Source organism: Streptomyces rhizosphaerihabitans, assembly GCF_025399795.1.
GTDB lineage: Bacteria > Actinomycetota > Actinomycetes > Streptomycetales > Streptomycetaceae > Streptomyces > Streptomyces rhizosphaerihabitans.
In genome coordinates, this window is sequence record NZ_JAODTZ010000018.1 from 114,377 (window position 1) to 162,269 (window position 47,893).

Genomic DNA, 47,893 nt, shown 5'->3' on the forward strand with positions numbered 1-47,893 from the left:
CCGCCCGCAGCATGGTGGGCGCCTGCCTCCAGGACTGGGGGCTCGACCACATGGTCGACGATGCCCGGCTCGTCGTCTCGGAGCTGGTCGGCAATGTCGTGCACCACGCGGTGCCGGACGACTGCCTGACCCAACCTGGTGCCGCCCGGCGGATCGACGTGCTCGTGAAGGCATGGCCCGGGTGGCTGTTCATCGGCGTCGCCGATGAGGACTCCACCCCGCCCGATCTTCCGGCGCGCGAGTTTGTGTCGCCGGAGCTGGTGGGTGACTTCTCCGAGGCGTTGCTGCCAGACCAGGGGCGGGGGCTGCTGATCATTCAGCGACTGGCCGACGCGGTGTGGTGGTCGCCAAAGGGCCCGGGAGGCAAGACCGTGTGGGTCCGCTTCGACCTCGATAGCGCTACGTAGAGATCTCCGGGCCGCACGCCTGTCCACTCTCACGCGATCGGGAGTAAGCGGCGGTCCGGACGCCGGCCGGAGTCTGACCCACTTCGGCCGTACGGGGCGCGGCTCCTCGGACCATCCCGGGAGCTCCCCTCCCGAGCTGAGGGGCCGCGCTTCACAACCTCATACCGAGACCGGACCACCCCCGCGCCGGGAAGCAACCGGGGTGGTCCGGGAGGGGACGCAGCGGTCCCCGGTGCCTGATGGTACCGGGGCCGCTGCGCTGCGCATCCGCCCTGAGACAAAGAGAGTTGACGATCCGTTACTAGATCAGGGCAGAGGTGGGCAAGGTGACTGGCTCGGATGAGGACTGGCTGAGAGACGGTCTCGACATCGAGGGCGTGGACTGCGGTCTGTGGGTGCCGGGTGTCGACTACATCGCGGGCTGGCGTGCGGCACGGGATGCTGCGGACCGGCTGAACCGGGCGCTGCTCGGTGCGGGGTTCGAGCTGTCGCAGGTGCGGGCCATCGCGTCGACGGATGAGCGCGGCCGTGGCGTGGTGCGGGTGGCGGGTCGGCTGGAGGCTGCGAACCGCCTTGCTCTGCTCCTGGAGGCTGCGACCGGTGGCCAGGGTGGCGCGGCATGAGGGGCGTTGTCGTCGATGAGTGGCGCGCGTGGGCACGTCGTCGGCCGCAGAGACTTTGGGCGGTAGCTGCCATGGGGCGAGTGAACAGGGGGCCTTACGCTCGCCAGCGGATCGGGCAGTCCTTGGAGCTGCCCGCAAGAGCCCGATCGGCCCCCTGTTCTTCGAGGCTCGCCCCATGGGAGCTGCCTAAAGTCTCTGCGGCCGGCGACCCCCAGCCCCGTGGGCCTCGGCCCGATCGGTACGGTCGACGGCTGCCCACCTCCGGCGCGCTGCGGTGTGGGCAGTCGGGCGACCGGACGGGACCGGCGGCCACGCCGCACGCCCGGCCGGGGCGGCCGGACTGCCCGGCGCGCCGCAGGCGCGCCCTTGAGGAAGTGAAGACGCATTCGACCGATCGCCATCGGCTCCCGGCCGCGGACACGCCGCGCGGGCTATTTGTCGGCGTCGATCCGGTAGGTGAGTTCGGCGCGGTCCGCCCCGATGCGGAGTTCTTCGAGGATCAGGGCCTGGTCGTCGGTGCCGCAGGTGACGCGGGAGACGTGCAGGACCGGGGTCGCGTCGGGCAGGCGCAGAGTAGTGCGTTCGTCGGGCAGCGGCATGCGGGCCCGTACCGACTCCGACCACCACAGCTCGTGCCCGGCCGCCGTCAGCATGGCGTAGATCGCGGCGGGGGCGGCGTCCGGCGTCTTGCCGAGATCGGGTACGGCTTCGACGGTGGCGAAAGGGGTCAGTGTCCGGTGCATCGCCCGCGCTCCGGTGGCCGGGTCGGCGAGCAGCTGGTCACAGCCGAACAGGGCCTCTTCCGTCTGGAGTCCCAGCAGATGGGCGGTGGCTTCGGTGGTGTGGGTGCGGTAGGTGTGCGGTTCCTCGGCCTGCTGCCACGTGGCTACGCCGTACAGCCTGAAATGCCCGGCCGGTGTCTTGCCGATGTGGCGGGAGATCGCGGCGGCGGGGCCGCTGTCGGAGCGTACGAAGCTGCCCTTGCCGTGCTGGACGTCGACGAGGCCTTCCGCGCGCAGAGCGGCGACGGCGTTGCGCACGGTGGGGCGCGAGACCTTGTAGCGGTCCATGAGCTGTGCCTCGGAGGGGAGCGAGGCGCCGGGTTCGTACTCGCCGGTGAGGATCGCTTCGCGGATCGCGGCGGCCACCTGCTGGTAGAGGGCTCCGGGGCGCTGAATCTCTGACATCTCGGCATCTCCGGGTGAGGTCGTAGACACGTCGCACGCGCGACATCACTCGTCAGCATAAGTAGTTGCACCCTCGCCGTACAGAGCCGCATAGTCATAACTCGTAAGGACAAGTGACGTCTGAATATGTCAGGCGTCCCGGCTGGCCAAGGAGGCCACGCAATGCAGTCCATTCCCGTGGACACGGCACGACTGGGCGTACTGCGGTGCGCCATCACCCCCGAAGCAAAGATCAGCAACTTCGAGACACAGGAGGTCAAGAAGGACCGGGACGGCAACACCATCTACACCGTCGCCGTCATGGTCCGCCAGGACGGACGCCGGATATCCGTCATCGAGATCGCGGTCGCCGGCGAGCCCAAGGGCATCGAGGAAGGACAGATCCTCAAGGTCACCGGACTGACCGCGTTCGCCTGGGCCATGGGCGACCGGCACGGAATCAGCTTCCGCGCCGACGCCATCACCCCGATCCACGGCACCCCCACCTCGGCCAAGTCCGGTGGTGCGTGATGGGGCCGATAGTGCTCGCCTTCGGGCTCGCCCTGCTGGCCTGGGTGCTCGTCGTCGGTGACCTGCTGCGCCGGCACCGTCCGGCCTGGCACTGGTACCTCGCCGGGTATCCGGCCGCTGCGTGCCGGGTGGTGTTCACCTGGCGCAAGGTCGCGATGCTCAATGACCTTTCCGTCTCCCGGCGTCCGCCCCGCGGGCTGCTCGGGGACCTGGTCGTCAAGGGCGATCCACTGCGGCCGGTCATACCCCGGCTCTCCTTCCCGCGGGCAAACCGCATCGGACTGACGGCAACCGTCCGGCTGCACGCGGGCCAGACCCCCGCGACCTACATGAAGGCGGCGGACGCGCTTGTGCACGCCTGGAAGGTGTACGCCGTGAGGGTCACCTCACCCGAGCGCGGCCTCGTGCTGCTGACCGCAACGGCGAGTGATCCGCTGGCCCGGCCGGGCTTAGCCTCGGCGCCCGCCGCACTCCTGTCCGCCCTCATCGGCGTACTGGAGAGCGACGGCGCCTGGGTCATGGACCTGCGCCTCGTCCCGCACTGGCTCATCGCCGGCGCCACCCGCTCCGGCAAATCCACCCTGCTGGCCCGGCTGATCACCCAACTCGCCCCGCAACCCGTCGCCCTGGTCGGCATCGACTGCAAGGGCGGCATGGAACTCGGCCTCTTCGCCGAACGACTCAGCGCCCTCACCACCTGTCGGCGCGAGGCGGTCGCCGTGCTCACCGCGCTCGCCGTCGACATGCAGGACCGCATGCGCGCCTGCCGCACGGCTGGCGTCCGTTCCATCTGGGAGCTCCCGGACAAGCTGCGGCCGGTGCCGGTGGTCGTGATCGTCGACGAACTCGCGGAGCTGTATCTGTCCGACGGCCGGCGCGAGAGCAAGGCGGAAGCCGAACAGTGCTCCACCCTCCTGCTCCGCCTCGCCCAGCTCGGGGCCGCGCTCGGCATCCACCTGGTCGTGGCCGGCCAACGCGTCGGCTCCGACCTCGGCCCCGGCGTCACCACACTACGGGCCCAGCTCGGCGGCCGGATCTGCCACCGCGTCAACGACCCCGGCACGGCAGAGATGACGTTGGGCGACCTCAACAAGGACGCCGTGATCGTCGCCCAGTCCATTACTGCCGACGAGCAGGGCGTCGCCGTCTGTACCGGACCTGAGGGCGGTTGGAGCCGGGCCCGCTCTCACCTCACCTCGACCGAACAGGCCGCGGCAACGGCCCGCAAGCACGCGGCCCTGACTCCCGAACTGCCCGCCATCGTCCGCGCTCTCGCGGCGCTTGAAGGAGACGACAAGTGATCAGCACAGGTACCGCCGTGTCCCTCGTGGTGGTCTTCGGGATCATCACCTTCCTCCTCGTGCGCTCCCGCGATGTGCGCGCCTGGGAGGCGGTCTGCATCGCCCTGTTCGGTATGTACCTCGGCCAGACCCCCGTCAGCCTGACCATCAACGGCTTCATGACCTGGGTCCTGAGCGGCTTCTCCCACTTCTAGGCAGGAAGGACGTAGGCCATGCCGATGCGCCGCGTGAGATGCCCCAACTGCAAGGGCGAAGGGGCCCGTACCACCTGGACCGGACGGCTTCGGCGCTGCCGCGTCTGCCGGGGCACCGGAACCATCCGCTAAACCCGAACGCACCCACACGCCACCACCCAAGGAGTGATCCCCATGACCGATTGCGCGCCACCAACCATTACCCGTGCCGCCTCGGCGGCCCACCCCGGAAGGCCACCACCATCACCCCGGACTTCACCCCGGCTGACAGGCGCGCCGCCCTCGACCGCGCGGCGCGCCTGCGTCACCTCCCCGACACTGACCGAGACGCCATACGCATCGCCCAGGATCCCCAGTTCGCCCGCTGGTTGGGCCAGATCACGGCCACCGGCGGCTGCGCGCATCCCGTGCATCTGTCGGGCTCAACGACGACACACGACACAGCGACCGGCGAGATCCTGCGCCACTACGACACCCGCACAGAACCCGGGGAACGGCTCCTCATCCGCTGCCGCAACAGGCGCTCAACCGTCTGCGCGCCCTGCTCCCGACTCCACGCGGGCGACACCTATCACCTGGTCCGCGCCGGCCTCCTCGGCGGCAAGAACGTCCCCGCCACAGTCCGCGACCGACCCCGGCTCTTCATCACCCTGACCGCGCCGTCCTTCGGACCCGTGCACCGCGATGGGGACCGCTGCCGACCTCGTCGCGACCGCGGACGCTGCGAGCACGGTCGGCCCCTCGGCTGCGGCGCCGTCCACGGTGCAACCGATCCCATCGTCGGCCAACCCCTCTGCACCGACTGCTACGACTACCCGGCGCACATCCTCTGGCACGCACACGCGGGCAAGCTCTGGGACCGCTTCGTCATCGGCGTCCGGCGCCAACTCGCCACTGCGGCCAGCCTCGTACAGTCCCGATTCGCTGATCACGCCCGACTGTCCTTCGCACGCGTTGCCGAGTACCAGAAACGAGCGGCCGTCCACGTACACGCCGTCGTCCGCCTCGACGGCCCGAACGGACCCAGCGACGAACCCCCGCCCTGGGGCACCACCGACCGACTCACAGATGCCGTGCGCGCCTCCGCCCGGCGGGTCCAGGTCCGCACTCCGTACAGTCCCGCCGTCGGCGAACTCGATCTCCGCTGGGGGCTCAGATCGACGCCCGGCCTCTACGGACTGACGGGTTTGGCCCGGACGACGACGCCGTAGCCGCGTACGTCGCCAAATACGTCACCAAGGGAGCAAGCGAGACAGGCGCCGGCACCGACCACCGGCTCACCACCCGGGGCGACATCGACGCGGTCCCCGTCACCGACCACGTTCGGGCCCTTATGCTCACCTGCTGGCGCCTCGGCACCCTCCCCGAGTACGAACCCCTCCACCTCCGGGCCTGGGCTCACACCCTCGGCTACCGCGGCCACATCCTCACCAAATCCCGTTCCTACTCAACGACCTACGCAGCCCTTCGCGCCGACCGTGCCGAACACGTTGGTCTCGACTCGATGCCCGGCACTGCCGCAGATGGGCACTGGCGCTACGTCGGCTCCGGCCATACCCCCGGCGCCGCGCTCCTGGCCGCCGGCGTCGCCGAAGACATCGCCACGAACCGCGAGATCGCCCGTCAGGAGATCTCCTCCAGCCCGGAGAAGGTGATCACCTGACGGTGCGGTGTGATCGTGAGGCGGATCGTGCTCGGCATCTGGAGCGAGTGTGCGCCAAGTTCCCAACTAAGATCAGCCCCGAGGGGGCGCGGCGGCTCGCCCGGCTTCTGCAACCCACGTCCAAAGTTCTAGGTGTCCGCTGTCATCCAAGCGAGGCGTTTGACAGCTAACCCAGTCCTTCGCTGATTCTTGCCGGCTGTGTTCCCTGTTCATGCCGGAGCAGGCATGGTCAACTAGCGGGGTGGGCCAGGTACTTACGACCTTCATCGCAGTGGCGGGAACGCTCATCGGTTCCCTTCTCGGGTATCAGTTCCAGAAGCGTGTGGCAGACCGGAGCGAACGCCGCAGCGCCGTCCTCGCCTTCACTGCTGCGACCAACGAATTCATACGGAGCCAACACGACTGGTGGCACCGCCAGCACGAGGAGCACGAGGGTCCGGCGCACGTGGCAGCCAGAACGGAAGCCTTCCGGATCCGCGGCCAGGCCTTCCAAGCCGTTCACCAACTCCGCCTGCTCGTACCCGATAACGACCTGCATGCACAGGCAGAGCAAACCATCGGGATGATCGGCGCTCTTCACCGCGCAACAGACCGCGAAGAACTCCGGACGAGGTCAGTCGAGGCACGAGCGTCCCTCAACTCCTTCGTCGTGCAGGCCTCAGCCCAGATCAGGTAGACAGGCGACGGCTCTCGCACCGGTATTGACATCCAACGCAGTCGCTGCAGGTCAGCGACGCGACGACGACTCTTTTCACTGTCAAGAGACACTAGGAAGCGGGACCTAGATTCAGTGACCAGCTGTCCCGTCTCACCGAAGGCTGAGCGGTTCTCACCGAAGGTTGACGGGCCCTTGTCTCAGGAGAGCCTGACCGTCCAGGTCATCAGGCCCGGGGTCGTCGGCACAGAGTCTGGAAAGCCTGTGGATCGCTCGGCTACGAACCGATCCAAGAGGGGCGGACCTCGAAGCGACCGGAAGCCCCGTAGTCCGACAGGCGGGTGCGATCGGGCTCGATGATCTTCAAAATGTAGCAGGCGTAGGCGACGGTGTCGGGCCCTCGTGCGGCTGCGATCTCGGCGTAGAACAGCCATAGTCCCTGCCGGGCAGCCTGCTGGCACGCTTCCGAGACGTCTTCGTCGTCGTTGTAGATGAGTCTCAGCAGCAGATCGAGTATCTCGGTCCTCGCACCGACGGACAGCTCTTGTGTGAGGGCTGCCATCAGCACCGACACGGCAGGGACAGCCGGCTCCTGCGGGAACGACTGGATCATGAGGTGGTTTTCGAGGCCGAGAGCCCACGCGTCTTCCCGCCTCTTGGCGGCTGCCAGCAGCAGGAAGTCGCCGGGCAAATGAGCCGCGCTGTGTCCGCCCGCGCATCGGAGCGCGGCCCAGTCGTACCTGTCCAGCTCTGCCTTCATGAGCTCACCGGCATTCAGCGCGTGCCTCCACGATGGTCACCGCGACAGCCCTGTTTCCATCTGCCTGTCGCAACTCGCACGCTGACGGAGCGGGATTGCCACCGCGCGGGAGTGCCTCGGCGACGATACCCAGCCCGATGACCTTGGCAGTCAGACTCTCCTGAGACGAGGGCCCGCCCGTCAACCTTCGGTGAGAACCGCTCAGCCTTCGGTGAGACGGGACACCAGCCGAATTGCGGAGGGAGCCTTTGCGGGCCCCTCCGCTGCACTCGCTACAGCTCGTTCGGCTCGATGTCCACACGGCCGAAGTCGAAGCTGCGGCCCCGTGTCGATGAGGCGTCGATGATTACCGCGCCGAACAGGAAGCGGAGAACCGCGTTCATACGCTCGTACTCCTCCCTCTCCTTCAGTGCCTTCCAACTGCGCCGAGCGTTGGGGCCTACCAAACCCTCAAGCACCTCAACGGCCGGCCGGACCACCAGCTTGCGACGAATCCGAGCGACGCGGTCTTCGACTGTCTTGCGCATGGCGCGATACTCGCGGGTCTTCAGTTCCCCGGTTTCCCACATGTCTTTCAGCTCGGCAAGCTCCTGTTCGTCAGCCTCAATGGCTGCCTGGTCGGCTGCCGTCAGGCTCGCCGGCTCGGTGCTGCCGGTCACGTCCAGCCGCTCCAGCAGGTTGATTGCCGCGTCCGTCACGAACGCTTCCAGCGTCGGCGCGGAGACGCTGCGCCCACAGAACTTGCTGTCCGTGCGCTGGCTGCGTCCGCACAGGTACTTGCCCATCGATCCCGCCATGCGCACGCCGCACCGCTTGCACATCACGATGCCGCGCAGCAGGTAGAAGCGGTGATTCTCCTTCTGGCTGCTTGGGACGGCCGGGGCCCGGTACGTGCGCCGGTCGTGCACCTCCTGCCAGAGACCTTCATTGATGATCGCGGGCCACTGGCCCCGGCCGACTTCTTCGCCTCGGAAGACACGGATGCCTGCGACATGGTGACTGTCCAGAAGCGCTCGGACGCTATCGGCGTTCCACTCGCGTCCGAGGGCCGTCCGCTCGTTGCGTTCGTTCAGGTCGCGGGCCAGAGCGGTCGGGGTCTCGCCCTCAAGGTAGCGAGTGAAGACCGCTCGGACGATGGCGGCCTCCGCCGCGATGATCGCCGTTCCCGATTTGTCGTAGCCGTAGCGACGCTTACCTCCGTGCGGCTGGCCGTCCCGGGCTCGGTCAACCGTGGCGTCACGCAACCGGCGTGATGTGTCGTCACTGGAGCGGCAAGCGTGCGCTACCTCGATGCGGAGAAAGAACCGGTCGTCAGGGTCGGCAAGATCACGCCGGTTGGCCTGGCCGTGCAAGGTGATGTCGTGCTCGTCGGCAACGTGCAAGAGCTGTTCGAGGTCGTGAGGCTGCCGCATGAGCCGGTCCGGGTGGTACGTAAGGATGTGCCGCACCTGGCCGTCGCTGACGGCTTCGAGCAGCGCGTCCCACCCCGGGCGCTTGCGGTTGCGCTTCCACGCGGACCGGTTGTTGTCCACGAACACCAGAGGGTTCGGCACCGTAAGGTTCAGACGCTCGGCGGTGTCCCGGCAGATCCGTTCCTGACGGTCAACGCCCGTTTGGTCGTCGTCGTCCGCATGCGAGATGCGGCAGTAGATCGCGGCCCTCTCTCCGCTCCAGTCAGCAGCACCACGGCGGGCCTGCCGGGGCAGGGACAATCGGGAGATGCGGCGGTCCGCTAACCGCTGACGGTCTGTCTGCTGCTCGCCTGGGTCCATGGAAAGAGCTTATGGGCAGACAATCGCCTGGCCGATGCCCATCAGCCGGTCCCGGGTGAGCACTATGCCGGCGATGGTCATCGACAGGCGGGAGAAGAACGCCGAACCGAGCACGACGGCCACGGCCACGCCGAGGAGCCGCAGCGGGTTCCAGGTCATCGCCACCCCGAGCAGTGCGGCGATCACGACGACGACCACGGCCTGGATCAGCGCCTTCACCCCGGCTGCGAACGCCTTGCCGGTGATGAGCGCGGAGCGGGGTGTGGGGGTGACGAGGAGCTTGGTGAGGATTCCGGCGTCCCGCTCCCAGATGATCATGATGCCGTAGAAGATGGCGATGAACATCGCGGACTGGGCGATGATGCCGGGCGCCAGATAGTCGAGGTAGGGGATGCCTCCGGTGGGGATGGCGTGGATCCGGGTGAACGTCTCGCCGAAGATCAGCAGCCAGAGGGCCGGCTGGATCGCCCGCGTGTACAGCTCGGTGCGGTCGTGGCGGAGTTTCTGGAGCTCGACCGCGCACATCGCGGCGACCCGGGCGGGCAGCACGGGCCAGCCCGTCCGGGCCCTGGGCGGGACCACGAGCAGGTCGAGGCCCCCGGGAAGGACGCGCTCAGCCGACCCGGGAAGCGGTACGGCGGGTGCTTCGGACATCGCTGAAGTCTCCTGAATGGTCGTCGAGTCCGCTGCCGGCGACGTCACGGAAGACGTCCTCCAGCGTGGGCAGTTCACCGTCGCCCGTGGTTCCGCGGCGCTCACCGAGGCCCGTCCTCAGCTGCCGCGGTGTGCCGAGCGCGCGGACGCGTCCGCGGTGCATCAGCGCGACCCGGTCGCAGTACTGGTCGGCCTCGTCCATGTAGTGGGTGGTCACGAGGACGGTCATGCCGGTGGCGGCCCGTACGGCGTTGATGTGTTCCCACACGCTGGTGCGGGCGATCGGGTCGAGGCCGATGGTCGGCTCGTCCGCGCCGCCGGCGCCCGTCCTGGCGGCCGGGACCGGCGTCCTGGCCGCCCCCGCCGCGCCGCCGCCCGCGGTCGGCCCTCCACCGTCGGCCGGCGGGCTCCCCCGACGTGCGGAGGACGTCCGTCCGCTCTCGTGCCGCGTCATGTCTCCTCGGCCTCCTCGTGCAGGTTCGCCGCCAGCTTGCGCAGGGCGGGAAGGGCGGCCTCCAGGGCGGCGCGGTCGGCGTCGTCGAGACGGGAAACCTGGCTCCGTACGAGCACGGCGCGCCGCTGCCGCCAGTCGCGCAGCCGGGCATCGGCCGCGGGTGTGGACAGCAGACGTGCGGCACGCCGGTCGGCCGGATCCGTCTCCCGGATCAGATAGCCGTCCCGGACCAGCTGGTTGACCAGCGTCGAGACCGAATTGCCCGCCAGGTAGAGCTCCTTGGCGGCCTCCGACACACCGATGCCGGGCCGGTCGACGACCAGCCGCAGCAGGTCGACCTCGGCACCGCGCAGCCGCGGTCCGGTCGTGCCGACGCGCAGCCGCCGTCTGATCAGCCGCTGCAGTCCGGCCAAGGCGTCGGCCAGGGCCTCGGGAAAACTCTCCGACTCCACACGTCCAATATATCTCTGTGTCAGAGGTAATACGGGAAAGGGAGGGTCAAGGGGTCGCAAGCGGTGAGCGGGGCCGCGCCGACCAGCAAGGAAGGAAGCCCGAGGTGTGCGTCTCGATTCGGCGGGTAACCGATGATCTGCTCGCCGGCGTGCCCAGCGCCGGATGGAACCCGACGGGTCAGGACCCCCTTGGAGGTAACCGTGCCGGCCGAACCAGCTCCTGTGTCCATCGACGTGACGTTGTGCGGCGAGGGCATCGCCCTGGTCACCGTCGCGGGGGAACTGGACGTCGAGACGGCCCCCCAACTGCGCGACCGGCTCGCCGACCAGATACGCGGCGGGCGGCGGCACCTGCTGCTCGACCTGTCCGCGGTCCCCTTCATGGACTCCTCCGGCCTCAACGCCCTCCTCAAGGCGCACGACGCGACCGGCCGCGCCGGGGGGAGCGTGTGCCTGGTGTCGCCCGCGCCGGTCGTCCGGCGGATTCTGGACCTCACGGGCGTCAGCCGCACGATCGCGTCGCTGGACGGCGTCGACGCCGCACTCGCCCACGTCGGCGAGGGGGCCTGAGTTGGCGCGGCGAGTGAGGCGGCCCGTCCCCGCGCGGCGACCGCGCCGCGCGGACCGTCGACGGCCGGTTCCGGCCCCGGGCCGACGCGCCGTTCAGGCGGAGCGGGCGTTCATCGCGTCGCCCTCGCGAAGCTGTGCCGCGGCGGCGGCGCAGAAGGCCGCCAGCCCCTTCACGAGCGCCGTCCGGTCACCGGCCGGCATCTGTGCGAGGACCGCTTCCACGGCGTGCTCGCGACGTGCGCGCAGCTCCGTGAGGAAGGTCCGGCCCCGGGCGCTCAGGAACAGCCGCAGTTCCCGGCGGCTGATGGCGCCGGGTACGCGTTCGATGAACCCCACGGCCTGCAGCCGGTCGCACAGCCTGCTGGTCGAGGGAGGCGTCGAGCCGAGAGCCTCGGCGAGCGTCCTGAGATTGATCCCCTCGTCGTGCTCCAGGATGAACAGCACCCGCAGCTGGGACGTGGAGACGGGAGCCGTCGAGGCGCGCCCCCAGAGGATCTCCAGCAGCTCGGCCGCCTCGGCGGTCACGCGAGCCACCTCACCGGGCTGCGGACGCGGGCCGGAGGAAGTCACCGTCTCACTCTCCCAGTCTTCCAGGGCGCTGTCGGCCTGCCGGGGCCCCGACAGGAGCCAACCGGCAAATACCGGCGCTCACGCGTCATGGGCCGGCTCCCCCGGAGCCCGGACCCGGCATCGTACTGGTCGAAGAACGGCGTATCCGACATCGTGAACAGATTCCTGGCCGCGGAGCGGGCGTTGGGCACCGCGGCCCCCCACCGGTTGCCGGACGCGGTCCGTGACGTGCTGTGCGGTCACTGCGCGGCCGGGTCCGTCGAACTCCTCATGGCCGACTACGGGCTCACCGAGCTCCAGCCCGTGTCGGTCCTTCCGCACTCGCTGCCGACCGACCCGGGGATCAACGCCCTGCGCGACGCACGCCGTGCGGGCATCTCCTCCGAGGACCGGGCGGCTCTCGCCGACCAGGCGACTCCTCGTCAGCGACGGCGTCCACGGCGTCGCCGGGCCCGGCCGGGAGACGTACGGGGAGAGGGCCCCGGCCAGGGCGATCACCTCAACTCGGCTGCTGCCCGCGACCGAGGTGCCCCGCGCCGTCCTCAGGGAGCCGACCGGTCACCGGGGCGGGCCCGGGCCGGAGGACGACGCCCTCGTGGTGCGCCTCGACCGGCACGGGCCGCCGGCCGCGCGCCAGTTCACCCAACGGCCATCGCGGCGCGCGGACCCCGGCCCGCCGGAACCGATACCGCGCCGCGATTCCCCTGACGTGAGCGGACGCCGTACACGCTCGGACCATGATTACAGTTGCCGTACGACAAGAGATCGCGCCGGACGGCGGATCCCGGATGTCGGCACGGCGCACGACCTGGGAGAAGAACACGTGGCGGACCACCAGACAGCGGTACATCAGGAGTCATCGGCCCAGGAGGTCGGTGACTTCCTGCGTCGGCGCCGCGAGCAGATCGCCCAGCGCTGGGCCGACGAGGCGCTGTTCCGCACCGTCTTCACCGTCTCCCGGGACGAGGCGGTGGAGGCCGGCCGGGCCGTCGTGGAGGCGCTCGCCGCGGTCGCGGTCGCGGGCCGGGTGGAGGACCTCGGGGCCGCCGGGTTCGCCACCGTGCGCGACCAGTTGGGGCGCATGGCGGCCTCCCGCGCGCGGACGGGTGCCACCTCCGCCCGGATCGCCGACGAGGTGGCGGCCCTGCGCCCCGCGGCCTCCGAACTGCTGAGCGCCGATCTCGCCGACAGCCCCCGCGAGCTCGCCGAGGAGTGCGCGGTCACGCTCACCGCGCTGCTGGGAACGCTCCGCCTGGTCGTGCTGGAGACGGCGCTCAGCGCCGGACAGGAACTCATCGACCGGCAGCGCCTCCAACTCCTTGAAGTGGCCACGCCCGTGATCAAGCTGTGGACCGGTGTGGTCGCCGTCCCACTGATCGGCACCCTCGACAGCGCGCGCAGCCAGGTGGTGATGGAGAGCCTGCTCGACGCCGTCGTCAGCCAGCAGGCCCGCTTCGCCATCCTGGACATCACCGGGGTGCCGACCGTCGACTCCCTGGTGGCCCAGCACCTGATGAAGACCGTGGCCGCGGCGCGCCTGATGGGAGCGGAGTGCATCGTCTCGGGCATCCGGCCCGCCATCGCGCAGACCATCGTCCACCTCGGCATCGACCTCGGCACGGTGGTCACCCGGGCCAGCCTCGCCGACGCCCTCGCATACGCCCTGCACCGGCAGGGCATCGCCGTCGTCGACCAGGACCGTTCCGGCCCGAGCGCGCGGTGAGCGCCCCGATCGCCGGCTCCTCGGGCACCCAGGTGCCCGTGCTCAAGCTCGGCACCGTCCTCCTGGTCACGCTGCAGGGCGACCTGTACGACGAAGCGGCCGAACAGTTGCAGCGGAACATCGGCGAGGCCATCGCGGCGAGTTCCGTCACCGGTGTGGTCATCGACATCTCCGGGGTGGAGATCGTCGACTCGTTCCTGGGACGCGTGTTCGCCGAGGTCGCGGCGCACGCGAAGCTGCTCGCCGCGCAGACGGTGGTCGCCGGCATGCGCCCCGCCGTCGCCATCACCCTGGTCGAACTGGGCCTCACCCTGCCCGGGTTGCGCACCGCGCTCAACGCCGAGGAAGCCATGCGCCTGCTCTCCCCGGCGTCGACGCCCCTTCACCACAGCCCAGCACGGCAGGAGAGCCCGTGACGGACACTTCCGGGCGTGTCACCGCCTGCCTGCCGATCCGCAGCGACATGGATCTCGCGTGGGTGCGCCAGCATGTGCGCCAGGCAGCCGCCCAGCTCGGTTTCGGACTCGTGGACCAGACCAAGCTGGTCACCGCGGCCAGTGAACTCGCGCGCAACACCCTGGTGCACGGCGGTGGAGGCCAGGTCGAGTCCACCGTCCTGGAGACGGGGGCCGCGCGGGGGCTGCGCCTGGCCTTCTCCGACCAGGGCCCCGGCATCCCCGACATCGAGCGGGCACTCGGCGACGGCTACACCTCCGGCGGCGGCCTGGGCCTCGGGCTGGGCGGAGCCCGGCGCCTGGTGCACGAGTTCTCCATCGACAGCCGTCCCGGCGAGGGCACGGCCGTGACCGTGATCTGCTGGACCGCCGGCGCCCCGCGCCCTCGCGAGGAGAGCCGATGACGCGCGTCTGGGACGTACCCGTCCACGACTCCACCCGCGTCCGGGACGTCCGGGTGGCGGCCGAGGACGCCGCGGACCACACCGGACTCGGCCGCGACCGTACGGCCGTCGCCGCGCTCGTCGCCACCGAGCTGGCCACCAACCTGCTCAAGCACGGGGGCGGCGGACAGATACTGATCGACACCGTGGACGCGGACCTCGCGGACCCCGGCACCGGACGCGGCCCGGCCCTCCAGATAGCGGCGATCGACCACGGCCCCGGCATCGCCGACCTCACGACCGCGTTGCGCGACGGATTCTCGACGACGTCCTCGCTCGGCGCGGGGCTCGGCACCTGCCGCCGTATCGCCGACCACTTCGAGGTGCACACCGTGCCGGGCCGGGGCACCATCGCCCTGGCCCGGGTCCACGCGGCCCGCAGGGACCGGCCCGGACACCGCCTCCCCGACACGGGCGCACCGGTGCGTGCGGGAGGCATCAACATCCCCCTCGCGGCCGCCGCGTACTCGGGCGACGCCTGGGCCTGTGTCCGTTCCGGCGACCGGATCACGCTGCTGCTGGCCGACGGCCTCGGTCACGGCCCGGCAGCCGCGAAGGCGTCCGGAACGGCCGTGGAACAACTGCGCCACCTCGCGCATCTGCCGCCGGCGGAACTGCTCGGAGTCCTGCACACGGCGCTGCGGGACACCCGGGGAGCCGCCGTCGCGGTGGCCCGGCTCGATCTCGCGACCGAGCACCTCGACTTCGCGGGGATCGGCAACATCGGAGCCCGGCTGCGCTCCGGCGACAGCTGGCGTCCGCTGCTGTCCCACCCCGGGATCGTCGGTGCCCACCGTCCGGCGCGGCTGCCGCAGTGCCGGCTGCCCTGGACCCCGGACAGCCTGCTCGTGCTCCACAGCGACGGCCTGCCCAGCCGCTGGACTCCCCCGGCCCTCGCCCCCCTGACCTCCTGGGACCCCGCGGTCACCGCCGCCGTGATCGTGCGGGATTCCAGCAGTGCCGCCCGCCCGGTGCGGGACGACACCACCGTGGCCGTACTGACCCCCACCCCGCAGGATCACAGATCATGACCCATACCTGGCAGATCACCACGGTCGACGACGCCGCCCGTGCCCGCATCGCCGCCGCCCGGCTCGCCGCGGCGCACGGCGTCTCCACGGTGGAGCGCACCCGGCTGGTCACCGCGCTGAGCGCGCAGCTGCGGCAGTGCCTGGTCAAGGGGGGCTGCTGGCGGCTGACCCTGCGCACGACCGTGCCCCCGACGGCGGGGCGCGCCGGCCGGCTCACGGTCACCGTCGACGCGGGGGCGAACGGGGCGGGGCCGAACGGGGCGGAGAACAGGCCGAGTTGGCAGGCGAGTGTCGGAGTCCCGGAACCGTGTCACGACAACGACGCCGGCGCGCCCCGGGTGCCGCGCGATCGTACGGCCTTCGCCTACGCCCTCCTCAGCGCCGACGACGACACCTCCCGGGTACTCGACCAACTCACCGAACAGGAACGGCTGGTCGCCTTCCACCGGGAGGAACTGCACCAGACCAACCAGGGCGTGCTCGCGCTGCACGCGGAACTCGACGCGGCCGGCCGGGTCCAGCGCGAACTGTTCGGCGCCGAACGCAAGGCCCGTACCGAAGCCGAGAGCGCCCGGCGCAGACTGACCTTCCTCGCCGACGCCAGCGCCGCCCTCACCGCCTCGCTCAACCACGAGGAGATCCTGAACCGTCTGCCGCGGCTGCTCGTGCCTGACTACGCCCGGAGCGTCGACGTATGGCTCTTCGCCGACGACACCAAGGCCCGCGGACACGCCGCCCACCGGGCGGCCGCCGTCGCCGCCGCCCGCACCGGCCGCCCGCAGTACGCCGCCGACCGTCCGAGCGGTCTGCCCGGCGTCGACGACCAGCCCCCCTCCGCGCTGAACCCGGAGCAGCCGCTGCTGTGCATCCCGCTGCCGAGCCGGCACACGCCCCTCGGCGTGGTGACGCTGACGCCGCCGCGGGAGCGGTGGAGCGCGGACGACGCCGTGATGCTCGTCGAGCTCGCCCGCAGGGCCGGCATCGCGATCGACCACGCCCAGCGCTTCGAGCACAACCGGGACATCGCCGAGACCCTGCAACGCGCCCTGCTCACCGACCTCCCCACGACACCGGAGCTCAGCCTGGCCGCGCGGTATCTCCCCGCCACGCACGGCCTGAACATCGGCGGGGACTGGTACGACGCGTTCCGCCAGCCCGACGGGGGTCTGGTCGCCGTCGTGGGTGACGTCACCGGCCACGGACTGCACGCGGCCGTCATGATGAGCCAACTGCGCACCGCCCTGCGGGCGTACGCCGTCGACGGCGGCACACCGGGCCGGCTCCTCACCCGCCTGCACGTGTTCCTGCACCATCTCCAGCCCGATCTGTACGCGACAGCGGTCATCGCCCGCTTCCACCCGGACGAGACCACCGTCACCTGGGCCGCCGCCGGGCACCCGCCGCCGGTACTGCGCACTCCGGACGGCGATGTGCGTGTCCTGGACGCCAGACCCGGTGCCATGCTGGGCATCCCGCTGCACCAGGAGATCCAGGACCACACGGCGCAGCTTCCGCCGGGATCCACGCTCGCGCTGTACACGGACGGTCTGGTGGAACGGCGGGCCCTGGGCATCGACCCGGGCATCCGGCGGCTGGCCGAGGCACTGTCCGGTGAGCGCGCGGCCGATCTGCACCACGATCTGGAGGGCGCCGCCGACCGGATCCTGGATCCGATGCTCCGCGACTCGCAGCGGGACGACGACGTGTGTCTGCTGCTCTGCCATGTCGGCGGCTCGGCGAAGCCCCGTATCCCCGAGCAGACGTCCGCCTGACGCCGGCCCGGCCCCCACCGGGCAGCGCTTCGCCACGGGCGCGTATCCCGGCCCACCCGTCCGGCCGCCGCTCGGTGACCGTCGTACGGCATGTGCCCTGGAACGCGCGCAGTCCGTCCGCCGGAGACGTCCGCCGGAGGGATTCATCGCCGCCGGCGCGGCCGCCGGATTCAGGGTCCGCCGCCCGGCGATCCCCGTGCCCTTCGACGGCGTCCGCCATCCGTGCGGCGACTGCCTCGGGACGGGCGCCGGGTACCGCTGCGCGGTTCACGTCCCCGTCGTCCGCGACGGGTCATCACGCGCTTCCCCGGGGCCTGTTCACATCACGTCCGCCGTGCGGACGGAGAACCTCGCCGCGCGGACGGCGATTTCGTCGCGCTCGGCGGTCGCCGCCGGATCGCGGATGATGCTCGTTCCTCGGAGTCGTCAGAAGCCGGAAGCGTCAGAAGCGGGTAGCGTCAGAAGCTCACGACGGCGCGGACGGTCTTGCCGTCCGGGCGGGACAGCACGGTCAGTTCGGAGGACAGCCGGCGCACCAGCGGCCAGCCGAAACCGCCCTGTCCGGTCAGGTCCAGACGCCGCGGACGCGGCGGCTCGGGGTCGTCGTCGGAGACGGAGATGCCCACTCCGTGGCCCAGGTCCCACAGATCCACGCTGCACAGCCGGCCGCGCGCGTGGCGCACCACGTTCGTCACCAGCTCCGAGACCACGAGGGTGACGGCCTCGGCGGTCTCACGCGGCACCTGGCGGGGCAGCCCTCCGAGAAACGTTCGGGCCATCCGCCGGGCCTGCACGGCGGCCTGCGGATTTCTCTCCAGCCTCGCACCGGGAACGGGGCCGAAGTCGCAGGGCGGTTCGACGGTGGTCATCCCTTCACCTCCCTTGCGTGCTTCCCGCCCGTACGCCGCACAGCGGCGCCACTCCGTGTCGGTCCGGTGTGTCGGGCAGGCTGTTCCCCTTCTTCCCGAACCGCCGGAGCCCATGTCACGGGTTCCCCCACCTTCACACCGTGGTCACAGGTGCCCTCGCCGAGCGTCGACGGACCGTTCTCCCGGCCCCGCCGAAGTGGCAAAGGCCGCATCGGCACGGGTCGAGGTTCCCCCGCTTCCGAAGTCGCGGGGGCCGCAGAGGACTGCCGCGGCGGATCGGGGGCACCAGAGCCCGCGTCGCGAACACCCAAGGGTGCTTCGGCGACGCCGCTCCCGTGGCGGTCGAAGGGGCCGGGCGACCCCGGGCCGACACGGTCGAGCGGGAGGGGTGGTGGCCCCGTCGGGCAGGTCCCGGCAGGGGCCGCCACCCCATCACCGCTCCTCACATGCCCGGAGTGACGATGCGGAACGCGGCACGGACAACAGGAGACGGCGGATGTCCCAGACCATCACGGCACGAGTCGAGACGCACGGACCGGTGGACCCGGCAGAGGCGCGACGGCGCAAGCAGCGGCTCCGCAGACGCCTGGAGCGCCTCCTCGGCATCGCCGCGACCGAGGGGAACGAGCTCGTTCCCCTGCGCAACGGCGACCGGATCTTCGCCGCGATGCTCGACGCCGTGCGGTCCGCCGAGCACACCATCGACATGATGACCTTCGTGTACTGGCGCGGCCAGATAGCCCGCGACTTCGCGGCCGCCCTGGCCGACCGGGCCCTGGCGGGTCTTCGGGTACGGCTGCTGCTGGACGGCTTCGGCGCGAAGCGGATCGAGCAGGACCTGCTGGAGTCCATGACCTCCGCCGGCGTACAGGTCGCGTGGTTCCGCAAACCGCTGTGGCTCTCACCCCTGAAGCAGAACCACCGCTGTCACCGCAAGGCACTCGTCGTCGACGAGCACACCGCGTTCACCGGGGGCGTGGGCATCGCCGAGGAGTGGTGCGGGGACGCCCGCGGTCCCTCCGAGTGGCGGGACACCCACGTCAAGGTGCGGGGGCCCGCCGTGGACGGCATCGCCGCCGCGTTCGCGCAGAACTGGGCCGAGTGCCACGACGAGCTGTTCGACGACCGGGACCGCTTCACCGGACACGACCAGCCGGGCACGGAGACCGTCCAGGTGGTGCGGGGCTCCGCGAGTTTCGGCTGGCAGGACATGCAGACCCTCATCCGCGTGATGCTCGGCTCCGCCGAGGAGCAATTCCGTCTGGCCACCGCCTACTTCGCCCCCGACGCCTTCTTCGTGGACCTGCTGTGCGCGACCGCGCGCCGCGGTGTCCGGGTGGAGATCCTGCTGCCGGGTCCGCACACCGACCAGCGGGCCTGCCAACTCGCCGGTCAGCACCACTACGGCGCGCTCCTGGACGCCGGTGTCGAGATCCGCCAGTACCAGCCGACCATGCTCCACACCAAGATCATGACGGTGGACGGTGTGGCCTCCCTCATCGGCTCCACGAACTTCAACCGCCGGTCCATGGAACACGACGAGGAGGTCATGCTCGCCGTGCTCGACGAGGCGTTCACCGCGGCCCTCGACCGGGACTTCGACGAGGACCGGGAGCACGCCGTGGGCATCGAACCGGCCCGCTGGCGGCACAGGTCCCCGCTCCAGCGCGCCAAGGAGCTGGCCGTCGCCCCGCTGCGCCGCTTCCTCTAGGGCCTGTCCGACGATTCCCACCGGGCATCACCGCCGGGGCGTGCCGGGGTCACTCGTGGGCATGCCGGATCAGGTGGGGCGCTCGCCCGTCTCGCAGACCTTGCGGGCGATGTCCCGCAGCTTGATGTTGTGGTCCTGGGAGGCCTTCTTCAGCACGCCGAAGGCGTCCTCCTCACTGAGACCGTGGCGCTCCATGAGAATGCCCATCGCCTCACCGATCTCGTGACGGGTCTCCAGCGCCTGGCCGAGCTGCTGGTGCGTCCGGGCCGCGGAGAGCGCGACGGCGGCGTGCGAGGCCAGGATCCAGCCGGCCCGCTGAGCCGACTCGTCGAACATGTTCGGACGGTGCGAGTACACGTTGAGGGCGCCGAGTTCGTCGTCGTCGGTGAACAGCAGAAAGCCCATCATGCTGCCCATGCCCAGCTTCCTCAGTTCGGGGGCGAAGCGGGACCACTTCTCGTGCGGCCGACGCAGGTCCTCGATGGCGTAGAGCTGCTGCCGCTCGGTCACCGCGTCGAAGCACGGCCCCTCCCGCAGGTCCTGCTGGATCCGGTCCGCCATGCGCACGACGTCGCTCGTGGCGGCCAGCGCGCTGACCTCGCCCCGGCGGACCGTGAGGATGCCGCCCTCGTCGCACCCGTTGATCAGTACCGTCGCGTGCTCCACGATCCGGTCCAAGGTTGCCTGCACCGAGTCCTGGGCCAGCAGGTCCCGTGCCATGTCCGCCAAGGCGACGGCAAACTTCTCCCAGACCTCGCTGGACTCCTGCGCCATGGGCCACCCGCTCATTCGTCGAAACCCGACCGGCCTTCACCTGGGATTCCATCTTGCCACCCCGGTGCATCCACCGAGGCGATCGCGGGACGACGGTCCGGCGGCGGAGCCGTTTCCCGCCACCGGGCTTGTTCGCCCCGTGCGGCCGATCCGGAATCCACGGGATCTTTGCCGCCTCGCCCGTTTCATCCGGGCGATCAAGGGTGACCCGAGGGGGAACCGAAACCCGACGAACGCGTCCACTTCGATCACAGGAGGCTCCTATGGACAACTGGCGTGATTCCGCGGCGTGCCGCACCGTCGACCCCGATCTGTTCTTCCCCATCGGCAGCACGGGCCCCGCCTTGCTGCAGATCCAGGAGGCGAAGGCAGTCTGCGCCGGCTGCCCGGTCCGCGACGAGTGCCTGCGCTGGGCCCTGGACACGGGCCAGAGCGTCGGTGTCTGGGGCGGTACCAGCGAGGCCGAACGGCGAGCCCTGGCGCGCCGCCGCTCCCGCAGTCGCTCCCGCTCCCAGGACACCCCGGCGTAGGCGGAACGGCGGGCAGAACCGGACCCTCGCCAGGGGGCCGGGCGCGGATCCAGGTGACCGGGTCGCGACGCGGCGAGAGCCATTCCGCCGACGAGATCCGAACGAAGGGCGCGATGGAAATCGATCCGAGTCGGAACAAGAAGCCGTCGTACGAGGAGATCCGGGCCCTCACCAGCGCGTTCGGCGGGCAGCTGCGCAACGTGACCGACGCGCGGCTGGCCGCGGACGGTTATCTGCGCGCCCTCGCGCGAACGTCACCGCCCTCGGCGGCCGAGCACTGGGACGACATCCTTCTGGTGGTCACCGAGCTGGCCGCGAACACGGTCCAGTACGCGCCCGGTCCCTTCGAGCTGCGGATGCGTCCCACCTTCGACGGTGTGCACGTGACGCTTCGCGACAGCAGCACCACCCGGCCCGCGCCACGCCGCTTCCGCCCCTCCCAGGGCGGGGGCGGCATCGGCTGGCACCTCATCCACGCGCTCTGCGACCAGGTGAGCGTGATCGTGCGGCCCGACGGCAAGGACATCCACGTGTTCCTGCCCTGGTGACGAAACGCTCCGCCGCGCCCGCTCGCCGACGCCCTGGTGACGCACGCACAGGTGACGCACGCAGAGGTGTCGTCGCGCCTGCCGGGGGCACCCGGGTCCGACGAGGCAAGCGGTCCCGTCGCACGATCGAGGTGGAGCATTGAGTCCCGAAACCGAACCGTCCGAGCGGGAACACACTGCTTGGGAGCGGGTGTGCCAAGCCGCCACCGGGATGAACCATCACCAGGCGAAGGCGGCCCTCGACGACGCCCGGAAGGCGGCCGAGGACCGTTCGCCCACCGGCCGGCCCGCGCTCGACGCACGGGCGGAGGCGGAGGAGTGGGAACGGATCACCGACACCCTGGCCGACCACGCCGGGGTGTACGACCCTGCCGCGGATCCCTTCGTCCAGGGCCGGCTCGCCGCCCGGACCCACCGCGCTCAGGCACCGGCGCAACGCCGCTGAACACAAACCCGCCCCCAATGTCAGTGCCCTGCGCAACAATGATCATCAGCCCGAACGTCACCGCCCCCGCGATGCGTGATCCGATCCGTCCGTCGAAAGGCCGCATGCACATGACGCCGACCTCGCACCGCCGTGCCGCGAGCCCCGCCGGGCGGCCGGTGACCGTACTGCGGCCGCTTCCCCGCACCCACACCCCGCTCAGTGCCGAAGGCGCCGAGGTCCTGCGTCTGATCACACAGCGACGGTTCCCCGTCCGCCTCACCGTGCACGCGAACGGCCGCCGCCGGTACGGCTACTGGCTTCCCCTGGACACCTCCACCGGGCGCGGCGGTTGCTATGTGGCCCTGCCCACCGGTGAGTGCGACGCGCTGCACGCGGCGGGCCGGATCGTTCTCGGAGACCCTCTCGTCGACCCCGCGAAGACCACGTATTCGGTCCAGGCCGCGGCGCGGGCCGCCGCCACGACGACCCCGAGCGCGTCCCGGGACGCCCTGACGGCGTGAGTCCCGGCTGACGAACGGGTGCTCGCGGGGGCGGGCCGTTCACAGGCACGGGACGGGGAACGGAACCGGAAACGCGATCGCGGCAGCGGAGGGGCGCCGTGATCGCGCCGTGCTCTCGGACGTCCCTGGACGTCGAACTCCAGGCTCCCTCCTGGACGTCGGAGGAGCCGGCTCCGCGCGGTCAGCGCCCAGCTCCGGTCGAGAGCGGTACCACGGCCGTGATGCGCTTGCCTCCGGTCCGCAGGTTCGAGATGACGACATCGCTGGCGAGGGTGCAGACGATCATCCACCCGTGACCACCGATCCGCAGGCGTCCGGCATCGTCGATCTGCCGCACGGGCACGGGCAGTTGATCACTTCGGTCGCTCACGGACACGTGCACCTCCCGCTCGGTCGGCGTCACCTCGAACGCGGTGACGCCGCCGCCGTGCAGCATTGCGTTGGTGACCAGTTCGGAGGCGACGAGCAGTGCGTCACCGACGGAGTCGTCATCGTCCCGCGTGCGGCTGCCGGACCGCCCCGCGAGGGCGTGCCTGACCGCCTGTCGTACATCGGCGGGACTTCCGGGCCCCGTCGAGACCACCTGCCGCGAAACGGCCACCGCGCCGGTGGCGGACCTCTTGTCCTGGCCGCACATTCTTCGCTCCTCCTCCGAGGCCCGGAATTCGGCAGGGCCCGCCGCGAAATCCCGCGACGGGCCCTGCGGAATCGGCCGTCTTCAGTGCCGGAATACGTCCTTGGCCGCGTCCTTGGCCTTTTCCTTGGCCTGTCGGGCGTCGCCCTCGGACTGCTCGACCCTGCCCTCGGCCGTCATCCGCTCATTGCCGACCGCGCGTCCGACGGTCTCCTTGGCCTTGCCCTTCACCTGTTCCGTCCGGGCGCGGGCCTTCTCGTCCTCCGCCATCGCAGTCCGCGTCCTCACTGCTCGACAAATGCGATTCAGTTCTACGGCTGACCGTGAATCGGATCCCCAAACCCGGACGTTCACGTATTCCCCGGACTTCGCCCGACGGGCCGAAATCCCACCTCTTGCCCGGGCCGGCCCCGCGAGCGGTTTTCGAAGGCCTTCCCGTTCCTCGAGGCGGACCCGGACCTCGTCCGGTGGCCGACCGGATCACCTCCGGGTCGCTTCCGGACCGCCTCCGGACCGCCTCCGGTGACCGAGCGGATCGCGCACGGACCTCGTCCGGTGACCGACCGGATCGCGGTGCGGGCGACCGGCAGCGGCGAGACGCCGACCTTCTCCCGGTACGGGCGTTCGGTCCTCCGGCAGCCTCCGCCCACACCCCTGAACGGCACGCAATCGAGGCGTCCCACCCGTATCACGGGCACTTACCCTCCAGTAATATCCGCGGCAGGCCCCCGGAGGAGGAACCGTGCCACGGTCCGAACGATCGCCCCTGCTGCTCGCAGGCCTTTTGGCCACCGCGGGCGTCGCCCACTTCGCCGTACCACGGCAGTTCGACGCCACCATCCCGCGCGCCCTCCCGGGAGCACCGCGGACCTGGACGTACGCGAGCGGTGTCGCCGAACTCGCCCTGGCGGCCGGAGTGGCGCTCCCCCGCACGCGCCGGGCGGCCGCACTGGCCACCGCCGCCTTCTTCGTCGGTGTCTTCCCCGCCAATGTCCAGATGGCCGTGGACTGGCGTCATCGTCCCGCGCCGCTCAAGGCGGCGGCTCTGGCGCGGCTCCCGCTCCAGGTGCCGCTCGTCCTGTGGGCCCGCGGAGTCGCTCGGTCCGGAAAGGGACAGTCATGACATCTCAGCTGAACGTCGGCGACCAGGTCGAGGACTTCACACTGCCGGACGAGACCGGAACGGACCGGAGCCTGTCCGAACTGCTGTCCGACGGTCCTGTGGTGTTGTTCTTCTATCCCGCCGCCCTCACCAGCGGCTGCACCGCCGAGGCCTGCCACTTCCGCGATCTGGCCACCGAGTTCACGGCCGCCGGTGCGCGGCCGGTCGGGATCAGCGGTGACGCGGTCGACCGGCAGCAGGAGTTCGCCGACCGTCACACGCTCGGCTTCCCGCTGCTCTCCGATGTGGAAGGCACCGTGCGGGAGCGGTTCGGAGTGAAGCGCGGCTTCACACTGGCCCCCACGAAGCGGGTCACCTTCGTCATCGCGCAGGACCGCACCGTCCTTGAGGTGGTCCGCAGCGAACTGCGCATGAGCGTCCACGCCGACCGCGCTCTCGCCGCCCTGCGCGAGCACCGGGACTGAGGCGTCCCACACCGGACCGAGACGTCCGGGGCACGGTCGCAGGCGGCCGCGTCGAGGTAAACAGGGCCCGCCCCTATGCGGATGGAGGGCGGGCCCCGTTCACTTCGCCTCATTCTCGACACCGGCCGGGCCCGCCAAAAGGGAGTGCGGCACAGCAAGTGCGCGAAACGGGACACACCCCGTGCGAGCCGTGCACCTCCCGTGCGCGGTGTCCGCCCTCCCGCGCGGTGTCCGCCCTCCCCGTGCGGTGTCCGCCCTCCCCGTGCGGCGGCCTGTCGGAGGCACGGGCCGGCGGTCATGCTGGACACCGACGAGCTCACGGCACGATCCACGGAGGCCCCATGACGGACCAGGTCACACGTCTCGAAGTGAGGCCGGCGGCCGGACACATCGGCGCCGAGATCACGGGAGTCGACCTGGCGGAGCCGCTGACGGACGAGACCGTCGCCGCGATCCGGGCGGCGGTGCTGCGCTGGAAGGTGGTGTTCTTCCGCGGCCAACGGCTCGACCACGCCTCGCACGTCGCCTTCGCGCGCCGGTTCGGGACACCGGTCCGCCTCCCCTCCAGGGGCAGCGCGTCGCCCGGGGGCTTCCCCGAGGTCGAGACGACGGCCGACCGTCTTGAGCTGGGCGGGCGGTACGGCATGGACCACGAGGAGTGGCTGCGCAGACGCCGCCACTCGCTGCTGCGCGGGTGGCACTGCGACCACGGCGCGCGGGTCGATCCGCCGGCCGCGACGATCCTGCGCGCCGAGACCGTGCCGCCGTACGGGGGCGACACGACCTGGTCGAACCTGGCCGTCGCCTACGCGGGCCTGTCGGCTCCCGTGCGTGCCTTCGCCGACGGGCTGCGCGCCGAGCACCGGCTGGGGGTCGGGTACCAGACCCGGCCGGGCGACGACGCGTACGTACGTCACCTGCTGGACCGTCAGATCGCCACCGACCACCCGCTGGTGCGGGTGCACCCGGAGACGGGCGAGCGGGTGCTGTTCGTCAACGGCTACTACGTCGAGCAGATTCTCCAGGTGTCCCGGCCGGAGAGCCGGGCGCTCCTGGACATGCTGCTGGAGCAGGCGACCCGGCCCGAGTACACGGTCCGCTTCCGGTGGGATCCGGGCAGCGTGGCGTTCTGGGACAACCGGGCCACCATCCATCTGGCGCCGAGCGACACCGCCCATGTCGACCACCCCCGGGTCATGCACCGGGTGATGCTGGCCGGTGATGTCCCTCAGGGGGTGGACGGGAAGCCGTCGGTGCCGATCGTGGGCAGCGAGCCCGGGCGCTGGTGAGCCCGGGCCGTGCGGCGGGAGCAAGGGTCTTCAAGCCGGTTCGATCCGGGGCGTCAGAAGATGCCCTGCCCCGGGACCAGGATTCCGCGCGGGTCGTACGTGTGCCGGGCGGCGGCCAGTCTCCGGTAGGCGGGGCCGAAGTGCTCGCGCCAGTCCGCCGCGTCGAAGGGGACCGAACCGACCGGGTAGTGGGTGCCGCCCGCCGCGTGGACGGTGTCGTAGGCGGCCCGGTTGGCGGCGAGGAGACGGTCGACGGTCGCGGTGTCGTCGGGCGGGGTCGTGCGCAGGACGGCCAGCAGGTAGGACACCGGGTCCTCGGGAGTGCGGAGCAGCGGGGTGTGCAGGCTCTCGCGCAGCACCGGGTACAGGAGGACGACGCCGGGGCCGAGGTCGGCCGGGGTGAGGTCCTCCAGCAGGGACGCGGCCAGCGTGGCCGCCGAACGGCCCGGCAGCAGCAGGTTCAGCCAGGGGTGGGCGAAGGCCCACAGACCAGCTTCCTTGAGCGCGGCGACTCCGGCCGCGAGCCGGTCGAGGAAGTCGTAGTAGCCGAGGTCGCTGGTCTGCGCGCCCGCGGGGTCGTGCCGCAGTCCGCGCAGCAGCGTGGTGTCGTCGGGGGCGGGACCGGCGGGCGGCCCGTAGGCGACGGCTTCGAGGACATAGCCGTTGAACGCACCGGCGGGGTCGGCGGTCACCTGGCCCTCGACGTAGTCGAAGCGGCCCTCCTCGACGAGCAGTCGCTGGTCGTCGAGGAAGGTGCGCAGGTCGTCGTACGGAAGCAGGTAGTGGCGTACGGTCTCGGGCGCGGGGACCAGGCGCAGGGTCGCGCCGACGATGACCGCGCACTGGCCGAGTCCGGCGAGCACGGCGAGGAACAGGTCGCGGTGGTGGGTCGGGGAGCAGCGGACCAGGTGGCCCGCGCCGGTGACGACCTGGAGTTCCGTCACGTTGTCGACCTGGGCGCCCTGCTGGTGGGTCTGGCCGCCGATGCCGCCGACCGACAGGGTGCCGCCGACGGAGAGTTCGAGGTAGTCGGTGAAGGTGGGCGGGGTGAGTCCGTGCGCCAGGGTGGCCCGGGCGACCTCGCTCCACCTGGCACCCGCGCCGACGGTGACCGTCGTGCTCCCGGGACCGACCGGACCGATGGACGCGAGCGGCGTGGTCTCGATGACCAGGCCGCCGTCGACCTGCGCCTGCCCCTGCGTGGCGTGCCCCTGACCGCGCGGTGCGACGGACACGCCGTGCTCGTTGCAGAAGCGGACCATCGCGACGATGTCGTGGACCGAGCCCGGCCGCAGCACGGCGACCGGACGCCGGTGGACGATGTGTCCGAAGTCGTCGGCGTCCGCGGCGAGCGAGGCGTCGTCGGTGTGCACGCTCCCGTCCAGCCGCGGGAGGCCGACGAGCGGCCGGTCGGTGGTGGTGGCCGCCCAGCTCCGGGTGAAGGGATCGAACCCGACGACCGCGGCGCCTGCGGCGGCGAGTCCCTGCAGTGCGGTACGTCGCGAGGGTGTCCGGGGCATGCGCTCCTCCTGGGGCGGCCGCGTCAAACGATCAACTGGGGCAGATTGTAAGGGACTTGAGAGACATCCGGGCCCTTTGATGCGAACGGGGGTGTTGGTGCGCCAGCGCCGTCGGAAAACGGCTGCGTCCGCCGCCCCGGAAGGGACGGCGGACGCAGCGGGAACCAGGAAATCGGGTCAGCTCGCCGACGCGGAGCCCTTCGGCTCGTCCCCCTCGACACCGTTGTCCGGCGTGCGGCTGTACCCCTGGAGTTCGAGCGGGGCGTTCGCCTTCGCGGCACGGTTCTCGGAGTTCTGTCCACCCAGGTTCTGGCGGACCGAGTCGAGGATGGTCAGGCCCTGCGCGACCAGGCCGGCCGCTATCTCGCCGAGGCCGTCAGCGCCGTTGAGGACGTTGACGTTCGCGCCGGCGAGACCGCCCGCCGCCTCCTTGACGATGAGCGGGAGCTGGTCGATCAGCATCCGGTCGAGCGCGACCCGGTCGTGCGAAGCCGCCGCCTCGGCCTGGATCTTCATGCGCTCGGCATCGGCGATGGCGAGCACCTTGATCCGCTCGGCCTCGGCCTCGGCCGGCCTGACGATCTCGGCGACCAGTTGCTGCTGGCGCAACTGGGCCGCGCGCTGGGCGAGTTCGGTCTGCGCGGCGAGGACCTCCTGCTGGGCGTGGGCCTGGGCGAGCGGGCCCGCCTGGGCGGCCTGCGCCTGCGCCCGGTCCACCTCGGCCGAGTACTCCGCCTGAACGATGGCCGTCTGCCGGGCGTACTCGGCCTGGTTGCGCGCCGCCACCTGCTGCGCCTCGACGGATGCCTGCGTGGCCTGCGCCTGGGCGATCTGGGCCTGGCGCTGGATGGCCGCCTTGTGCGGCGCGGACATCGCGTCGATGTAGCCGGTGTCGCCGTCGTCGATCGACTGGATCTGGAGCGAGTCGACGATCAGGCCGATCTTCGCCATCTCCAGCTTCGAGGTGTCGAGGACCTCGGCGGCGAGCTTCTGCCGCTCGGTGACGATCTCCTCGACCGTCATCGAACCGATGATGGAACGCAGATGGCCCGCGAAGATCCGGCCCGTCAGGATCGACATCTGGTCCTGGTCGGACAGGAACCGCTGCCCCGCGTTGATGATGCTCTCGGTGTCGTTGCCGACCTTGAACGCGATCACGGCGCGGACGTGCAGCGAGATGCCCTGCTTGGTGACGCAGGTCTCGGTGACCTCCGCCTCGCACATGGACAGCGTCAGGAAGCGGGTCTTACGGAAGACGGGCAGCACGAACTTGCCGTGCCCCGTCACCACTCGGAACGGCGCGCCCCCCAGTCCCCGCCTGCCACCCGAGATCAACATCGCCTCATCGGGAGCGGGTACGCGATAACCGAACATGCTTCTCCTTCTCAACCGGCGCCGACGGCGTCGCCGTCCAGCGCGTCCAGCGGATCGACCCATTCGATGACGTCGACCTCACGGCATCCCCTGGATTCGATGACCAGCACGGTCGCCCCCTTCGGCAGGGGCTCCCGAGACCAGGCATGGAAGGTCTCGGATCCGCCTCTCACTCGCACCAGGATCTCGCCGGGACCGGCGGATCCCCGGGTGCCGATGAGCAGTTCCCCCGTGCAGCCGATCACGGCTTCGTCCTCCACCACAGCCGGCCACCCCCCATCACTCTGAATCTGCCTCTGACCTTAGACCCGGCCCTTTCCGGGCGCGTACGCCCCCCGTCGTCAACAGCCCCTCGGTGGGGTACGCGCCCGGGCCTTACAAGGAGTGTGGGCTCAACTCTTGGTGAAGCGATAGGTCTTGCTGTCGGTCAGCACGCAGAAACCCGGTGACACCACGATCACGCGCAGGGTGGCGGAGCGGCGGTCGTAGTCGATGCCCTCCACCTCGAAGGTGCCCGAGCAGGAGCTGCGCAGCGGGAGCCGGCGCAGCGCGGTGACGTGTCCGGAGACATCGGCCGTGCCGTTCGGCTCGCCCGACAGGTCGATCTGGAGCAGCGGCTTGGTCATGCCGAAGAGCGTGCCGGCGGGGTCGTCGGACGAGCACAGCAACTGGGTCGCCGTGACGAAGTCGCAGCCCTGTACGTCCCGTACTGCGTGGTCGAGGTTGATGGTGGACGCCTGCGGAAGGTTGACGGAGGGCGAAGTGGCCGGGTTGACGCCGGGGGTCGGGAACACCAGGAGCCGGTTCATCGTGCCGTACTCGCCGGACACCATCCACGAACCGCTCGGCGCGATGGTGACGAAGGAGTTGTTCAGCGCCTCGCCGGCGCTCAGCGTGTGGACGTACTCCGACCAGGCGCCGCCCGGCGCCTGCACGCGGAACATCTTCGAGCTGCCGGAGTCGCTCTGGTACGGCTCGATGTAGTAGCCGTTGTAGGAGGCGTCCGGGTCGCCGATGTGGTTCCAGCCGCGGCTGCTCACACCGGTGGGGATCGTGCCGATGCCCGTGTAGTGGTTGGGGCTGCCGGCCGGGACCTCGACTGAGGTCAGGCCCTGGCTCTCGGTCAGCGGGTCGGCACGGTCGGAGCCCACCTCGTTCCAGGTGTCGGCGGCCGAGGCGGGCGCGCCGGTGGCAACGGACAGGACGGCGGCGGTGGTGAGGGTGACGAGACCGGCCAGGACCGCGTGACAACGTTGCCGTGCGGGCATGCGCATGAAATGTGCTCCTCGATGGGGGGTGACTGGTCGGCGCACAGTCTGGCCCGCCCCGATGGTCATGTACAGACCAATGAATGGACGCCGGGCATCGACTCCTCGTCCAGGAGCCGTCAACCCGCCCCGCGACGGGAAGAAACCACACCGCCACACTCAACCGGCGCCCCCCGTCACCCCGTCACCCGCCCAATCACCGCCGATGCCGAGCTCGGCATCGGCGCCCCCGGCATCAACCGCCGGCGCTCTCGTCGGCACGAACCCGGGGCCTGCACCTCTCCGCACCTCTCCCCTCCCCTCCCCTCCCCTCCTCAGCGCGCCGCGGACACCCTCACGCGTCGCCAGTCATGGGCCTTCTTTCCGGGACTCCCGTCGGCCGCACCCCCGAAACGCACGCGAGCCCGGCGGCTCACTCGGGAGGGTGAGTGAGCCGCCGGGCTCGGGCCGGGCTCGCCGGCCGGGCAGCGCCTGCCCGACCGGCGGACCCGATCGTCAGCCGTTCGCGCAGAAGTTTCCGGCCGCCGGGTTCAGCAGACCCACCACGTTGACCGTGTTGCCGCAGACGTTCGCGTCGACGTCGATGGGGATCTGGACGACATTGCCGGACAGCAGTCCGGGACTGCCCACCGCGACGCCCACCGGGCCGGGGCCATCGGCGGCGGCGGTCCCGGCAGTGGCCAGCAGGGCCACACCGGCAAGTCCGGCAGCGGCCATCAGACGAATACGCATTCCAAAGCTCCGTTCATTCGCAGGGGTGCGAGCTCCTCCACGATCACCTCCGCGAACGGTTGCCGACATTCCAGCGCAGCCGAACGAGGGTTCGCCCGTCGCGACCGCCGTGGGCCGTGCCCGACACCGGGTGCGTCGCGCGGGGCGTACGGAATGCCCGTAGCGTGAGAACAGATCCGGTGGAACAGGGAGAAACCATGCCAACCAGCCAGCCCGACGCGTCCACGCCCTCCGACGACAGGGCGACCCCCGACTCGCTGCTGCACACCGGGACCGAGGGCCCGGTGACGGCCGAGGACCTGGTACTCGCCGCGGGTCGCGACGTCACACCGCAGAACCTCGCCTGGGCCGAGCGCAAGCTCCAGGAGGAAGGCTCCGCGGCGGTCGACAAGTTGCTGCCTTGAGGACCCTGCCCGCAGGACGACGCCCCGGGTCGGCTCGGCCGGCTCCGATGCGGTGGAGCCGGCCGAGGACCTGCGCGTGGACCGGCGGATCAGGCGGCCGGGCACTCCTTCCAGGCCAGGTGGTAGACGGTGCTGATGTCACCGTCCGTCGAGTCCATGGTCATGAAGCTGGAACTGCCGGGCGTCGAGGTGCCCGCGTTGACGCGGAGCTCGGTGTTGATGTTGAAGTTGCGCTGAACACCACAGGGCGCCCAGACCAGTTGGGCCCAGTCCGTGGTGTCCGTGGTCTGCCAGTCGTCGCCGTACGGGCCGCGGAACGGGTGGGTGATGGAGGCCGTGTTCGAGGATCCCTGGAAGTAGTACGAGGCCTTCTCCGTACTGGTGGCGCCCGCCTGGAGCGAGGCGAAGCCGCGGTAGTCCGCGCTGGCGATGGCGTAGGTGAAGCCCTGCGGGACGTGGACGATCAGATTGAGCTGGCAGTTCTTACGGAACGCGGTGGGGTCGGCGTTGCCGCCGACCTGGGCGAGGTAGTCGCTGTAGGTCACCGTGAAGGCGGTGTTGTCCGGAGAGACGGCGACAGCGGCCGTTCCCTGGGGACAGCCGGAGCCGTTGACCGTGGCGACAGCGATGACGATCTTGTCCGGGGGCGGGTCGGCTATCCCGGAGGACGGGCTCGAGAGGGGAAGTGCCGTGGCGAACAGGGTGGCGATCGCGCCACCCAGAAGCAGCCCACCAGCCATGGTGCTCCAATCCGTTGCGTCGGTGTTCCGGCGGCAGCACGCGGCTGCGCGCCGCGAAATGGGGGGTGCGGCCCCCCGAGGGAACGGGGAACCGTCGCGGACCAGTGCGTTGGATCAAGCGTGACTCATTTGAGCATGCACATGACAAATACACCTGCGCAGCCCTTTCCCGGCTGTGAAGGAGCTGTGAAGACCGGGAGTGACGAAAGCGTACGTACGGGGGGTCGGGGTGGACAGGGCCATCTCCGGCCATTCGATATGCGCCGTTCACACCTGCCTCCACGGTCACGAGGCCCGTTCACCGCGCTTCTCGCCACCCACGGCCGGGCCCGCGGACGCACCGGCCCCCCGGCGGCCGTCACGGTGCGTGCCCGCCACCGCGGCGCGGGGCGGGCGCCCGGGCGCCCCCTGCCCCCGCCGCGTGACGGACCGTGTGACGTGCCCCGGCCCGGCCGTCCCATGGCACGCACACACATCCGCCGGCCCTCGACTACGGGGCGACCCTCAGGCGGGCCGAAAGGCGACGGGGCCGCGCGAATCGCCCGCCCCCTCAGCGCGCCCCGGACGCCCCTGCGACACTGAGGCACATGGATCCACGACACCTGAGACTCGGCCGCCGTCGGATATGGATGAGCAGTGCCGTCTGCTTCCTCGTACTCGGGCCGATCGGCTGGTTCTTCGGTGGCTGGATTCCCTTCGCGCTGCTGACCGTTGCCCTCACCCTCGCCACGGCGGTCTCGCACTGGCGGGCCCCCACCTGGCTCGCGCCCGCCATCGCCAAGGGCCAGTCGGAGAGCCGACGGGACGTCGCCACCTTCTGCGTGGTCATAGCGGTGAGCGGCTACGCCCAGCCGCCCGCACAGCCCGCCCCCTCACCGGCGGACCTGGCGGCCCTGCGCCTGGAGGCGTACCGGTCCGCCGCGGACGACGATCTCTCCGAGGAACTGCGTCTCCTCGCGGCCGACGCGCTGGCCGCCGCGGACCACGCCAACGCCGAGGACACCCCGGCGGGCTGGCGGGCGGCACGGGCGAGCGCGGAGCGGTTGGCGCACGCCGCCCAGGAGGGAAATCCGTACGTACGGCAGCTGCTCATCCAGTGGGTGGAGGGCAACCCGGCGGGCGAGCGCTAGCCGAGCGCCGGAGCAGGGTCCGCGCGTCCCGCGGTACCCCTCAGGGCCGCTCGAAGAACTGGATCACGCCTCCGGCCGAGAAGCACAGCGCTCCCACGAGGGTGCCCCAGTTGGCGATGTCGACGTTCACGAGGCTTCCGGTCTCCGGGCGGGTGAAGGCAGCCAGCGCCGAGACGAGGAAAAGCACGGATCCGAACTGGTTGACCGCGACGATCCACCATCCGACGTCGCCGGCGAGGACGCGCGGACGCCCGTGGCAGACCTCCACCAGCGCGAGATGGCCGGAGACCAGGAACAGGACGCACCCGACCATGTCGGGGGCCCAGATCAGCCGGTCCGTCTGCTGGACCGAGAGTCCCTGCAGCAGCGAGTCCAGCAGGTTGACGCCGAACACGAGCGTTCCCACGAACAGCAGGAAGGTACTGAGCCAGTCGATCCGGCCGGGCTCGTAGCTCCACCATCTCCAGCGCCGCCCGGTCAGCGAACCGGACTCGCTGTCCCGGCGGGGAGCGTTCACCGCCTGGAGCAGTGAGGCGTAGCCCCCGGTGTTGAAGAACAGGCCGCCCGCGAAGTAGATCCAGGCGCCGGTCGCGCCGCCCGGGCCGAACTGGGCGACCCCGGCCCCGAGGGCGAACAGGAACCCACCGAGTGTGAACGCGGCCGCGGCGATGGCGTTCAGCCGGCGCAGCCGGCCGATCGACACGGTGTCCGCCCGCTTGGGACGGGCCTCCGGCTCACCCGGGGCGCTCACGGTGAGCAAGCCGCGTTTGCGGGCCAGCCGCGATTCCCAGACCGCGGTGCGCCCGTCCATGAGACGCCAGGTCAGCCGGGTCGTGAACGGACCCGCCCCCTCGGAGCGCGCTTCGGTTCGACTCACCTGGCGACCTTAGCCCGCCGCGGCGAAAACCGGCGTTCGCCCGCCCCGTCACCCTTCGGGTGGTTTCCGTGGGGAGGACGGACCCCGTGCTCGGCCGTGCTCGGACCGCGGGTTCAGGCAGGCTTGCTCAGGCAGGCCGGCTCGGTTCGGTGTGCTCGGACCGGCCGGCTGGACCGGCTGGTCTCGCCGCGCGAGGTCGGTGCGCTCAGGACTCCGCCTCGCGCCTCAGGAAGTTGCTGACCTGACCGGCGAGGCTGTCCCGGACCGTGTCGGGACGCGCGCCCGCGTCGACGGCCGTGTCGTTCTCGATGCCGCCCGCCCAGAGGTGGCGCTCGGTCCACTCGTCGTCGACCTTCAGCTGGATCTGGATGTCCATACGGTGCAGGACGGCTTCGGGGCCGGCGGCGAAGAGGACCGCGGTGGCCCGGCGCAGGGGATAGATGTCGAAGCCCTCGATGAACTGGCAGTTCCGCCAGTCGAGGAAGGCGCTCTCACCGTCGGCGCCGACGCGGATATCGATCTGCCCGTCTTCGAGGTGGATGCCGAAATGCTCGGTGGCGCGGTTCTCGACGGTCACCCGGAATCTGAAGTAGGTGAGTTCCTCGGCGGCGTCGTCGCGCCCCTTCGGGGGCTCCGCCTTTTCCACGCCATGGACGCGAACACGCAGGCCGGCCTGCTCGTCGTACTCCTGCCAGTCCCCGACCACGTTCGGCTCGCGCACAGTTCACCTCTCCACTTCAGAGAGTTGTTCCTATCTGTGCCCTCAACGAAGTGTCAAATGCACCGAACATGCCGTGGCCAGCGATTTCCCCTTTCTTGATCGGCGATCAAGCCGTACCCAGCCAGAACCTTTCCACGAGGCCGGTGAGAGGCATTTACGTGCGTGCTACACATCACGTTTCCCGGACGCCTCACGCGCCCTCGCGCAGGCGCCTCAGCTGTTCGTCGAGCGGGCCCAGGCCGACATCGCGGCGCCGTTCGTCGACGGTCCCCGGCCGACGTACGGGATACGGGCGCAGGGTGACGGGATCGACGCGGGTGCCGTAGTACTGCGGCAGACCCAGTTCGACGGCGCAGTGGTCGGCGATAAAGGCGTGGTGCAGGGCGGGGCAGCGTCCGTCGGCCGCGGCCTGGGCGATCAGGTCCCGGCAGCCGAGCTGCAGGGCGAGGTCCGGGGCGTGCAGCAGGATCATCAGGGCCGCTGTCGAGGCGGGGGTGCCGACCTGGTCGGTGGTCGGCCAGCCGTGCCGCCGGACGATCGTCCCGAGCGCTTGGGCATTGCCCGCGCGGCACGTCACGAGGGCGTCCCGCCACGACCCGGCGGGACCGTCGCGCGCCTGGCGCATCAGGCTCCGCTCCTCGTCGGCCCTGCGCACGAGCTCCTCCGCGAGGGCCCTGGCGAGCCCAGGGACCATCGGTGCGGCGCCGCCGCCCCCGGGGCGCGCCTCGGCGTCCCCGGCCGGGTGCCCCGGGACGACCTTCACGGCGCCCCCTGAAGCACCATCGAGAACCACACCTTCTTCCCCGTGAGGCCCGGGTCGGCCGGCGCGATGCCCCAGTCGTCGGCCAGCGCGGCGATGATCGCCAGTCCGCGTCCCGACTCCTCGGCTCCGCCCGCCGTACGCGCCGCGGGCAGGGCGGACGAGCGGTCGGCGACCGACACGCGCAGCTCGCGCGGGTCGCACTCGACGATGACGGTGATGGTGTCGCCGCGGTCCGGGCTGCCGTGTCTGAGGGCGTTGGTGAAGAGTTCACCGGTCGCGAGCACCGCGTCGTCGGCGCGCTCGGGCGGTATCCGCAGGCGGGTGAGGTACGCGGAGACCATCGCCCGCACACCGGGCGCCCGCGAGGGATGCGCCGGGACGGTGGTCCGCAGGAGGTGCGCCCCTCGTACCGGGCTGGAAGGGGTGTTCCTGGGCACCGCGGCCCCGGAGGGCACGGGAACCACGGGGAGGCCGGAGGCCGCGGACGGCGTGGATCCCGCGGAAACGGCCGGGGCGCCCGCCGGCCCGGAACCGACGGAGGCCGCGGACGGCATGGAGGGCGCGGACTGTGCGGACGGCATGGAGGGTGCGGGAGAGGCTGGGGTCCCGGACGGCGTCGGCGCTGCCTGTGCGGCGGGCTCCGCCTCTTCCGTGGGGCGGGCATGGAGCGCGTGGTCTTCCGTCGGGTGCACCCCCTGTTCCGATGCCCGTGTCTCGTGCTCCAGAGCCCGGATGTCGGGGGCCGGTGAAGCCGACGGCCCGCGGCGCGGCGCCCTGGATGCCGTCATCGGTCCTCCTTCGGGTGCAGCCCGGGGGGAGGTCGTCTCGGCGGCTGCCCGTGCAGCCAACACGTCGGACTGCCTCGGCGACCAGGGGGTATTCGGGTTGTCCGGTTGCAAGCGCGTAGTGGCGTGGGATGTATGTTCGATCTTGTGAGGAACGGGAGCGGGGGCCGGGCGACGGTGTCCCTTGACGGTGGCACCGGCCGAGCCGGCCTGTGTGACAAGCGGGTGCTGGTCACCGGCGGTACGCGAGGACTCGGCGAGCAGATCGTGCGACTGCTGTCCGCCGAGGGCGTGCGGGTGGCCACGTGTGCGCGCACCGCGCGGGGTCTGGAGACGCTGGCCGCTTCGCTGGGCCCCGGACTGTTCACCCGGCCGCTCGACGTCACGGCGCCCGAGGAGCTGGAAGGGTTCGTCGAGGACACGGCGGAGCTCTTCGGCGGCCTGGACGGTGTGGTGGCCTGCACGGGCGGATCTCGCGGCGGCGGCTTCGAGCAGGCGAACGCGGAGGACTGGGCGGCGACCTGGGCGGTGAACGTCGGTCACGCGACCCGGCTGGTGCGGGCCGCGGTCCCGCATCTGCGGGCCGCGGGCGGCGGCTCCGTCGTGGTGATCTCCTCGATCTCCGGCTGGAAGCCGGGACCGCCCGCGCAGTACTCGGTCGCGAAGTCCGCGCAGATACAGCTGGCCTCGTCGCTGGCCCGCGAGCTCGGTCCGGACGGGATCCGGGTGAACGCGGTCTCCCCCGGTTCGATGCTGATCCCCGGCAGGCGCTGGGACCGGATGCGCCGGGAGGATCCCGAGGCGTTCGCCCGCTTCGTGGCTGCGGAGCTGCCGGGCGGTGCCCCGGTGGCGCCGCAGGAGGTCGCCCGGGTCGTGGCGTTCCTGCTGTCGGACTGGTCGAGCGGGATCTCCGGCGCGCACCTCCCGGTCGACCGCGCCCAGAACGCCCCCTCCCCCGAGGGGTACTGAGCCCCTCGGGGGTTCGGCGGCACCGCTCGCGGTCATGACATCGCGCCCGGTCCGTCGGTGACCTGCCCGCCGCTCATGCCGCCGCCCCGAGGACCCCGCGGGAGCGGCGTTCAAACTCCTGCACGACGGGTTCGCCGCGGCGGGGTTCGAGGCGCCTGCGGAAGTCACGCAGGGCCTGGACGGAGCGTTCGCTGTGGACGGCGCCGAGGGTCTCGAGTGCCAGTGTCGCGGTGCCGACCGCCTCGTCCAGGCGGTCCTGCTGGAGGTGCGCGGTCGCCAGGACCGAGCGGCTGATGGCCTGGCGCCTGCGCCGGTCGGCGCCCGAGCCCAGCGACTCGCTCGCCGTCCGCTCGGCCTGGCGGGCGAGCCCCAGGTCGCGGAAGCACAGGGCGGACTCGGCCTGGAGGTAGTGATGGTCCAGATAACGGACCCACTCCGACTCCTGCTCGGCCCCCTTGCTCGCCGCCAGCTGCTGCTCCGCCAGCCGCAGCGCCTCGGAGGCGTCGTCCGGGCGGGCCTGCGCGGCGTGTCCGCGCGCCGACATGGCGTACAGCCGCATCAGGCCGAGGGGGCTGCCCGCCCCCTGTGCCGTGACGATTCCGGCGCGGGCGAGCGCCACCCCCTCGTCGGGGCGGCCGAGGTTGGTGGCGAGGTGGGAGAGCCCCGCGAGTATCTGGCCGCCCAGCACCCGGTCGCGGCCCTCGGCACACAGACGCAGGCCCTGTGTCATGTAGCGCTGGGCGAGGCCGTACTCCCCCGCGTCGTACGAGCTCCAGCCGGCCATCGCGGCGAGGCGCGCGGCGGCCGCGTACAGCCTGCGCCGCTGTCGGGACGGTGTCCCGCGCTGCTGGAGCATGGGGACGACCTCGGTGGACAGATAGTGCACGATGCTGGTGCGGACCCCGCCGCCACCGTAGTGGTTGTCCATCTGGTCGAACACGGCGATCATCGCGTGCACCTGCTCGACCGGTCCGCCGCTCACCGGCAGGGTCGGGGAGACCGTGTCCTGGTGCTCCAACAGCCAGAGCAGCCACTCGCGTTGAGGGTTCGTCAGGGCCGCCGCGACGAAGGGAACCGAGCCCAGGAGACTACGGCGGGAGATATCGGTGGAGCCCAGTTCCGCCAGCGTGTGCAGGGTCTCCGCCACGTCCTCGCCGTAGACGAGCGCCCTGCTCGCGACCGGGCGCTGGGGATCGGAGTGGAAACCGAGGTCCGCCGGCGATACGGCGCGGCCGAGCCGCTCGGACAGAACGGTGGCGATCAACTCCGGTGTAGTTCCCCGCGGTTGCTGACCCTGGAGCCAACGCGTTACGGACGCCTTGTCGTAGTGGGAGTCCGTGCCCTGGCGGCGCCCCAGTTCATTGACCCGCAGGGCGAGGGAGGCGTAGGAGCAGCCCGCTTCCTTGAGAGCGGCCCCCAGCACCCGGTTGCCCCCGGCGGTCCTACCGGCGTTCTTCGCCTGTCCCTCGGTCACGGTGGCCATCCCGTATCGCCTCACATCCGCGTGCGGCTGCGCTCCGACCCATACCTGCCGAGACTTCAATTCCGGTACGAACGAGCACAGTTGAGCGTGATCGTCGCCGAATGTGCGACAGGTCACCCGATCACTATGGTGGCCCGCCCACTGCCCGTGCAACCGACGTTCTGATAATTTCAGAACGATTCGCATCGCTCTGTCACTGTCATCGACCGCGTGGCACACTGCACGCCGAGACGGCCGTTCCCGGGAGGTAGGACGTGAGCGAGAACCGCTCCGGCGGCAGCGCGCCGACCGTCCTGCGGATGGTTCTCGGGAAACGGCTGCGACAGCTGCGGGAACAGGCGGGAGTCTCCTTCGAGGAGGCGGCACGTGCCATCGAGGTCACGGCTCTGACGGTCCGCAGGATCGAGAAGGCCGAGGTCGGGCTCCGCATCCCGTACGTAAGGGAGTTGCTCCGTACCTACGGGGTCCCGGCGGCGGAGATCGACGACTTCCTCGCCCTGGCCAGGGAGGCCAACCAGCCGGGCTGGTGGTACAAGTACCGCGACGTACTGCCGGAGTGGTTCAGCGCCTACGTGAGCCTGGAGAGCGAAGCCAGCGTCATCCGTCTCTACGAACCCCACTACGTTCCGGGCCTGTTGCAGACCCACGACTACGCCACCGCGCTGATGCGCGTCGGTTTCCCCAACGAGCCGGAGGCGGACATCGCCCGCCGCGTCGCCCTGCGGATGAAGCGTCAGGACCTGCTCGCCAAGTCGGAGGCCCCGGCCGTCTGGGCGATCCTGGACGAGACGGTGCTGCGCCGGCCGGTGGGCGGGCCCGAGGTGATGCGGGCCCAGTTCGACCGGCTGACCGAGGTCCTGGACATGCCGAAGGTCCGGATCCAGATCATGCCCTTCGGCGCGGGCGCCCATCCGGGCGCGTTCGGCCCGTTCCACCACTTCCGCTTCGGCTTCTCCGAACTCCCCGACATCGTCTACACGGAGAGCCTGGTCGGCGCGGTCTACGTCGACCGGCCCGACGACGTCGTCAGCTATCTCGAAGTACTGGACCGGATGTCCGTACAGGCGGAGCCGGTCGCTCGGACCAGGGCCATCCTGGGCGAACTGCGTAAGGAGTTGTGATCCATGGGATCCGTGCACAACGGCATGTCCGCGGTCGATCTGGGAACCGAGGGCTGGCACAAGCCCTGGAGCGGCACCAACGGCGGAAGTTGCGTCGAGGCCAAGCGGCTTCCCGACGGGAGCGTCGCCCTGCGCCAGTCACAGGACCCCGAGGGGCCCGCGCTGATCTGTTCCCGCGACGAGATGGCCGCGTTCATCGAGGGCGCCAAGTCCGGACAGGCCGACTTCCTGATCGCCTGAGCGGAACCCGCGCCGCACCTCCCGCGAGGCCGCAACTACGCCCCCGCAACCGGACAACCCGCACGCACACTCCCGCCGTGCGGGTTGTCCCCCCACACTGGACAGGCCGGTCGTCCCGGAGGGAGTGGGTACGGGCATGATCCTCCACCAGGCCCTCACGCGGTGCCGGACTCTTGTCGTCGAGGGTCCCGACGGTCTCGACAGGGGCGCCCTGCTCGCCGAGCTGGCCCGGCATCACTTCCTGATCCGCCCCCTGCACGGGCACCTCCATCATGTGGACCCCACCCAGCCTTACCGCGAACTCCTGTCCGCTCCGGGCCGGTTGGCCGTCGACGGCGGTCTCGTCCACGAGCTGGTCTACGGGCCCCTGCGCCGCGGGCGCTCCCGGGTGACCTGGATCCAGGCGCTCGACTTCGCGGAGGCGGTGGCCGAACGCGACGGCGCGCTCCTCCACATGACGGGCGGGACGGACGACACAGAGGCGGCCCGTGCCTACGAGCGGGTACTGCGCACCCTGGCCCAGCACGTCCCCGTGATCACCCTCGACACCGGAGAACCGGCCCGCCCCGTCCGGGTTCCCACCCGCACGATCCAGCAACTCGGCTTTTGCGTAAGCATGTTGACGATAGGTTGGAGAACCGACCGCGTGACGCACGGCAGGAGAACTCCCATGACAGACCGACCCGTCCCCGACCAGGACGCGCTGTCCAAGATCGACACCACGGTGCCGCACTCGGCTCGCATCTGGAACTACTGGATGGGCGGGAAGGACAACTACGAGGTGGACCGGGTGGCCGGTGACGCGTACCGCGAAGTCGCCCCGAACATCGAGACCATGGCCCGCGCCTCGCGCGACTACCTCATCCGTACCGTCACCTTCGTGGCCGGCGAGCTCGGTATCCGCCAGTTCCTCGACATCGGCACCGGTCTGCCCACGTACGACAACACCCACCAGGTCGCCCAGCGGGTGGCACCCGAGTCCCGCATCGTCTACGTGGACAACGACCCGCTGGTGCTGCGCCACGCCCAGGCGCTGCTGACCAGTACAGCCGAAGGCGTCACCGACTACATCGACGCGGATCTGCACGAGCCCGAGAAGATCATCGAGGCGGCGTCCCGGATCCTCGACTTCTCCAGGCCCGTCGCCCTGATGCTGATGGGCATCCTCGGACACATCCAGGACTACGACGAGGCCAGGTCGATCGTCCGGCGCCTCCAGGCCGCGCTGCCCTCCGGCAGTTGCTTCGTGCACTACGACAGCACGGACACCGACGCCGCGCTCAAGGAGGCCCAGGAGGGGTACGACGACACGGGTGCGATCCCGTACGTGCTGCGCAGCCCCGAGCAGATCGGCGCGTACTACGAGGGCCTCGAGCTGGTCGAGCCCGGCATCGTGTCCTGCCCCCTGTGGCGTCCGGAGCCCGGTACGTCACCCGAGCCCACGGACGTCCACGGAGGCGTTGCCCGCAAGCCGTGAGCGGACCCCGCCCCGCCCTCGCCGTCAGTCGGACGTCGCAGGTTCGATGTTCTGGTTGAGGCGGAACAGGTTGCCCGGGTCGAATTCGGCCTTCACGCGGGCCAGCCGCCCGTAGTTGTCGCGATAGCTGGCCCTTACGCGCTCCTGGCCCTCGTCCATCATCATGTTGACGTACGCGCCGCCCGCGGAGAACGGGTGGAGGGCTTCGGAGTAGTCGACGCTCCACTGCTTGATGACATCGGCCTTGGCCGGGTCGGGGTCCACTCCGACGAAGACGGAGGCCCAGCCGGAGTCGCGGTAGCTCCAGGCGGTGTCCGTAGGGGCGTGGTCGTGGACCGCGCCGTCGATGGGGTACATGTGCATCGTCGACTTCCAGGTCGGCGCCTCGGCACCGAACTTGGCGTGCAGGTCGACGGCCTCGGCGGGGATCTCGTCGACGAAGTCCGCCCGCCAGTACCACTGGTCGCCGGGCGGGTAGACGCCGTCGAACGCGGACTGGATCGCGGGGTGCGGCATCGGCGCCGGGCCGTGCAGCAGAGGCGCTGGCAGAGCGTCGAGCAGCGGCGCCATGTCCCGGGCCGCCGCGTCGACGTCTTCGCCGACGCGGCACCACACCACACCGCAGACCTTCTTCAGGTGCATCTCCTCCGGGAACGGCGGTCCGGGCGGGACCGAGCCGACGAGGAAGAAGCCACCCAGTTCGCGGGGCGCGCCGGGGATGAAGTCGCGGTAGGCGGCGAGGACTTCGGCGGCGAGTTCGACGGGCCAGAAGGTGGGCCCCGCGACGACCGTGCTCACCTCGTGCAGCCGGAACAGGAACGAGGTGACGACGCCGAAGTTGCCGCCGCCGCCGCGGATCGCCCAGTAGAGGTCGGGGTTCTCGTCGGCACTGGCTCGTACGCGCTCACCGTTCGCCAGGACCAGGTCGGCCTCCAGCAGGTTGTCGATGGTCAGCCCGCACTTGCGGGTGAGGTGTCCGATGCCGCCGCCGAGGGTGATGCCGCCGACGCCCGTGGTGGAGATGATGCCGCTCGGTGTGGCCAGGCCGTGCGCGTTGGTGGCGCGGTCGACCTCGCCCCAGACACAGCCGCCGCCGACGCGTACCGTGCGCGCGGCCGGATCGACCTCGATGTCCTTGAGCGGGGAGAGGTCGAGGACCACGCCGTCGTCGCAGGTGCTCAGGCCCGCCCCGTGATGACCGCCGCCGCGCACCGCGAGCGGGAGAGCGTGGTCGCGGGCGAAGCCGATGATCAGGGCGACGTCGTCCGGGTCGGTGCAGCGCGCCACCAGGGCCGGCCGCCGGTCGATCATCGCGTTGTAGACGGCGCGGGCCTCGTCGTATCCGGAGTCCTCCGGGCCGATCAGCTGCCCTTTGAAGCCGGACAGTTCCTGGCGCGCCGCTTGTACCGGTGTGATGGACATGTGCATCCCCGTATCTGGGGACCGCCCCAGGTCCCGGCACACGGGCCCTGGGCCGGTCCCCGCCGATGGGTCCGATGTGCCCGTTCTAGCCCGATTCATTATCAGCGTACATCCGTGGCACCCACCCAGCTCGGCGACCCGGACTGCCTACGTTTCACCGGCTGTCAGCAGGCCCAGGTCCGCGGCACGGACGGCGGCCTGCCGCCGGGTGCGTACGCCGAGTTTGTCCAGGACGGCGGAGACATGATGGTCGACCGTGCGCACCGAGACGACCAGGTGTTCGGCGATCTCCCCGTTGGTCAGCCCCCTTGCCAGCAGCCGCATGACCTGGACCTGGCGTTCGGTGAGACCGGCGGGATTCTCCCGGGTCACCGCGAGCGGGCCGCGCGGGATCCTGCGCAGTCCCAGCGCGCGCAGCTCCGCGCGGACCAGCCGGGCGAGCGGCCCCGCGCCGAGGGAGTCCAGCACGGCGAGGGCGGCGAGCTTGTCGTCCGGGTCGGGACTCTCGGCGAGCGCGGCGGCGTGCTCGTACGGGCAGCCCGCGGCCTGCCAGGCGTGCGCCGCCGCCCGTCCGGAGCCCGCGGCCTGGAGGGCGTAGGGATGGCCGGACGGGTCCGCGGGAACGGGCTGTCCGGCTTTGGCGAGCCAGTAGCCGAGCTCCGCGCGGTAGGTGACCGCCGACAGCCGGCAGGCCTCCTCGTACCCGGGCCCCGCCGCCGCGAGGACGGCGGCGGGGTCACCGCGCAGCCAGGCCCACTCCGCCCGTGCCGCCGCCACCGGGGCGGTGCGCTGGAGTTCCGCGCTGCGGTCCGCGATCTCCCGGGCGCGCACCAGCAGTTCGTCCGCGCCGGCGGTACCGCGGCGCACGCGCACCCTCGCCAGCACGGTCAGCGCGGGGCAGCGGGCGGGCGCGAAGTCGTGCGCGCCGAGTTCGGCGTATTCCTCGGCCTCGTCCCAGGCACCGGCGGCGAACCGGCGCAGTGCCAGCTCGACGTTGAAGTAGCCGAGGAAGCCCAGGTGTTCGGCGCGGTCCGCCAGTTGCCGGGCCGGAGCGAGAAATCGGTCCGCCTCCGCGTACTCCAGGTTCTCCAGAAGGGACCAGATGATGTTGGCGTACGCCCGGCAGGCGTGCTCGACCTCGTCGGCCGCGAGGGCCACCTTGAGGCTCTCCTCCAACTGGGGCCGGCCCAGCGGGTCGCCGGCCCGCCAGCGGGCGGTGCCGACATTGTTGAGGGCGTGGGCCAGGATCTCCACGTCCCCGGCCCGGCGGGCCAGTTCGATGGCGCGCTCGCCGAAGGCGACGGCCTGCGTGTGCCGGTCGGACAGCATGTGCAGCTGGGAGGTGTTGCTGAGGGCGAGCGCGAGGAGCCGGTCGTCGCCCGCTCCCTCCAGGACGGCGATGGCCTCCCGCGCGGCTTCGCGCGCCTGCCCGGCGTCCCCGGCCCACCAGTGGATGCGCGACAGCCAGCGCAGATCGGCGCCGAGCGCCCGGGTGTCGCCGAGTGACCTGCGCAGCGCGACCGCCTCCCGCTCCGCGCGGACCGCGGCCGCGGAGTCCGCGATGGTGTAGCTCTCGATCGCGAACCGCTCCAGGAGACCGGCCCGTTCGGCCGGACCGAAGAGATCGCCCCGTTCGAGTACGAGGCGCAGATGGGCGGCCGCCTCGCGGTGGGCGCCCGATCGGGAGGCGTCGAGGGCGGCGTCCGGACCGTAGCGCGCGACGGCCTCGGCGTCGCCCGCCTCCGCCGCGTGGTGGACGGTCCGGGAGGCGTCGGAGCCCGGCGCTGTCACGAGCACGGCGAGCACCCGCCGGTTGAGCTCGATCCGCCGTGCGGCGGGCAGCGAGTCTGCGATGGCGCGGCGGATCAACTCATGGCGAAAACAGGCTCGTCGGGGGGTGACCACCAGCAGGCCGCGTTGTTCGGCGGCCGCCAGCACTGCCATCCCGTTGGGCAACAGCGCGTCGGCCAACGGGCGTTCGACGGCGGACGGCACCACGGCCAGTTGCTCCAGTGCGTCCCGCGTGGTGTCGTCCAGTCCCCGGAGCCGGGCCAGCACGGCGTCGACGACCGTCGGCGGTACGCCCCCGGTCCCACCGGCCGCCACCACCTCGGCGACGAAGAACGGGTTGCCCGAGGTGACTTCGTAGACCTGGGCGGGATCCAGTCCGCCGGCCGCGCTCATCCGGTGGACCGCCGCCGCGGAGAGCCGTTCGAGTGGCAGCCGGTGCACACGCTCGGCCCGGGAGACCTGGCCGAGGAGATGGCGCAGCGGGTGTTCGCGGTCCAACTCGTCGTCACGGTAGGTCAGAACGAGCACCGCCGGAAGCCGCTCCACCCTGCGGACGAGGAAGCGCAGGGCGTCCAGCGACGCCTCGTCGGCCCAGTGCACGTCCTCGACGACGAGTACGACGGGATGCGGCGCGCATCTCAGCTCGGCGCGCAGGGCGTCGTACACCCGATGACGGTCGCCGCCCTCGGTGAGTGCTCGGGCCAGGTCCGCGCCGACGCTGCCGACGAGGTCGCGGAACGGTCCGAGCGGGCGGCGCGTCGTGAGGTCGTCGCACGCTCCGACCAACAGGCGCGCAGTACCCGGCAGCACCTTGGGCAGTGCTTTGACCAGGCTGGACTTCCCGATACCTGCCTCGCCGAAGACGAGCGCCACGGACCCGGCGCCGTCGGCCGCCTCGCGCGCCGCGGCAGCCAGTCGAGCGAGTTCAAGGTCCCGTTCGAGGATCCCCCGATCCACGGCGCAATTCTGGCACGCGGCGCCCCGGTAGGTGCGGTGCCGGTGAACTCACCTACAGGGAAAGCTGGTCGGGCACGGGGCACAGTCCCGGGGACGCGCCCCCGGTATCCGGATCGCAGCACCGGGCCGACGCCCGGGAGACAGCGATTCCACCAGGTCGCCGACCCCGGCGACGGGAACCGCCCGGACGTCGCCGAGCGCGTCGATCAGTACGAGATCGACGCGCTCGGCGACTTGGGTGGAGCGGGCGAAGTCGGATCCTTCACCGTCGCAGGTCACGCCCTGAGGGAAGGGGCGCCCGTTCCAGGTGCGTACGTGATGTCCGTACGAGGATCACGGCCGGGTCCGCTGAAGGGTCACCCGCGGGTGACGACCGGCTCGAACTCCTCGCCGGCGGCGGCGAGGACGGGTTCCGGCAGCACCACGTACCGCGGTGTCGGACGCGCCTCGCGCAGGCTGGGAGCCGGCACGGGCGGGTCCAGCGGGGCGTGTTCGGCGGCGCGTGCCCGCCACGAGAACCAGATGATCTTCCCGCCGACGTCCGTGGCACAGCAGCCCCAGCCGTCGCTCAGGGCGGCGATCTGGGCGAGACATCCCTGCGGCGCCCTGTGCGGGCGGATGTCCTGACTGTTGTCCGAGACGGCGGCGATGAGGTGCTGGCCGTTCCACCACATCTCGATGGTCGTGTTCTTGTCGGCGGCGTGCTGCTCGATCGTGCGGAGCAGCGCTTCCGCGCAGTGGCAGACGGACTCGACGAGATTCTCCAGGTTCCAGTACCGGAGGTGCGCGGCCAGGATCCGCTTGACCTGTCCGACCCTTTCCTGACTGAGCTCCACATCGAGGTGGTAGTAGCAGGGAACTGCGGCTTTCATCGTCGTTGGCTCCTCACCGGCGAAGCTCTCGCTCCTCCTCGCCCCCCTGCGGGACCGAACCCCGAGCACGAAGCGTGAGCACTGATCGCTCCTGAGTCACCTCAGGATGAGAGGGCTACTCCATTCGTGCAACACGAGAGCGACCCCAATGTCGTTGAAGAGCCAACAAGACGCTCGGTCGCAGTACAGGCACCATGAGTGAGGGTGTCGCTCCATGACGGGGCGGCTCCCCTTCGCGTACGGCCCTCACTCGCCGGCCAGGCGAGCCGTGCGCGGTCGAGAGATCGGGAAGGTGACCAGCGTGATGCTGCTGCCTGCCAAAGCCGAGGTCGCCAGGCACCTGGAGCGCTATCGGGCATGGGAACGCCTGCTTCTCGCGACTCCCGCCGACCGTGTGGTGCGGGGGAACTTCGAGAACACCGGTTACACCCTGTGCGTCCTGATGGGGAAGCGCTGCGCGCGGGAGGCGGCGAACGCCGCCGAGGTCTATCTGCAGGACGTTCCGGCACGGATCTGAACGACGGTCCGAAGGACCGCACCGAAAGGGCCTTTCGCGGCAACGACGATTCGGGCCCAGAACCGCGGAGGCAAGACGCATGGACGCGAACACGGACACCGGCCGCATACCCGTCATGGATGTGCGGCCGGTCGTCGAATGCGGCGGACGGCCCGCCAAAGCGGTGGTCGGCGAGACCTTCCAGGTCACCGCCACCGTGTTCGTCGAGGGCCATGACGTGGTCGGCGCCGCTGTCGTCCTGTGCGACCCGAGCGGCACCCCCGGCCCGTGGACGCCGATGCGTGAACTGGCTCCCGGAAGCGACCGCTGGGGCGCCCACGTCACTCCGTCGGCCATGGGCCATTGGACCTATCTGGTGGAGGCGTGGAGCGACCCGGTGACCGGGTGGCGGCGCGCCGCCGAGGTCAAGATCCCGGCCGGGATCGACGTCGGTCTCGTCCTGGAGGAGGGCGCCGCACTCCATGAGCGGGCCGCCGCCGGGGTTCCCGAGGGGGCCGGCCGGGGCACGGTACTGGCCGCCGCGGACGCCCTGCGCGACGACGCCCGGCCACCGGCCGACCGGCTCGCGGCGGCCCTGGCGCCGGCGGTCAAGGCCACTCTGGCGGAGCATCCGCTGCGCGAACGGCTCACCCGCTCCCTCCCGT

General features: G+C 71.0%; 50 protein-coding genes and 5 pseudogenes (1 of these 55 only partly in view). 29 read left to right on the top strand and 26 right to left on the bottom strand.

The genetic code is table 11. The features are described 5' to 3' along the window. Together N4G66_RS19940 and N4G66_RS19945 are read left to right on the top strand one after the other, a co-directional pair. Positions 1-407: the 3' portion of an ATP-binding protein gene (locus N4G66_RS19940; protein ID WP_261705477.1), read on the top strand. 133 nt of this gene lie to the left of the window's left edge; only the last 407 of its 540 coding nucleotides appear in the window; its start codon lies off the left edge, out of view; its stop codon occupies positions 405-407. Positions 408-733: 326 nt separating this feature from the next. After that, positions 734-1,030 carry a hypothetical protein gene (locus N4G66_RS19945; protein WP_261705478.1) on the top strand — a complete coding sequence of 99 codons (297 nt, stop codon included), beginning with the start codon at positions 734-736 and terminating at the stop codon, positions 1,028-1,030. Between the two features lie 431 nt (positions 1,031-1,461). Here the strand turns inward: N4G66_RS19945 and N4G66_RS19950 are convergent, their stop codons facing one another. Beyond that, positions 1,462-2,217, bottom strand: coding sequence for a GntR family transcriptional regulator (locus tag N4G66_RS19950; protein ID WP_261705479.1), 756 nt, complete (start codon positions 2,215-2,217; stop codon positions 1,462-1,464). 162 nt (positions 2,218-2,379) lie between these two features. Between N4G66_RS19950 and N4G66_RS19955 the strand changes: the two genes are divergently transcribed. From N4G66_RS19955 to N4G66_RS19970, 4 genes and pseudogenes are all read left to right on the top strand, one after another. Further along, positions 2,380-2,727 (top strand): SCO3933 family regulatory protein, encoded by a 348-nt coding sequence (locus N4G66_RS19955; RefSeq protein WP_261705480.1) that lies wholly within the window; start codon positions 2,380-2,382, stop codon positions 2,725-2,727. Beyond that, positions 2,727-4,028, top strand: coding sequence for an FtsK/SpoIIIE domain-containing protein (locus N4G66_RS19960; protein ID WP_261705481.1), 1,302 nt, complete (start codon positions 2,727-2,729; stop codon positions 4,026-4,028). The genes N4G66_RS19955 and N4G66_RS19960 overlap by 1 nt, the downstream gene beginning before the upstream one ends. After that, the gene (locus N4G66_RS19965) at positions 4,025-4,222 is read left to right on the top strand and encodes a hypothetical protein (protein ID WP_153290618.1); all 198 of its coding nucleotides are present in this window, start codon (positions 4,025-4,027) and stop codon (positions 4,220-4,222) included. The genes N4G66_RS19960 and N4G66_RS19965 overlap by 4 nt, the downstream gene beginning before the upstream one ends. Positions 4,223-4,260: 38 nt before the next feature. Beyond that, positions 4,261-5,885, top strand: a pseudogene (locus N4G66_RS19970) (replication initiator). A gap of 229 nt (positions 5,886-6,114) precedes the next feature. Here N4G66_RS19970 and N4G66_RS19975 read toward each other — a convergent pair. From N4G66_RS19975 to N4G66_RS20000, 6 genes and pseudogenes are all read right to left on the bottom strand, one after another. Then, complete coding sequence (locus N4G66_RS19975) at positions 6,115-6,465, bottom strand: hypothetical protein (RefSeq protein ID WP_261705482.1); 351 nt, start codon at positions 6,463-6,465, stop codon at positions 6,115-6,117. Positions 6,466-6,817: 352 nt separating this feature from the next. Beyond that, on the bottom strand, positions 6,818-7,300 hold the full coding sequence (locus N4G66_RS19980; protein ID WP_261705483.1) for a hypothetical protein: 483 nt from the start codon (positions 7,298-7,300) through the stop codon (positions 6,818-6,820). Positions 7,301-7,572: 272 nt separating this feature from the next. Beyond that, complete coding sequence (locus tag N4G66_RS19985) at positions 7,573-9,072, bottom strand: recombinase family protein (RefSeq protein ID WP_261705484.1); 1,500 nt, start codon at positions 9,070-9,072, stop codon at positions 7,573-7,575. A 12-nt stretch (positions 9,073-9,084) separates the two neighbouring features. Continuing rightward, positions 9,085-9,726: pseudogene (locus tag N4G66_RS19990) on the bottom strand (ABC transporter permease); the annotation flags it as partial. Continuing rightward, positions 9,686-10,036, bottom strand: a pseudogene (locus N4G66_RS19995) (ABC transporter ATP-binding protein); the annotation flags it as partial. The pseudogenes N4G66_RS19995 and N4G66_RS19990, both read right to left, overlap by 41 nt. A gap of 140 nt (positions 10,037-10,176) precedes the next feature. Continuing rightward, positions 10,177-10,632 carry a MarR family winged helix-turn-helix transcriptional regulator gene (locus N4G66_RS20000; protein WP_261705485.1) on the bottom strand — a complete coding sequence of 152 codons (456 nt, stop codon included), beginning with the start codon at positions 10,630-10,632 and terminating at the stop codon, positions 10,177-10,179. A gap of 201 nt (positions 10,633-10,833) precedes the next feature. Between N4G66_RS20000 and N4G66_RS20005 the strand changes: the two genes are divergently transcribed. Continuing rightward, the gene (locus tag N4G66_RS20005) at positions 10,834-11,202 is read left to right on the top strand and encodes an STAS domain-containing protein (protein WP_261705486.1); all 369 of its coding nucleotides are present in this window, start codon (positions 10,834-10,836) and stop codon (positions 11,200-11,202) included. A 93-nt stretch (positions 11,203-11,295) separates the two neighbouring features. Here the strand turns inward: N4G66_RS20005 and N4G66_RS20010 are convergent, their stop codons facing one another. Further along, entirely contained in the window at positions 11,296-11,727 is a 432-nt protein-coding gene (locus tag N4G66_RS20010; protein ID WP_261705487.1) for a MarR family winged helix-turn-helix transcriptional regulator, read from the bottom strand. A 454-nt stretch (positions 11,728-12,181) separates the two neighbouring features. On the opposite strand from N4G66_RS20010, the pseudogene N4G66_RS46225 reads away from it, so the two are divergent. From N4G66_RS46225 to N4G66_RS20040, 6 genes and pseudogenes are all read left to right on the top strand, one after another. Next, positions 12,182-12,397: pseudogene (locus N4G66_RS46225) on the top strand (phosphatase); the annotation flags it as partial. Positions 12,398-12,595: 198 nt separating this feature from the next. Beyond that, complete coding sequence (locus N4G66_RS20020) at positions 12,596-13,495, top strand: STAS domain-containing protein (protein ID WP_261705526.1); 900 nt, start codon at positions 12,596-12,598, stop codon at positions 13,493-13,495. Next, positions 13,492-13,911, top strand: a complete 420-nt coding sequence (locus N4G66_RS20025; RefSeq protein ID WP_261705488.1) for an STAS domain-containing protein — start codon at positions 13,492-13,494, stop codon at positions 13,909-13,911. The genes N4G66_RS20020 and N4G66_RS20025 overlap by 4 nt, the downstream gene beginning before the upstream one ends. 47 nt (positions 13,912-13,958) lie before the next feature. Further along, a complete protein-coding gene (locus tag N4G66_RS20030) occupies positions 13,959-14,354 on the top strand; it encodes an anti-sigma regulatory factor (protein ID WP_261705527.1) in 396 nt (131 codons plus the stop codon). Next, the gene (locus N4G66_RS20035; RefSeq protein ID WP_261705489.1) at positions 14,351-15,424 is read left to right on the top strand and encodes an ATP-binding SpoIIE family protein phosphatase; all 1,074 of its coding nucleotides are present in this window, start codon (positions 14,351-14,353) and stop codon (positions 15,422-15,424) included. The genes N4G66_RS20030 and N4G66_RS20035 overlap by 4 nt, the downstream gene beginning before the upstream one ends. After that, entirely contained in the window at positions 15,421-17,196 is a 1,776-nt protein-coding gene (locus N4G66_RS20040) for a PP2C family protein-serine/threonine phosphatase (RefSeq protein ID WP_261705490.1), read from the top strand. Before N4G66_RS20035 ends, N4G66_RS20040 begins: the two co-directional genes overlap by 4 nt. Positions 17,197-17,654: 458 nt before the next feature. Here N4G66_RS20040 and N4G66_RS20045 read toward each other — a convergent pair whose 3' ends face one another. Continuing rightward, entirely contained in the window at positions 17,655-18,065 is a 411-nt protein-coding gene (locus N4G66_RS20045) for an ATP-binding protein (protein ID WP_261705491.1), read from the bottom strand. 496 nt (positions 18,066-18,561) lie between these two features. Between N4G66_RS20045 and N4G66_RS20050 the strand changes: the two genes are divergently transcribed. Further along, entirely contained in the window at positions 18,562-19,776 is a 1,215-nt protein-coding gene (locus tag N4G66_RS20050) for a phospholipase D-like domain-containing protein (protein WP_261705492.1), read from the top strand. 69 nt (positions 19,777-19,845) lie between these two features. Here the strand turns inward: N4G66_RS20050 and N4G66_RS20055 are convergent, their stop codons facing one another. Continuing rightward, entirely contained in the window at positions 19,846-20,550 is a 705-nt protein-coding gene (locus N4G66_RS20055; protein WP_261705493.1) for a GAF and ANTAR domain-containing protein, read from the bottom strand. Positions 20,551-20,813: 263 nt separating this feature from the next. Here N4G66_RS20055 and N4G66_RS20060 point away from each other — a divergent pair, with 263 nt between their 5' ends. The 4 genes from N4G66_RS20060 (at position 20,814) to N4G66_RS20075 (ending at position 22,576) form a co-directional block, all read left to right on the top strand. Further along, positions 20,814-21,080, top strand: a complete 267-nt coding sequence (locus N4G66_RS20060) for a WhiB family transcriptional regulator (protein WP_261705494.1) — start codon at positions 20,814-20,816, stop codon at positions 21,078-21,080. A 113-nt stretch (positions 21,081-21,193) separates the two neighbouring features. Continuing rightward, positions 21,194-21,628, top strand: a complete 435-nt coding sequence (locus N4G66_RS20065; RefSeq protein WP_261705495.1) for an ATP-binding protein — start codon at positions 21,194-21,196, stop codon at positions 21,626-21,628. Between the two features lie 139 nt (positions 21,629-21,767). Beyond that, positions 21,768-22,073: a hypothetical protein gene (locus N4G66_RS20070; RefSeq protein WP_261705496.1), complete on the top strand. Its 306-nt coding sequence runs from the start codon at positions 21,768-21,770 to the stop codon at positions 22,071-22,073. Between the two features lie 38 nt (positions 22,074-22,111). Further along, complete coding sequence (locus N4G66_RS20075) at positions 22,112-22,576, top strand: hypothetical protein (RefSeq protein WP_261705497.1); 465 nt, start codon at positions 22,112-22,114, stop codon at positions 22,574-22,576. Between the two features lie 181 nt (positions 22,577-22,757). Here N4G66_RS20075 and N4G66_RS20080 read toward each other — a convergent pair whose 3' ends face one another. Beyond that, positions 22,758-23,213 carry an ATP-binding protein gene (locus N4G66_RS20080; protein WP_261705498.1) on the bottom strand — a complete coding sequence of 152 codons (456 nt, stop codon included), beginning with the start codon at positions 23,211-23,213 and terminating at the stop codon, positions 22,758-22,760. An 81-nt stretch (positions 23,214-23,294) separates the two neighbouring features. Continuing rightward, a complete protein-coding gene (locus tag N4G66_RS20085) occupies positions 23,295-23,480 on the bottom strand; it encodes a CsbD family protein (RefSeq protein ID WP_261705499.1) in 186 nt (61 codons plus the stop codon). 472 nt (positions 23,481-23,952) lie between these two features. Between N4G66_RS20085 and N4G66_RS20090 the strand changes: the two genes are divergently transcribed. The 3 genes from N4G66_RS20090 to N4G66_RS20100 all read left to right on the top strand — a co-directional run bounded on the left by N4G66_RS20090 (position 23,953) and on the right by N4G66_RS20100 (position 26,086). Beyond that, entirely contained in the window at positions 23,953-24,333 is a 381-nt protein-coding gene (locus tag N4G66_RS20090) for a DoxX family protein (protein WP_261705500.1), read from the top strand. Beyond that, on the top strand, positions 24,330-24,797 hold the full coding sequence (locus N4G66_RS20095; protein WP_315903662.1) for a peroxiredoxin: 468 nt from the start codon (positions 24,330-24,332) through the stop codon (positions 24,795-24,797). Before N4G66_RS20090 ends, N4G66_RS20095 begins: the two co-directional genes overlap by 4 nt. Before the next feature lie 341 nt (positions 24,798-25,138). Further along, positions 25,139-26,086, top strand: a complete 948-nt coding sequence (locus N4G66_RS20100; protein WP_261705501.1) for a TauD/TfdA dioxygenase family protein — start codon at positions 25,139-25,141, stop codon at positions 26,084-26,086. A 53-nt stretch (positions 26,087-26,139) separates the two neighbouring features. On the opposite strand, the gene N4G66_RS20105 is transcribed toward N4G66_RS20100, so the two are convergent. The 5 genes from N4G66_RS20105 to N4G66_RS20125 all read right to left on the bottom strand — a co-directional run bounded on the left by N4G66_RS20105 (position 26,140) and on the right by N4G66_RS20125 (position 30,980). Then, positions 26,140-27,606, bottom strand: a complete 1,467-nt coding sequence (locus N4G66_RS20105; protein WP_261705502.1) for an FAD-binding protein — start codon at positions 27,604-27,606, stop codon at positions 26,140-26,142. A gap of 177 nt (positions 27,607-27,783) precedes the next feature. Beyond that, a complete protein-coding gene (locus N4G66_RS20110) occupies positions 27,784-28,980 on the bottom strand; it encodes an SPFH domain-containing protein (protein ID WP_261705503.1) in 1,197 nt (398 codons plus the stop codon). Positions 28,981-28,991: 11 nt separating this feature from the next. After that, on the bottom strand, positions 28,992-29,243 hold the full coding sequence (locus tag N4G66_RS20115; RefSeq protein ID WP_261705504.1) for a hypothetical protein: 252 nt from the start codon (positions 29,241-29,243) through the stop codon (positions 28,992-28,994). Positions 29,244-29,372: 129 nt separating this feature from the next. Continuing rightward, positions 29,373-30,254, bottom strand: a complete 882-nt coding sequence (locus N4G66_RS20120) for a hypothetical protein (RefSeq protein WP_261705505.1) — start codon at positions 30,252-30,254, stop codon at positions 29,373-29,375. A gap of 489 nt (positions 30,255-30,743) precedes the next feature. Further along, positions 30,744-30,980: a chaplin gene (locus N4G66_RS20125; protein ID WP_261705506.1), complete on the bottom strand. Its 237-nt coding sequence runs from the start codon at positions 30,978-30,980 to the stop codon at positions 30,744-30,746. Positions 30,981-31,177: 197 nt separating this feature from the next. Between N4G66_RS20125 and N4G66_RS20130 the strand changes: the two genes are divergently transcribed. Further along, positions 31,178-31,384: a hypothetical protein gene (locus tag N4G66_RS20130; protein WP_261705507.1), complete on the top strand. Its 207-nt coding sequence runs from the start codon at positions 31,178-31,180 to the stop codon at positions 31,382-31,384. Positions 31,385-31,473: 89 nt separating this feature from the next. Here N4G66_RS20130 and N4G66_RS20135 read toward each other — a convergent pair whose 3' ends face one another. Continuing rightward, entirely contained in the window at positions 31,474-32,124 is a 651-nt protein-coding gene (locus N4G66_RS20135; protein WP_261705508.1) for a DUF4360 domain-containing protein, read from the bottom strand. 587 nt (positions 32,125-32,711) lie between these two features. On the opposite strand from N4G66_RS20135, the gene N4G66_RS20140 reads away from it, so the two are divergent. Then, the gene (locus N4G66_RS20140) at positions 32,712-33,254 is read left to right on the top strand and encodes a hypothetical protein (protein WP_261705509.1); all 543 of its coding nucleotides are present in this window, start codon (positions 32,712-32,714) and stop codon (positions 33,252-33,254) included. Between the two features lie 40 nt (positions 33,255-33,294). Here N4G66_RS20140 and N4G66_RS20145 read toward each other — a convergent pair whose 3' ends face one another. The 4 genes from N4G66_RS20145 to N4G66_RS20160 all read right to left on the bottom strand — a co-directional run bounded on the left by N4G66_RS20145 (position 33,295) and on the right by N4G66_RS20160 (position 36,403). After that, on the bottom strand, positions 33,295-34,131 hold the full coding sequence (locus N4G66_RS20145) for a hypothetical protein (protein ID WP_261705510.1): 837 nt from the start codon (positions 34,129-34,131) through the stop codon (positions 33,295-33,297). 205 nt (positions 34,132-34,336) lie between these two features. Beyond that, complete coding sequence (locus N4G66_RS20150) at positions 34,337-34,852, bottom strand: hypothetical protein (RefSeq protein ID WP_261705511.1); 516 nt, start codon at positions 34,850-34,852, stop codon at positions 34,337-34,339. A 190-nt stretch (positions 34,853-35,042) separates the two neighbouring features. Continuing rightward, on the bottom strand, positions 35,043-35,615 hold the full coding sequence (locus tag N4G66_RS20155; protein ID WP_391858838.1) for a DUF6624 domain-containing protein: 573 nt from the start codon (positions 35,613-35,615) through the stop codon (positions 35,043-35,045). Then, positions 35,612-36,403: an ATP-binding protein gene (locus N4G66_RS20160; RefSeq protein WP_261705512.1), complete on the bottom strand. Its 792-nt coding sequence runs from the start codon at positions 36,401-36,403 to the stop codon at positions 35,612-35,614. The genes N4G66_RS20155 and N4G66_RS20160 overlap by 4 nt, the downstream gene beginning before the upstream one ends. A 144-nt stretch (positions 36,404-36,547) precedes the next feature. Here N4G66_RS20160 and N4G66_RS20165 point away from each other — a divergent pair, with 144 nt between their 5' ends. Next, positions 36,548-37,369, top strand: a complete 822-nt coding sequence (locus N4G66_RS20165; RefSeq protein WP_261705513.1) for an SDR family NAD(P)-dependent oxidoreductase — start codon at positions 36,548-36,550, stop codon at positions 37,367-37,369. A gap of 73 nt (positions 37,370-37,442) precedes the next feature. On the opposite strand, the gene N4G66_RS20170 is transcribed toward N4G66_RS20165, so the two are convergent. Further along, positions 37,443-38,852: a hypothetical protein gene (locus N4G66_RS20170; protein ID WP_261705514.1), complete on the bottom strand. Its 1,410-nt coding sequence runs from the start codon at positions 38,850-38,852 to the stop codon at positions 37,443-37,445. A gap of 254 nt (positions 38,853-39,106) precedes the next feature. Here N4G66_RS20170 and N4G66_RS20175 point away from each other — a divergent pair, with 254 nt between their 5' ends. The 3 genes from N4G66_RS20175 to N4G66_RS20185 all read left to right on the top strand — a co-directional run bounded on the left by N4G66_RS20175 (position 39,107) and on the right by N4G66_RS20185 (position 41,690). Then, on the top strand, positions 39,107-39,973 hold the full coding sequence (locus N4G66_RS20175) for a helix-turn-helix domain-containing protein (RefSeq protein WP_261705515.1): 867 nt from the start codon (positions 39,107-39,109) through the stop codon (positions 39,971-39,973). Between the two features lie 3 nt (positions 39,974-39,976). Then, complete coding sequence (locus tag N4G66_RS20180) at positions 39,977-40,213, top strand: DUF397 domain-containing protein (RefSeq protein ID WP_261705516.1); 237 nt, start codon at positions 39,977-39,979, stop codon at positions 40,211-40,213. A gap of 670 nt (positions 40,214-40,883) precedes the next feature. Beyond that, positions 40,884-41,690 (top strand): SAM-dependent methyltransferase, encoded by an 807-nt coding sequence (locus N4G66_RS20185; RefSeq protein ID WP_261705530.1) that lies wholly within the window; start codon positions 40,884-40,886, stop codon positions 41,688-41,690. A gap of 24 nt (positions 41,691-41,714) precedes the next feature. On the opposite strand, the gene N4G66_RS20190 is transcribed toward N4G66_RS20185, so the two are convergent. The 3 genes from N4G66_RS20190 to N4G66_RS20200 form a co-directional block, all read right to left on the bottom strand. Continuing rightward, positions 41,715-43,112, bottom strand: coding sequence for an FAD-binding oxidoreductase (locus tag N4G66_RS20190; RefSeq protein WP_261705517.1), 1,398 nt, complete (start codon positions 43,110-43,112; stop codon positions 41,715-41,717). 147 nt (positions 43,113-43,259) lie between these two features. Next, positions 43,260-45,860, bottom strand: a complete 2,601-nt coding sequence (locus tag N4G66_RS20195) for an ATP-binding protein (protein WP_261705518.1) — start codon at positions 45,858-45,860, stop codon at positions 43,260-43,262. 356 nt (positions 45,861-46,216) lie between these two features. After that, the gene (locus N4G66_RS20200; RefSeq protein WP_261705519.1) at positions 46,217-46,732 is read right to left on the bottom strand and encodes a pep a2; all 516 of its coding nucleotides are present in this window, start codon (positions 46,730-46,732) and stop codon (positions 46,217-46,219) included. Positions 46,733-47,036: 304 nt separating this feature from the next. Between N4G66_RS20200 and N4G66_RS20205 the strand changes: the two are divergent. Together N4G66_RS20205 and N4G66_RS20210 are read left to right on the top strand one after the other, a co-directional pair. Then, positions 47,037-47,228, top strand: a pseudogene (locus N4G66_RS20205) (DUF5133 domain-containing protein); the annotation flags it as partial. Positions 47,229-47,328: 100 nt separating this feature from the next. Next, a partial coding sequence (locus N4G66_RS20210; RefSeq protein WP_261705520.1) for a maltotransferase domain-containing protein occupies positions 47,329-47,893 on the top strand: 565 nt, incomplete at its 3' end.

Excerpts from the sequence above, each read along its gene's own strand:
- N4G66_RS20085 (WP_261705499.1), bottom strand. The coding sequence starts at position 23,480 with ATGGCGGAGGACGAGAAGGCCCGCGCCCGGACGGAACAGGTGAAGGGC.
- N4G66_RS20120 (WP_261705505.1), bottom strand. The coding sequence starts at position 30,254 with ATGCGCATGCCCGCACGGCAACGTTGTCACGCGGTCCTGGCCGGTCTC.
- N4G66_RS20125 (WP_261705506.1), bottom strand. The coding sequence starts at position 30,980 with ATGCGTATTCGTCTGATGGCCGCTGCCGGACTTGCCGGTGTGGCCCTG.
- N4G66_RS20080 (WP_261705498.1), bottom strand. The coding sequence starts at position 23,213 with ATGTGCGGCCAGGACAAGAGGTCCGCCACCGGCGCGGTGGCCGTTTCG.
- N4G66_RS20130 (WP_261705507.1), top strand. The coding sequence starts at position 31,178 with ATGCCAACCAGCCAGCCCGACGCGTCCACGCCCTCCGACGACAGGGCG.
- N4G66_RS20055 (WP_261705493.1), bottom strand. The coding sequence starts at position 20,550 with ATGGCGCAGGAGTCCAGCGAGGTCTGGGAGAAGTTTGCCGTCGCCTTG.
- N4G66_RS20110 (WP_261705503.1), bottom strand. The coding sequence starts at position 28,980 with ATGTTCGGTTATCGCGTACCCGCTCCCGATGAGGCGATGTTGATCTCG.
- N4G66_RS20160 (WP_261705512.1), bottom strand. The coding sequence starts at position 36,403 with ATGACGGCATCCAGGGCGCCGCGCCGCGGGCCGTCGGCTTCACCGGCC.
- N4G66_RS20180 (WP_261705516.1), top strand. The coding sequence starts at position 39,977 with ATGGGATCCGTGCACAACGGCATGTCCGCGGTCGATCTGGGAACCGAG.
- N4G66_RS20060 (WP_261705494.1), top strand. The coding sequence starts at position 20,814 with ATGGACAACTGGCGTGATTCCGCGGCGTGCCGCACCGTCGACCCCGAT.
- N4G66_RS20170 (WP_261705514.1), bottom strand. The coding sequence starts at position 38,852 with ATGGCCACCGTGACCGAGGGACAGGCGAAGAACGCCGGTAGGACCGCC.
- N4G66_RS19985 (WP_261705484.1), bottom strand. The coding sequence starts at position 9,072 with ATGGACCCAGGCGAGCAGCAGACAGACCGTCAGCGGTTAGCGGACCGC.
- N4G66_RS20200 (WP_261705519.1), bottom strand. The coding sequence starts at position 46,732 with ATGAAAGCCGCAGTTCCCTGCTACTACCACCTCGATGTGGAGCTCAGT.
- N4G66_RS20135 (WP_261705508.1), bottom strand. The coding sequence starts at position 32,124 with ATGGCTGGTGGGCTGCTTCTGGGTGGCGCGATCGCCACCCTGTTCGCC.
- N4G66_RS20190 (WP_261705517.1), bottom strand. The coding sequence starts at position 43,112 with ATGTCCATCACACCGGTACAAGCGGCGCGCCAGGAACTGTCCGGCTTC.
- N4G66_RS19980 (WP_261705483.1), bottom strand. The coding sequence starts at position 7,300 with ATGAAGGCAGAGCTGGACAGGTACGACTGGGCCGCGCTCCGATGCGCG.
- N4G66_RS19960 (WP_261705481.1), top strand. The coding sequence starts at position 2,727 with ATGGGGCCGATAGTGCTCGCCTTCGGGCTCGCCCTGCTGGCCTGGGTG.
- N4G66_RS20065 (WP_261705495.1), top strand. The coding sequence starts at position 21,194 with ATGGAAATCGATCCGAGTCGGAACAAGAAGCCGTCGTACGAGGAGATC.
- N4G66_RS20100 (WP_261705501.1), top strand. The coding sequence starts at position 25,139 with ATGACGGACCAGGTCACACGTCTCGAAGTGAGGCCGGCGGCCGGACAC.
- N4G66_RS20105 (WP_261705502.1), bottom strand. The coding sequence starts at position 27,606 with ATGCCCCGGACACCCTCGCGACGTACCGCACTGCAGGGACTCGCCGCC.
- N4G66_RS20035 (WP_261705489.1), top strand. The coding sequence starts at position 14,351 with ATGACGCGCGTCTGGGACGTACCCGTCCACGACTCCACCCGCGTCCGG.
- N4G66_RS20185 (WP_261705530.1), top strand. The coding sequence starts at position 40,884 with ATGACAGACCGACCCGTCCCCGACCAGGACGCGCTGTCCAAGATCGAC.
- N4G66_RS19955 (WP_261705480.1), top strand. The coding sequence starts at position 2,380 with ATGCAGTCCATTCCCGTGGACACGGCACGACTGGGCGTACTGCGGTGC.
- N4G66_RS20095 (WP_315903662.1), top strand. The coding sequence starts at position 24,330 with ATGACATCTCAGCTGAACGTCGGCGACCAGGTCGAGGACTTCACACTG.
- N4G66_RS19950 (WP_261705479.1), bottom strand. The coding sequence starts at position 2,217 with ATGTCAGAGATTCAGCGCCCCGGAGCCCTCTACCAGCAGGTGGCCGCC.
- N4G66_RS20140 (WP_261705509.1), top strand. The coding sequence starts at position 32,712 with ATGGATCCACGACACCTGAGACTCGGCCGCCGTCGGATATGGATGAGC.
- N4G66_RS20040 (WP_261705490.1), top strand. The coding sequence starts at position 15,421 with ATGACCCATACCTGGCAGATCACCACGGTCGACGACGCCGCCCGTGCC.
- N4G66_RS20030 (WP_261705527.1), top strand. The coding sequence starts at position 13,959 with ATGGATCTCGCGTGGGTGCGCCAGCATGTGCGCCAGGCAGCCGCCCAG.
- N4G66_RS20050 (WP_261705492.1), top strand. The coding sequence starts at position 18,562 with ATGTCCCAGACCATCACGGCACGAGTCGAGACGCACGGACCGGTGGAC.
- N4G66_RS20075 (WP_261705497.1), top strand. The coding sequence starts at position 22,112 with ATGATCATCAGCCCGAACGTCACCGCCCCCGCGATGCGTGATCCGATC.
- N4G66_RS20045 (WP_261705491.1), bottom strand. The coding sequence starts at position 18,065 with ATGACCACCGTCGAACCGCCCTGCGACTTCGGCCCCGTTCCCGGTGCG.